At 67.6% G+C, this 54,796-nt stretch carries 52 protein-coding genes and 1 tRNA gene (2 of these 53 cut by a window edge); 19 read left to right on the forward strand and 34 right to left on the reverse strand.

The annotated features are described in order from the left end of the window. Nucleotides 1-248 carry the 3' portion of a methionine synthase gene (gene metH / locus AC1RJ5_RS17080; RefSeq protein ID WP_493114542.1) on the forward strand. Its footprint begins 2,365 nt before the window's first position, so the window shows 248 of its 2,613 coding nt (coding positions 2,366-2,613); the start codon falls outside the window, past its left edge; it ends in the stop codon at nt 246-248. A 22-nt stretch (nt 249-270) separates the two neighbouring features. On the opposite strand, the gene AC1RJ5_RS17085 is transcribed toward metH, so the two are convergent. Continuing rightward, on the reverse strand, nt 271-570 hold the full coding sequence (locus AC1RJ5_RS17085) for a fucose-binding lectin (RefSeq protein WP_269572915.1): 300 nt from the start codon (nt 568-570) through the stop codon (nt 271-273). Nucleotides 571-748: 178 nt separating this feature from the next. Between AC1RJ5_RS17085 and AC1RJ5_RS17090 the strand changes: the two genes are divergently transcribed. The 3 genes from AC1RJ5_RS17090 (at nt 749) to AC1RJ5_RS17100 (ending at nt 4,735) form a co-directional block, all read left to right on the forward strand. After that, nucleotides 749-2,011 carry an NRAMP family divalent metal transporter gene (locus tag AC1RJ5_RS17090; protein WP_493114544.1) on the forward strand — a complete coding sequence of 421 codons (1,263 nt, stop codon included), beginning with the start codon at nt 749-751 and terminating at the stop codon, nt 2,009-2,011. A gap of 44 nt (nt 2,012-2,055) precedes the next feature. Further along, nucleotides 2,056-3,654: an MFS transporter gene (locus tag AC1RJ5_RS17095; RefSeq protein WP_493114546.1), complete on the forward strand. Its 1,599-nt coding sequence runs from the start codon at nt 2,056-2,058 to the stop codon at nt 3,652-3,654. A 64-nt stretch (nt 3,655-3,718) separates the two neighbouring features. Beyond that, on the forward strand, nt 3,719-4,735 hold the full coding sequence (locus tag AC1RJ5_RS17100; protein WP_493114548.1) for an alanine racemase: 1,017 nt from the start codon (nt 3,719-3,721) through the stop codon (nt 4,733-4,735). A gap of 51 nt (nt 4,736-4,786) precedes the next feature. Here the strand turns inward: AC1RJ5_RS17100 and AC1RJ5_RS17105 are convergent, their stop codons facing one another. From AC1RJ5_RS17105 to AC1RJ5_RS17115, 3 genes are all read right to left on the reverse strand, one after another. Beyond that, complete coding sequence (locus AC1RJ5_RS17105; protein WP_269572911.1) at nt 4,787-8,020, reverse strand: TonB-dependent receptor domain-containing protein; 3,234 nt, start codon at nt 8,018-8,020, stop codon at nt 4,787-4,789. A 263-nt stretch (nt 8,021-8,283) separates the two neighbouring features. After that, nucleotides 8,284-9,465: an acetyl-CoA C-acetyltransferase gene (locus AC1RJ5_RS17110; RefSeq protein ID WP_269572910.1), complete on the reverse strand. Its 1,182-nt coding sequence runs from the start codon at nt 9,463-9,465 to the stop codon at nt 8,284-8,286. 36 nt (nt 9,466-9,501) lie between these two features. Next, nucleotides 9,502-10,572 (reverse strand): alpha/beta fold hydrolase, encoded by a 1,071-nt coding sequence (locus tag AC1RJ5_RS17115; protein WP_493114551.1) that lies wholly within the window; start codon nt 10,570-10,572, stop codon nt 9,502-9,504. 13 nt (nt 10,573-10,585) lie between these two features. Here AC1RJ5_RS17115 and phaR point away from each other — a divergent pair, with 13 nt between their 5' ends. Then, a complete protein-coding gene (gene phaR, locus AC1RJ5_RS17120) occupies nt 10,586-11,167 on the forward strand; it encodes a polyhydroxyalkanoate synthesis repressor PhaR (protein ID WP_269572908.1) in 582 nt (193 codons plus the stop codon). A 40-nt stretch (nt 11,168-11,207) separates the two neighbouring features. Here phaR and AC1RJ5_RS17125 read toward each other — a convergent pair whose 3' ends face one another. After that, nucleotides 11,208-12,263, reverse strand: a complete 1,056-nt coding sequence (locus AC1RJ5_RS17125; protein WP_269572907.1) for a methyl-accepting chemotaxis protein — start codon at nt 12,261-12,263, stop codon at nt 11,208-11,210. Nucleotides 12,264-12,312: 49 nt separating this feature from the next. After that, complete coding sequence (locus tag AC1RJ5_RS17130) at nt 12,313-13,134, reverse strand: class I SAM-dependent methyltransferase (RefSeq protein WP_269572906.1); 822 nt, start codon at nt 13,132-13,134, stop codon at nt 12,313-12,315. Between the two features lie 45 nt (nt 13,135-13,179). Between AC1RJ5_RS17130 and AC1RJ5_RS17135 the strand changes: the two genes are divergently transcribed. Further along, nucleotides 13,180-13,374, forward strand: coding sequence for a hypothetical protein (locus AC1RJ5_RS17135; RefSeq protein ID WP_446746006.1), 195 nt, complete (start codon nt 13,180-13,182; stop codon nt 13,372-13,374). A gap of 7 nt (nt 13,375-13,381) precedes the next feature. Here AC1RJ5_RS17135 and AC1RJ5_RS17140 read toward each other — a convergent pair whose 3' ends face one another. The 4 genes from AC1RJ5_RS17140 to AC1RJ5_RS17155 form a co-directional block, all read right to left on the reverse strand. Next, on the reverse strand, nt 13,382-14,182 hold the full coding sequence (locus AC1RJ5_RS17140; RefSeq protein WP_493114554.1) for a retropepsin-like aspartic protease: 801 nt from the start codon (nt 14,180-14,182) through the stop codon (nt 13,382-13,384). A gap of 175 nt (nt 14,183-14,357) precedes the next feature. Next, on the reverse strand, nt 14,358-15,509 hold the full coding sequence (locus AC1RJ5_RS17145) for an aspartyl protease family protein (RefSeq protein WP_342251009.1): 1,152 nt from the start codon (nt 15,507-15,509) through the stop codon (nt 14,358-14,360). A 25-nt stretch (nt 15,510-15,534) separates the two neighbouring features. Beyond that, nucleotides 15,535-17,097: a TadA family conjugal transfer-associated ATPase gene (locus tag AC1RJ5_RS17150; RefSeq protein WP_269572903.1), complete on the reverse strand. Its 1,563-nt coding sequence runs from the start codon at nt 17,095-17,097 to the stop codon at nt 15,535-15,537. A 112-nt stretch (nt 17,098-17,209) separates the two neighbouring features. After that, nucleotides 17,210-17,917, reverse strand: coding sequence for an AraC family transcriptional regulator (locus AC1RJ5_RS17155; RefSeq protein ID WP_342251008.1), 708 nt, complete (start codon nt 17,915-17,917; stop codon nt 17,210-17,212). 82 nt (nt 17,918-17,999) lie between these two features. On the opposite strand from AC1RJ5_RS17155, the gene AC1RJ5_RS17160 reads away from it, so the two are divergent. Further along, nucleotides 18,000-18,434: a DUF6265 family protein gene (locus tag AC1RJ5_RS17160; protein WP_342251007.1), complete on the forward strand. Its 435-nt coding sequence runs from the start codon at nt 18,000-18,002 to the stop codon at nt 18,432-18,434. 3 nt (nt 18,435-18,437) lie between these two features. On the opposite strand, the gene AC1RJ5_RS17165 is transcribed toward AC1RJ5_RS17160, so the two are convergent. The 8 genes from AC1RJ5_RS17165 to AC1RJ5_RS17200 all read right to left on the reverse strand — a co-directional run bounded on the left by AC1RJ5_RS17165 (nt 18,438) and on the right by AC1RJ5_RS17200 (nt 26,347). Further along, on the reverse strand, nt 18,438-19,973 hold the full coding sequence (locus tag AC1RJ5_RS17165; protein WP_493114557.1) for a hypothetical protein: 1,536 nt from the start codon (nt 19,971-19,973) through the stop codon (nt 18,438-18,440). A 215-nt stretch (nt 19,974-20,188) separates the two neighbouring features. Further along, entirely contained in the window at nt 20,189-20,443 is a 255-nt protein-coding gene (locus AC1RJ5_RS17170; protein WP_116840035.1) for an ATP synthase F1 subunit epsilon, read from the reverse strand. Between the two features lie 129 nt (nt 20,444-20,572). Next, on the reverse strand, nt 20,573-22,099 hold the full coding sequence (gene atpD, locus AC1RJ5_RS17175; RefSeq protein WP_269572899.1) for a F0F1 ATP synthase subunit beta: 1,527 nt from the start codon (nt 22,097-22,099) through the stop codon (nt 20,573-20,575). A 1-nt stretch (nt 22,100) separates the two neighbouring features. Further along, entirely contained in the window at nt 22,101-22,739 is a 639-nt protein-coding gene (locus tag AC1RJ5_RS17180) for a hypothetical protein (protein WP_342251005.1), read from the reverse strand. After that, nucleotides 22,739-23,620, reverse strand: coding sequence for a F0F1 ATP synthase subunit gamma (locus AC1RJ5_RS17185; protein WP_342251004.1), 882 nt, complete (start codon nt 23,618-23,620; stop codon nt 22,739-22,741). Before AC1RJ5_RS17185 ends, AC1RJ5_RS17180 begins: the two co-directional genes overlap by 1 nt. Beyond that, nucleotides 23,621-24,241: a LysE family translocator gene (locus AC1RJ5_RS17190; RefSeq protein ID WP_342251003.1), complete on the reverse strand. Its 621-nt coding sequence runs from the start codon at nt 24,239-24,241 to the stop codon at nt 23,621-23,623. A gap of 10 nt (nt 24,242-24,251) precedes the next feature. Next, nucleotides 24,252-25,781 carry a F0F1 ATP synthase subunit alpha gene (gene atpA / locus AC1RJ5_RS17195; RefSeq protein WP_342251002.1) on the reverse strand — a complete coding sequence of 510 codons (1,530 nt, stop codon included), beginning with the start codon at nt 25,779-25,781 and terminating at the stop codon, nt 24,252-24,254. Nucleotides 25,782-25,792: 11 nt separating this feature from the next. Beyond that, a complete protein-coding gene (locus tag AC1RJ5_RS17200; protein WP_269572896.1) occupies nt 25,793-26,347 on the reverse strand; it encodes a F0F1 ATP synthase subunit delta in 555 nt (184 codons plus the stop codon). 268 nt (nt 26,348-26,615) lie between these two features. Between AC1RJ5_RS17200 and AC1RJ5_RS17205 the strand changes: the two genes are divergently transcribed. Continuing rightward, on the forward strand, nt 26,616-27,530 hold the full coding sequence (locus tag AC1RJ5_RS17205; protein WP_342251001.1) for a hypothetical protein: 915 nt from the start codon (nt 26,616-26,618) through the stop codon (nt 27,528-27,530). 104 nt (nt 27,531-27,634) lie between these two features. Here AC1RJ5_RS17205 and AC1RJ5_RS17210 read toward each other — a convergent pair whose 3' ends face one another. Beyond that, nucleotides 27,635-29,161 carry a DEAD/DEAH box helicase gene (locus AC1RJ5_RS17210; protein WP_493114562.1) on the reverse strand — a complete coding sequence of 509 codons (1,527 nt, stop codon included), beginning with the start codon at nt 29,159-29,161 and terminating at the stop codon, nt 27,635-27,637. Between the two features lie 259 nt (nt 29,162-29,420). Beyond that, the gene (locus AC1RJ5_RS17215; protein ID WP_493114564.1) at nt 29,421-30,917 is read right to left on the reverse strand and encodes a hypothetical protein; all 1,497 of its coding nucleotides are present in this window, start codon (nt 30,915-30,917) and stop codon (nt 29,421-29,423) included. 174 nt (nt 30,918-31,091) lie between these two features. Here AC1RJ5_RS17215 and AC1RJ5_RS17220 point away from each other — a divergent pair, with 174 nt between their 5' ends. Continuing rightward, nucleotides 31,092-31,526 (forward strand): PilZ domain-containing protein, encoded by a 435-nt coding sequence (locus tag AC1RJ5_RS17220; protein ID WP_269572892.1) that lies wholly within the window; start codon nt 31,092-31,094, stop codon nt 31,524-31,526. On the opposite strand, the gene AC1RJ5_RS17225 is transcribed toward AC1RJ5_RS17220, so the two are convergent. Then, nucleotides 31,498-33,120 carry a glycoside hydrolase family 43 protein gene (locus AC1RJ5_RS17225; RefSeq protein ID WP_493114566.1) on the reverse strand — a complete coding sequence of 541 codons (1,623 nt, stop codon included), beginning with the start codon at nt 33,118-33,120 and terminating at the stop codon, nt 31,498-31,500. The two genes, AC1RJ5_RS17220 and AC1RJ5_RS17225, sit on opposite strands and share 29 nt — an antisense overlap. Further along, nucleotides 33,117-34,367 carry an MFS transporter gene (locus AC1RJ5_RS17230; RefSeq protein ID WP_269572890.1) on the reverse strand — a complete coding sequence of 417 codons (1,251 nt, stop codon included), beginning with the start codon at nt 34,365-34,367 and terminating at the stop codon, nt 33,117-33,119. The genes AC1RJ5_RS17225 and AC1RJ5_RS17230 overlap by 4 nt, the downstream gene beginning before the upstream one ends. 288 nt (nt 34,368-34,655) lie before the next feature. Here AC1RJ5_RS17230 and ada point away from each other — a divergent pair, with 288 nt between their 5' ends. After that, complete coding sequence (gene ada, locus AC1RJ5_RS17235; RefSeq protein ID WP_269572889.1) at nt 34,656-35,693, forward strand: bifunctional DNA-binding transcriptional regulator/O6-methylguanine-DNA methyltransferase Ada; 1,038 nt, start codon at nt 34,656-34,658, stop codon at nt 35,691-35,693. Continuing rightward, complete coding sequence (locus tag AC1RJ5_RS17240; RefSeq protein ID WP_493114569.1) at nt 35,690-36,157, forward strand: DUF1203 domain-containing protein; 468 nt, start codon at nt 35,690-35,692, stop codon at nt 36,155-36,157. The genes ada and AC1RJ5_RS17240 overlap by 4 nt, the downstream gene beginning before the upstream one ends. 107 nt (nt 36,158-36,264) lie before the next feature. Here the strand turns inward: AC1RJ5_RS17240 and AC1RJ5_RS17245 are convergent, their stop codons facing one another. From AC1RJ5_RS17245 to AC1RJ5_RS17260, 4 genes are all read right to left on the reverse strand, one after another. Continuing rightward, a complete protein-coding gene (locus AC1RJ5_RS17245) occupies nt 36,265-37,812 on the reverse strand; it encodes a S1C family serine protease (RefSeq protein WP_269572887.1) in 1,548 nt (515 codons plus the stop codon). Between the two features lie 109 nt (nt 37,813-37,921). Then, nucleotides 37,922-39,466 (reverse strand): hypothetical protein, encoded by a 1,545-nt coding sequence (locus AC1RJ5_RS17250; protein ID WP_269572886.1) that lies wholly within the window; start codon nt 39,464-39,466, stop codon nt 37,922-37,924. A gap of 115 nt (nt 39,467-39,581) precedes the next feature. After that, nucleotides 39,582-41,102 (reverse strand): hypothetical protein, encoded by a 1,521-nt coding sequence (locus AC1RJ5_RS17255; protein ID WP_493114572.1) that lies wholly within the window; start codon nt 41,100-41,102, stop codon nt 39,582-39,584. Between the two features lie 73 nt (nt 41,103-41,175). Beyond that, nucleotides 41,176-43,344 (reverse strand): primosomal protein N', encoded by a 2,169-nt coding sequence (locus AC1RJ5_RS17260; protein WP_269572884.1) that lies wholly within the window; start codon nt 43,342-43,344, stop codon nt 41,176-41,178. Nucleotides 43,345-43,522: 178 nt separating this feature from the next. Here AC1RJ5_RS17260 and AC1RJ5_RS17265 point away from each other — a divergent pair, with 178 nt between their 5' ends. Beyond that, on the forward strand, nt 43,523-43,987 hold the full coding sequence (locus AC1RJ5_RS17265; RefSeq protein WP_493114574.1) for a hypothetical protein: 465 nt from the start codon (nt 43,523-43,525) through the stop codon (nt 43,985-43,987). 70 nt (nt 43,988-44,057) lie between these two features. On the opposite strand, the gene AC1RJ5_RS17270 is transcribed toward AC1RJ5_RS17265, so the two are convergent. Further along, a complete protein-coding gene (locus AC1RJ5_RS17270; protein ID WP_269572882.1) occupies nt 44,058-44,705 on the reverse strand; it encodes a DUF2490 domain-containing protein in 648 nt (215 codons plus the stop codon). 102 nt (nt 44,706-44,807) lie between these two features. Here AC1RJ5_RS17270 and AC1RJ5_RS17275 point away from each other — a divergent pair, with 102 nt between their 5' ends. From AC1RJ5_RS17275 to AC1RJ5_RS17290, 4 genes are all read left to right on the forward strand, one after another. Then, complete coding sequence (locus AC1RJ5_RS17275) at nt 44,808-45,203, forward strand: hypothetical protein (protein WP_493114576.1); 396 nt, start codon at nt 44,808-44,810, stop codon at nt 45,201-45,203. Between the two features lie 12 nt (nt 45,204-45,215). Next, nucleotides 45,216-45,872 carry a fructose-6-phosphate aldolase gene (gene fsa / locus AC1RJ5_RS17280; protein ID WP_116840059.1) on the forward strand — a complete coding sequence of 219 codons (657 nt, stop codon included), beginning with the start codon at nt 45,216-45,218 and terminating at the stop codon, nt 45,870-45,872. A 146-nt stretch (nt 45,873-46,018) separates the two neighbouring features. Then, nucleotides 46,019-46,927, forward strand: a complete 909-nt coding sequence (locus tag AC1RJ5_RS17285; protein ID WP_493114579.1) for a tyrosine recombinase XerC — start codon at nt 46,019-46,021, stop codon at nt 46,925-46,927. A 44-nt stretch (nt 46,928-46,971) separates the two neighbouring features. Beyond that, on the forward strand, nt 46,972-47,451 hold the full coding sequence (locus tag AC1RJ5_RS17290) for a GAF domain-containing protein (protein WP_269572879.1): 480 nt from the start codon (nt 46,972-46,974) through the stop codon (nt 47,449-47,451). On the opposite strand, the gene AC1RJ5_RS17295 is transcribed toward AC1RJ5_RS17290, so the two are convergent. From AC1RJ5_RS17295 to AC1RJ5_RS17305, 3 genes are read right to left on the reverse strand one after another with little or no spacing between them, the layout of a single operon-like run. Further along, nucleotides 47,429-48,013: a DedA family protein gene (locus AC1RJ5_RS17295; protein ID WP_269572878.1), complete on the reverse strand. Its 585-nt coding sequence runs from the start codon at nt 48,011-48,013 to the stop codon at nt 47,429-47,431. The two genes, AC1RJ5_RS17290 and AC1RJ5_RS17295, sit on opposite strands and share 23 nt — an antisense overlap. 4 nt (nt 48,014-48,017) lie before the next feature. After that, nucleotides 48,018-48,974 carry a glutathione synthase gene (gene gshB, locus AC1RJ5_RS17300; RefSeq protein WP_269572877.1) on the reverse strand — a complete coding sequence of 319 codons (957 nt, stop codon included), beginning with the start codon at nt 48,972-48,974 and terminating at the stop codon, nt 48,018-48,020. Between the two features lie 45 nt (nt 48,975-49,019). Next, nucleotides 49,020-49,388 carry a YraN family protein gene (locus AC1RJ5_RS17305; protein WP_342251448.1) on the reverse strand — a complete coding sequence of 123 codons (369 nt, stop codon included), beginning with the start codon at nt 49,386-49,388 and terminating at the stop codon, nt 49,020-49,022. Nucleotides 49,389-49,477: 89 nt separating this feature from the next. Here AC1RJ5_RS17305 and AC1RJ5_RS17310 point away from each other — a divergent pair, with 89 nt between their 5' ends. After that, nucleotides 49,478-49,657 carry a hypothetical protein gene (locus AC1RJ5_RS17310; protein ID WP_184164748.1) on the forward strand — a complete coding sequence of 60 codons (180 nt, stop codon included), beginning with the start codon at nt 49,478-49,480 and terminating at the stop codon, nt 49,655-49,657. Nucleotides 49,658-49,715: 58 nt separating this feature from the next. Here AC1RJ5_RS17310 and rsmI read toward each other — a convergent pair whose 3' ends face one another. After that, nucleotides 49,716-50,549 carry a 16S rRNA (cytidine(1402)-2'-O)-methyltransferase gene (rsmI, locus tag AC1RJ5_RS17315; RefSeq protein WP_269572875.1) on the reverse strand — a complete coding sequence of 278 codons (834 nt, stop codon included), beginning with the start codon at nt 50,547-50,549 and terminating at the stop codon, nt 49,716-49,718. Nucleotides 50,550-50,561: 12 nt separating this feature from the next. Here rsmI and AC1RJ5_RS17320 point away from each other — a divergent pair, with 12 nt between their 5' ends. Continuing rightward, on the forward strand, nt 50,562-51,758 hold the full coding sequence (locus AC1RJ5_RS17320; RefSeq protein ID WP_269572874.1) for a penicillin-binding protein activator: 1,197 nt from the start codon (nt 50,562-50,564) through the stop codon (nt 51,756-51,758). A gap of 166 nt (nt 51,759-51,924) precedes the next feature. Here AC1RJ5_RS17320 and hemW read toward each other — a convergent pair whose 3' ends face one another. The 3 genes from hemW to AC1RJ5_RS17335 all read right to left on the reverse strand — a co-directional run bounded on the left by hemW (nt 51,925) and on the right by AC1RJ5_RS17335 (nt 53,789). Beyond that, nucleotides 51,925-53,058: a radical SAM family heme chaperone HemW gene (gene hemW / locus AC1RJ5_RS17325; RefSeq protein WP_342251447.1), complete on the reverse strand. Its 1,134-nt coding sequence runs from the start codon at nt 53,056-53,058 to the stop codon at nt 51,925-51,927. Nucleotides 53,059-53,072: 14 nt separating this feature from the next. Then, nucleotides 53,073-53,146, reverse strand: a tRNA-Gly gene (locus AC1RJ5_RS17330). Between the two features lie 175 nt (nt 53,147-53,321). After that, the gene (locus AC1RJ5_RS17335) at nt 53,322-53,789 is read right to left on the reverse strand and encodes an Lrp/AsnC family transcriptional regulator (protein ID WP_342251460.1); all 468 of its coding nucleotides are present in this window, start codon (nt 53,787-53,789) and stop codon (nt 53,322-53,324) included. Between the two features lie 124 nt (nt 53,790-53,913). Here AC1RJ5_RS17335 and AC1RJ5_RS17340 point away from each other — a divergent pair, with 124 nt between their 5' ends. Further along, on the forward strand, nt 53,914-54,796 hold the 5' portion of the coding sequence (locus AC1RJ5_RS17340; protein ID WP_493114584.1) for a Glu/Leu/Phe/Val family dehydrogenase. The gene runs 185 nt beyond the window's last position; the window shows 883 of its 1,068 coding nt (coding positions 1-883); it begins with the start codon at nt 53,914-53,916; the stop codon falls past the right edge of the window.

Below are 54,796 nucleotides of genomic sequence, written 5' to 3' on the forward strand. Positions count from 1 at the left end.
GCCCCGAGCACAGCCTCAAGCCGATCCTGTTCAAGATGCTCGATGCGCATCACCGCACCGGCATCTCGCTGACCGAGAGCTTCGCGATGCTGCCGACCGCGGCGGTTTCCGGCTTCTATTTCGGGCATCCCCAGGCCGAATATTTCGGCGTGGCGCGGATCGGCCAGGACCAGGTGCAGGACTATGCTGTGCGGCGCGGCATCGATCTCGACCTGGCGACGCGCTACCTGCGGCCGAACCTCGATTGAGGCCCGGCCGCGGGCACGCGGATCAGGGCTGGGTATAGCTGCCCTTGGTCCAGCCCGAGGTGCCGGGGTCGGCGCAATATTCGGTCGTGGTGTCGTTGCCCGTCACATAGAGGCGGATGTGCTGCCCGGCCGAGTCCGCCCAGGTGATGGCCGATGCCTGCTGGCCCGGGAAGCTGGCGCCGGTGACCCAGCCATTGCCGTCGTTGCAGCGCTCGGTGATCGTATAGTTGTCGCTCGAATAGACGCGGATGTGCAGCGCGTGGTTGCCGTCGAACCAGCTGATCGCGCAGGTGCTGACCGGAAAGCTTGGATTATCGGCCATCGGAGTTCCCCCTCTTTGCAACGCGTCCCGATGACGCGCGGCGGGAAGCTTCCTTCTCGCCTGGGCCGGCGCAACCGGCATTGGGTCCGGATCGGTGCGGTGGCGGATCGATCTGGATAAGTTCGGGATCGTCAGGCATCTGCTAGCGTTGAGCGTCCAATCCCGTGCCGGAGCCTGCATGACCGACAGCCGACAAGCGAAAACCTCGGTCGCAAAACAGCTTGGGCCCGGCCTGATCACCGGCGCGGCGGACGACGATCCCAGCGGCATCGCCACCTATTCCCAGGCCGGCGCGCAGTTCGGCTATGGGCTGATGTGGACGATGGTGCTCACCTATCCGCTGATGTCGGCGGTGCAGCTGGTGAGCGCGCATATCGGGCGGGTGACGGGGCAGGGGCTGGCCGCGAACATGCGCGGATTCCTGCCGAACTGGCTGCTGAGCCTGCTCGTCACCATCCTGTTCATCGCCAACACGATCAACATCGGCGCCGATATCGCCGCGATGGGCGATGCCGCGCAGATGGTGGCCGGCTGGGGCGACCATTGGTTCACGGTCTTCTTTGCGCTGGCCAGCCTGCTCCTGCAGGCGTTCGTGCCCTATCACCGCTATGCGCGGGTGCTGAAATGGCTGACCCTGTCGCTGTTCGCCTATGTCGCGGTGGTGCTCGCGGTGCAGGTCGACTGGGCCGCGGCGGCACGCGGCCTGGTGGTGCCGCGCATCGACGGACCCGATGCCATCGCGACGATCGTTGCGCTCTTCGGCACGACGATCAGCCCCTATCTCTTCTTCTGGCAGGCTGCGCAGGAAGTGGAGGAAGTCGAGGACCATGACGGCGCCCGCCCACTGGTCGATGCGCCGGAGCAGGCGCCGGACGAGATCAGGCGGATGCGGGTCGATACATTCGTCGGCATGGCCTTTTCCAACCTGATCGCGCTGGCGATCATCACCGCGACCGCCGCGACGCTGCATGTGCAGGGAATCTCCCAGATCAACACGGCGACCGACGCCGCCCAGGCATTGAAGCCGGTCGCCGGCAATTTCGCCTTCGCGTTGTTCGCGGTGGGAATCATCGGCACCGGGCTGCTCGCGGTGCCGGTGCTCGCCGGATCGGCCGGCTTCGCGGTGAGCAATGCCCGCGGCTGGCGCTGCGGGCTGGAGCACAAGGTCAAGGACGCGCCCGGCTTCTACGGCGTGATCGCGCTGTCGATCCTGCTCGGCGTGTTCCTCGACTGGTCCGGCATCCCACCAATGCAGGCGCTGTTCTGGAGCGCGGTGGTCAACGGCTTCGCGGCCGTTCCGATCATGGCGGTGATGATGGTGATCGCCACCCGGCGCAGCGTTATGGGCGAGTTCCGCATCCATGGCCCGCTGCTCGTCTTCGGCTGGGCGGCGACTATCGTGATGGGTGCGGCGGCGGTGGCGATGCTGGTCTGGCAATAAGTCCCCGAGCCGCTAAGCTTCGCCGAAAGGCAGGTGAGGGGCATATGGCAGAGGGCGCAGCGGAGCCGAGCGGCAAGGACATACGGCTGGTGATCGGCGCATCGTCGCTGGGCACCATCTTCGAATGGTATGACTTCTTCATCTGGGGCACGCTGACCGCCACCGGCATCCTGCAGCATACCTTCTTTCCCGCGGGCAACGACGTGCTGGCGAGCCTGCTCGCCTGGGCGGCATTCGCTGTCGGCTTCGGTTTCCGGCCGCTGGGCGCGGTGCTGTTCGGCTATCTCGGCGACAGGATGGGGCGGAAATACACCTTCCTCGTCACCATCACCGTGATGGGCCTGGCGACCGCCGGCATCGGGCTGGTGCCGGGCTATGCCGAGATCGGCGTGGCGGCGCCGGTGCTGATCCTGATCATGCGGGTGGCGCAGGGGCTGGCGCTGGGCGGTGAATATGGCGGCGCGGCGATCTATGTCGCCGAGCATTCGCCGGGCGGGCGGGCCGGCTTCCATACCAGCTTCATCCAGGCAAGCGTGGTCGGCGGCTTCATCCTGAGCCTGGCGGTGGTGCTCGCGTTCAAGACGCCGATGCCCGCCGCGACCTGGGAGGCCTGGGGCTGGCGACTGCCCTTCCTCTTCTCGATCCTGCTGCTCGCGGTGTCGCTCTACATGCGCCTCAAGCTCTCCGAGAGCCCGGTGTTCAAGGCGATGAAGGAGGCCGGCGAGACGGCGAGCAACCCGTTCCTCGAGAGCTTCACCTATCCGGGAAACCTGCCGCGCCTGTTCGTCGCGCTGTTCGGCATCGCGGCCGGGCTGACGGTGATCTGGTACACTTCGATGTTCTCGGTGCTGTCGTTCCTCACCGGGCCGATGCGGATGGACCCGACCACGGCGCAGCTGATCTGCGGCGGATCGGCGTTGGTCGGCTGCGGGTTCTTCATCCTGTTCGGGCATCTCTCCGACCGGATCGGGCGCAAGAAGCCTATCGTGATCGGCTATGCGCTGACTTTGGTGCTGCTCTTCCCGCTGTTCTGGGTGATCGGCAATGCGGCCAATCCGGGATTGGCGGAATCGGCCCGGCACGCGCCGGTGATCGTGCGCGGGCCCAATTGCAAATATGATCCCTTCGCCGCGAAGCAGATCGATCCGTGCGCGCAGGTGCTCGATCATCTTTCGAAGAAGGGGGTGCCCTACAAGACCCAGCGCGCCGATGCGGTGGTGGTGACGGTGGACAGCGTGCCGGTGGCGGATGCCAGCCCGGCGGGGCTCGACGCGGCGCTGGCCGAGGCGGGCTACCGGCTCGAGCGGGTCAGGCCTTCGATCGGCAACATCGCGGTGATCGTGCTGGCGATGCTGGGGCTGATGGCGCTGGCCGGCGCGACCTATGGCCCGGTGGCGGCGCTGCTCAGCGAAATGTTCCCGAGCCGCATCCGCTATTCGTCGATGTCGATCCCCTATCATCTCGGCACCGGCTATTTCGGTGGCTTCCTGCCTTTCATCAGCCAGTATATCGTTGCACGCACCGGCGATCCCTATGCCGGGCTCTGGTACACGATGGCGGTGGTGGCGATGGCGCTGCTGGTCACCGCCCTGGGGCTGACCGAGACGGTGCAGCCGCGGAAGCACGGGCACGCAAGGCACTGAGGGCATAGCCTCCCTCCGCAACGGCCATTGCGGGGGTGGGGCGCAGGGCCTAACCGCTGGAAACATGACTGCACCCCTGCGCCTGCGGCTGGACAGCGCCGCGCTCGTTTCCAACTGGCGGCACATGGCGAAGCTGAGCGGCAGCGCCGCTTGCGGCGCCGCGATCAAGGCCAATGGCTATGGGCTGGGATCGCGCGCGGTGGCCGAGCGGCTGGCGGCGGCGGGATGCCGCGACTTCTTCGTCGCCACCTGGGCCGAGGCGGAGGCGCTCGCCGATCTGGGGCTGAGCGTGTCGGTGCTGCATGGGCTGCGCGCCGAGGATCCGCTCGATGCGACCTATGCCCGGCCGGTGCTGGCCACACCCGAGCAGGTCCGGCGCTGGAAGCCGACCGGGCGGCCGTGCGACGTGATGGTCGATACCGGCATGAACCGGCTCGGTGTCTCGCCAGAAGAGGTTCGTGCCGGGCTGCTCGACGGGCTGGTGATCGAGACTCTGCTCAGCCATCTGGTTTCGGCCGACGAGGATGTACCGCTCAACGCAAAGCAGCTCGCGGCGTTCGGTGCGCTCCGGGGGCGGACTCCGGCAAAGCGGATGAGCCTGGCCAATTCGGCGGGTATCGCGCTGGGCAGCGACTATGCCTTCGACCTGACCCGGCCGGGCATCGCGCTGTATGGCGGCCGGCAGCGCAGCGGGCATGACGCGATCCGCCAGGTCGCGACGCCCGAGGCGCAGATCCTCCAGCGGCGGCTGGTGCGGGCGGGCGAGAGCGTGGGCTACAACGCCACCTGGATCGCCGAGCGCGACACCGAGGTGGCGACGCTCAACCTGGGCTATGCCGATGGCTATCTGCGCTGCTTCTCGAGCAAGGGCCTGGCATCAGCGGGCGGAGTGACGCTGCCGCTGATCGGGCGCGTCTCGATGGACCTGACGGCGCTGGACGTGAGCGCGCTGCCTTCGCTCAGGGAAGGCGACTGGGTGACGATGTCCTATGCGCTGCCCGAGACGGCGGCGCTGAGCGGGCTCTCGCAATATGAGCTGCTGACCGGGCTCGGCCCGCGCTACGACCGGATCTGGGCATAAGAAAAGGGCCGCTCTTTCGAGCGGCCCTTTCCGTTTGTCAGGTGCTTCGGATCAGAAGCGAACCTGGGCGCCCGCGTAGAAGAAGCGGCCCATGTTCGGGTAGATCGCGTCGTTGCCGGTGCCGGTCGCGTCATACGGCGGCAGCTCGTTGGTGACGTTGTCCACGCCGAAGTACAGGCGGTAGTCCTTCGACACGTTCACGCCCAGACGGATGTTCTGGTAGACGATCGGATCGTAGAACACGAACGGACGCGCATCGGGATTGAGCGCCGCACGGCCCTGCGACGGGAAGAAGGTCTCGTAGGTGAGGCTCGAGACGATCTGCTTGCCGACGTAGCGCGCGTTGTAGTTCACGTCGAACTGGCCAAGCTTGATGTTCGCGGTGAACTGGCCCTGCCACTTCGGATCGCCCAGCGTGCTGTCGATACGATCGTAGCGGTTCGGCTCCGTGATGTAGCTGTAGGACAGACGATCCATCACATAGCTGACCACCGTGCGCAGGCTGATCGCGAAGTCGTCGTTGAACTTCTTCTCGTAGCCGACGTCGATGTCGATGCCGCGGGTCGCCAGCTTGGCGAAGTTGTACGGCTGGTTGATGAAGCTGTTGCCGTTGCCGGCCAGCGCCAGGTTGAAGGTCGACTGATCGATCTGACGGGTCGACTGGCCGTTGAACGTGAGGTTCTCAACCGCATTCGTGCTGCTGCGGCGGAAGACCGCGGCGCAGAAGATGTTGTTGATGCCCGAGGGATCGTCATAGCAGCGATTGATGATCGCCTGGCCGGTCAGGCCCGAGATGACGTTCTTCACGCGCACATTGTAGTAGTCGACCGAGATCGTCAGGCCGGGCACGAAGCTGGGCGTGAACACCGAGCCGACCGTGAAGCTGTAGCCGGTTTCCGGCAGCAGGTTCGGGTTGCCCGAGTTGATGCCCGCCAGGCCGGCCGTGGTCTGGTTGGTCCAGGCACGGGTCAGCACGGCGCCCGAAGTCGGATCGGTATAGGTGATCGTCGTCGGAACACCGGCCGCGGCGCAGTTCTTCGCGCGGTTCGGGTTGGCATTGATGTTGTTCGCCGAGTTGGTGCCACCGGGCTGGTCGCACGGATCGGTGAAGCCGTTCTGGAAGGTGGTCGCCGCCGTCGCATAGAGGTTGCTCAGGTTCGGCGCGCGGACCGACTTCGAGAAGGTGCCGCGGAAGCGCAGGTCGCGGATCGGCGCCCAGATCGCGCCCGCATTCCACGCCCAGACCGAACCCGTCGTGCCGCCGTAATCGGAGACGCGCGCGGCGCCTTCGAAGGTCAGCTCGCGGATGAGCGGCAGCTTGGCAAGCAGCGGGATGCGCAGTTCGCCATAGGCTTCCTTCACCTTCACCGCCGGCGGATCGAAGGTCGCTGCCGGGTTGAGGAAGGTCTGGCCCGACGCAGTGATCGCGTCCTGGCTCGAGCGCGCGTCTTCACGGCGATATTCGCCGCCGACCGCGAAGCCGACCGGACCGCCCGGCAGGCTGAAGAAGCCGCTGGTGTCGCCCGACAGGAACGCAGTGAAGTCCAGCTGCTCGGCCCACTGGTTGCGGGTCGAGGTGTGCAGGATGTAGTTCAGCGCGTTCTGATCGTAGCGGTTCTCGCCGAACAGGTTGATCGGGTAGCAGGCCGCGTCGTCATTGGTCGTGCTGGCATCGGCGTTGACGCCGCATACGACCTTCTGGCCGGCGCTGTTGAGCACGAAGTTCGAGCCCGCATAGCCGGTCGGTGCGAGCACCGCATTGGCTGCGCGGTTGAACTGGGTGACCAGCACGTTGCCGCCGGTGCGGTAGAAGTTCTCGGTGCGGCCATAGTTGGCTGCGACTTCGTAGCGCAGGTTGCCCGAGCTGCTCAGGTCGCCGGCGACGCCGATCACGCCGCGATAGGTCTTGCGGTTGTGGAACTCGGCGCGGGTGCCGAGATCGTTGTTGAAGCGGTTGAGCGAGAAGCTCGTCGCGCCCGGAGCCAGGATGGTCGTCAGCGTGTTGCGGGCGGCCGTGGTCAGGAACGGGTTGTTGACGCTGAAGGTCGAGGTCAGCGTGCCGCCGGTGAAGCTCGGCTGCACCGACTGCTGGTGGACCTTCACCTGCGCATAGGTGAGCTCGGCGAACGGCTTGAACGCGCTCGAGAAGTCACCGTTGATGAGCAGGTTCGCGACATAGCGGTCCTGGCTCGGCATGAGCATGGCGCCTTCGACGCCCGAAGCCGACTTGCCGAACAGGATGCCGCCGCCGATCGCGCGGTTGTCGGTCATGCCGGTGGTGGCCGGCGAGTCCTTCACCAGCGAGCCGTCCGGCTCGAACATGTAGAAATAGGCGAGCGGGCTGCCGGTCGGCGAGTTCTGGCCGGTGCAGATCGCTGCGCGCTGGGCCGCATTGGCCGCGGTCGCGGTCGCCGGGCAGGTGGTCACGACGGTGCCGCCGATCGAGCGGTTGCCGAACACGACGCCGCGCGGAACGAAGCCGGTGTTCGGAATGCCGTCGAAGTTGCGGTTCGGCGCGGTGGTGATCTGCGTGGTGATGAAGCCCGGCGTGCCGCCATAGGCACCCAGATAGTCGCGATCGGCGTAGTAGAGCTCGTTCGCATGGGTGTATTCGGCCGACGCGGTGATGTTCAGACGGCCGTCCATCAGGTTCTTGCCGGCGAGCGCGCTGACCAGATAGGTGCCGCGATCGCCATAGGTGCTGACGCCGCCCTGTGCGCGGACGCGCAGGCCCTCATAGTCGCGACGCAGGACGAAGTTGGCGACGCCCGCGATGGCGTCCGAACCATAGATGGCCGACTGGCCGCCGGTCACGGTCTCGACGCGGTCGATCAGGTCGTACGGAATGGTGCTGACGTCGGGCGTGTAGCTGCCCGGCACTGCCGAGACGACGCGACGGCCGTTGATCAGGGTCAGCGTGCGCGCAGTGCCGAGGCCGCGGAGATCGAGCAGGCTGAGGCCGGCGGTGCCGATCGAGCCGGTCGAGTTGGCCTGGCTGAAGGTCGAGCGGAACTGCGGAAGCTGGTTGAGCGCGTCGCCGACCGAAACGTCGCCGCGGGTGCCCAGCAGCTGGGTCGCGGAGATCGTCTGGACGGGAACAGCAGCGTCGATCGTGTTCCGGATGCGAATGCGCGAACCGGTTACAACGATTTCCTCATCCGGCGCCTTCTCGGCATCGCTGGTGGCGGGCGCGGTCGGCGCCTGCGTATCCTGAGCATATGCTGCTGAGGACCACAGGAGCGACCCGGCGAGCGCCGTCGCGCTCAGCAAGTGAGAGATTTTCATTGGTTCTTTTGCCCCTTCGGACTGGATGTCCGAGGGTGCAAAGAAGCCGGACATGTTTCCGCATCGCAAGATATGGAAATAAGGGGCCGCGCAATTAGGCGGGCACTGTTGCAGAAATGCGACTGTTACACGCGATAAATTTCAATAGCAACGACATTAATGCAACATTCAGAATGTGCCTTAGCGCTTCAATACGCTAAGGCCCATTCATCGGAAATATTTCGTCACACGATGAAAACAGTCGAGCAAGCGATAAAGCCCGCTCAGCGCTCGACGCACATGGCGATTCCCATGCCGCCGCCGATGCACAGAGTCGCCAGGCCCTTCCTGGCGTCGCGCTTGCCCATTTCGTAGATCAGCGTGGTCAGCACGCGGGCGCCAGACGCGCCGATCGGGTGGCCGATGGCGATCGCGCCGCCATTGACGTTGACCTTCGAAGCGTCCCAGCCCAGCTCCTTGCCGACCGACAGCGCCTGGGCGGCGAAGGCTTCATTGGCTTCGATCAGGTCGAGCTCGGCGATCGTCCAGCCGGCCTTTTCCAGCGCCTTCTTCGACGCCGGAACCGGGCCGATGCCCATGATCGACGGATCGACGCCGGCGCTGGCCCAGCTCTTCACCGTGGCGAGGATCGGGGCGCCGCGCTTCTCGGCTTCGGCGCGGCTCATCAGGACGAGCGCGGCGGCGCCGTCGTTGAGGCCCGATGCGTTGGCGGCGGTGACGGTGCCGTCCTTCTTGAAGGCCGGGCGCAGGCCCGAGACGCTGTCGAGCGTCGCGCCGGCGCGGATATATTCGTCATCGGCGACGACGGTATCGCCCTTGCGGCCCTTGATCGTGACCGGCGCGATCTCGTCCTTGAAGCGGCCCTCGGCGCGCGCCTTCTCGGCCTTGTTCTGGCTGGCGACGGCGAACTCGTCCTGCTCGAGGCGGGTGACCTGGAACTGCTCGGCCAGGTTCTCGGCGGTGATGCCCATGTGATAGCCGTTGAACACGTCGGTCAGGCCATCCTTGATCATCGTGTCGACCAGGGTGACATCGCCCATCTTCGCACCCGCACGCAGCGCCTGGGCGTGGTTGGCGAGCGACATGCTCTCCTGGCCGCCGGCGACGACGATGGTCGAATCGCCGGTCTGGATCGCCTGGGCGGCGAGCGCGACGGCGCGCAGGCCCGAGCCGCAGACCTGCTGCACGCTCCAGGCCGGCACTTCCCTGGGCACGCCGGCAGCCATCGAGGCCTGGCGGGCCGGGTTCTGGCCCTGGGCGGCGGTGAGCACCTGGCCGAGAATGACTTCGCTGACTTCCTCGCCCTTCACGCCGGCCTGCTCGAGCGCGGCCTCGATCGCGACGCGGCCCAGCTCATGCGCGGGAGTGCTGCCGAATGCGCCGAGAAAGGCGCCGACAGGGGTGCGCTTGGCGGCGATGATGACGACGTCGGTCGGGCTGGTCATGAAAGGACTCCTGCGGTGGTCTTTGTCGTTTGGCGGCTATTTAGTGTGCGCTGCGGCAAGAAGCCAGTCGCGCAACGGCTCCCAAACCATTTCGGGCGCCCGGCCGCCGACGATCATGCCGACATGGCCGAGCGCGAGGCTTTGCCGCTCGGCCAGACCCGCGGCGGTGGCGGCGGGAACGATCCGGTCGGTGGTCGAGAGCAGCTCCAGCGCCGGGCAGGCGAGGCGGGAGGGCAGGATGCGGGTGCCGTGCACCCACCAGCGTCCGCTGCCGGGGCGATCGGCGCGGAAGAAGCGCTCGAACATCTCGGCGCCGGCGGCATAGGTGAGCGGCGCGCCGGCATTGGCCCAGTCCTCGAGCGCGAGGAAGGCGGCGGCCTGGTCGCTGCCGGGCTCGAGCCGGGCGAAGCGCTCGAACTTGGCGATCGTGCGGGCGGGATCGAGCTGCCAGAAGCCGGACTGGAGCACTTCCATCGGCACAAGGCCCAACCGGGCGCAGGCGGGCCGGGCGGCTTCCCATTGCGCCGCAATGGCTGCGCGCGCGAAATCGCCATAGCGGCGGAAGCGCCAGGGCGCCGCGATCGTCACCAGCCCGCGTACCGGGCGGAGCATCGCCGCGGCCATCGCCAGCGTGCCGCCAAGGCAATAGCCGGCGAGGATCGGCGGTTCCTCCAGCGCATCGAGCAGCGGAAGCAGGAGTTCGGCGATGTGGTGGTCGATGCCCTGGTCGCGATCCGCGGGCCCGGGGGTACCCCAGTCTACAAGAAGCGGTCGAACCCCTTGAGTCGCCAGCCATTCGAGCAGTGAATTGCCGGGCGCCAGATCGAGGATGAAGGGCGGATTGATCAGCGAGGGCACGAACACCACCGGCACGCCGCTGCCGCCATAATCGCGCAGGGATGCCCGTCCCGCGGCGGCGATGGCGGGCTTGGGCGCGCGTTCGGCGGGCCGTTCCGCCTCCTGATAGGCCTTCAATCCGGCAAGCGCGGCGGCTCTTCTTTCAGGCGATGTTGCAGTTTCGCTGCGCAACAGCGAAAGGAATAGCGGAAGCGGTCGCGGCCCGTGTTGCGCCGCAGAATGAAACGATGATAGATATGTTTCACTCACGCGGGGATCCTAGATGAAGAAAAGCGCTGCGGGCACTGGGCCGGTCATCATCAAGAAGTACGCGAACCGGCGCCTCTACAACACCGAAACCTCGTCCTACATCACGCTCGACCATCTGGCGGCGATGACGCGCGAGGGGCGCGACTTCAAGGTCGTCGATGCCAAGACCGAGGAGGACATCACCCATAATGTCCTCACCCAGATCATCATGGAAGAGGAGCAGCGCGGCCAGACGATGCTGCCGGTCAACTTCCTGCGCCAGCTGATCGCGCTGTACGGCGATTCGATGCAGGCGATGGTGCCGGGCTATCTCGAAGCCTCGATGGAAAGCTTCCGCCGCAACCAGCAGCAGTTCAAGTCGGCGGTCGAGGGCGCGTTCGCCAACTCGCCCTTCGCCGAGATGGCCAAGCGCAACATGGAAATCTTCGAGGCGGCGACCCAGGCGTTCAAGCCGGGCGCGACCCCGGGTGCGCCCGGCGCCGCCGCGGGTGCCACGCCGGCAGCGGCTCCGGCCACCTCGGGTGAGGACGACGTTTCCGCGCTCAAGGCCGAGCTGGCCCGGTTGCAGGACAAGATCGAGAAGCTGGCGAAGTAATCCGAGCTCCCCTCCCTTCCAGGGAGGGGCTCGAGACGACTTAGCCCCGCGCGTTCAAGCCACCCAGCGCCGCGCGGATTTCCTCCAGCGTCGGCATCTTCTGCTCGATCACGCAGCGCAGGCCGAGGCCGCCAAAGCCGTGATAATCCGTGGCGCTGGCGAAGGCGATCGTGTTGTCCCCGCGCACTTCGGCGCCGCGCACCGCATTGGCGGGAAGCGCGACATGCTCGCCATAGCGCTTGCCCGAGGAACTGGCGACGATGCGATCCTGCTCGTCGACGATCGAGATGCTGGTGCGGCTCCAGTCGCGCTCGCCGAACAGCGACCTGTCCGAGATGATCGTCGGGATATGGCCTTCCCAGTCGAACTCGACATAGAGCGCGCCGAGCGGGCGGCCGTCATGGCCGCGCGGGCGCACGCCGGTGACGAAGACGAGCACCGCGCGATGGTCGGAATAGGGGTTCAGCCAGACTTCGTCGGTGAACCATTCGTCTCGCCGGTGGCTGCGCATCGCGTTGAGATATTGCGGCGCGCTCGACAGATCGACGCCGCGCACGCGCGCATGCGGATCGGAAGCGGCGATCACCTGCCCCGCATCGTTGGCGAGGAAGGTATTGAGATAATAGGGCGAAATCGAAGTGAGCATCGCCAGACGCGCATCGGCCGCGGCGATCGTCCCGGGCGAGGGATCGGTGAGCGCGGCGATCACCTCGGCGTCCGAGGCCATCACGCGCAGATCGACGCTGCGGCCATAGAGATGGCGCGTGACGTTCTGGATCAGCGCCTGGGCAAGCTCGACCAGGCGGGTGCCCTCGATCTCGCTGACCATCTCATCGGCAATGCCGGCGCCCATCGCCAGGCGCTCGCGCACTTCGGAGCGGAATTCGATCGAGGCGCCGCGCGCCTGCTGCGCCAGCGCCTTCACTTCCTGCGCCACCACCGAGAAGCCGCGACCGGCCTCGCCCGAGCGGGCGGCCTCGATCGCCGCGTTCAGGGCGAGCAGATTGGTACGCGCGGCGATCTCCTCGCTCGTCGCGGCGTAGCTGTCTACTTCCTCGCGGAGGACCGACAGAAGGGTTCGAATTCTGCGTGGCACATGACCGTCATAAGACAGGACGGTTAATGCCTAGTTTAGCACGATAAAATCAGGGCTTGCGGAATTTGAGCGTCATCCGGTCGCTTTCGCCGATCGCCGCGTATTTGGCGCGGTCGACATCCTTCAACCGGTAGCTGGGCGGCAGCGTCCACACGCCATCGGGCCAATCCGCCGTATCGCGCGGATTTGCGTTCACTTCCGATGCGCCGGCGAACACGAAGCCGGCCTGTTCGGCGAGGCGGCGCACGGTCGAGACCTTGATATAGCCGCTCGACTTCTCGCGCTCGGCGCTGGCGCTTTCGGGCAGGCGATGGTCCTCGATGCCGAGCGTGCCGCCCTTCTTGAGCATCGCGAACATCTGCTTGAAGGCTTCGGGCGAATAGTCCTGGTCGTTCCGCTTGTAGCCCATCCGCCAGTTATGAACGTTGCGGAAGGTCAGCACGACGTCGGCGGTGCCGTCCGGCACCCTGGGCTGGCCCGCCTCCGCCGGGAAGGCGACGAGCTTGGCGTGGCCGTACAGCGCCGGATCCTTGGCCTTGAAGGTCTCGACCGCCTTGCCGCCATTCGGGAAATCGGGGCCGACCGCGGCATAGTAATTGCCCTTCGCCCGGGTGAGCGGGGCGAGGATCTCGGTGTACCAGCCGCCGCCGGGCCAGATCTCGACCACGGTGTTGCCGGGCTTCACGCCGAAGAAGCTGAGCGTATCGACCGGATGACGATACGGGTCGCGCGCCACATTCGCCGGGGTGCGGCTGGGCGACGAGACGGCTTCGGCGATCGCGGAACGCTGCGTGCGCGGCGCGCCGGTGGCGACGCTGGCCACGGCGACGGCAGTGGTGAGCACGGCGAGCACGGACAGGGTCTGGCGCATGCGAAATTGCTCCCTAGATGTCGCGCTCGCCTTTGGGGGGTTTTTGTGACGATGCAACTACAATTATGGCTCGGCGCGGCGGGCGCGGCAGTGATCGCGGTGGTCAGCGGCCTGGGCGAGCATCGCCGGCGCAAGCGCAAGCGGATCGACGATGTCGGCTTCGTACCCTGGCAGTTCATCCAGGTGATGGCGATGCTGGGCGCGGTGATCCTGGCGAGTGTGGCGCTGAATTTGCGCTAGAGGGCGCCTATTTCGCCCCGGGCGGGCACAGGGCGACGCCTGCGGATCGCTGATCGATCAGCAGCGCGAAATGCTGCAGCGTATGCGCGCCGACCAGAAGCTCGGGATATTTCTCCGACACCCGCACCCTAATGTCGGCGAGCGTCGCCGCGCCGATGCGGAAGGGGCCATGCAGCGTCGCGCTGCCCGTCTTCACGATCGTGTTGGTCAGCTTGCCTTCGCCGGCCGCCTCGATCGCACCGCCGCCAACCCGATCGAACAACGCCTGCGGCAGCACGAACGCGACATTGGCGCCGGTATCCAGATTGCCTTCGGTGGCGACGCCACCGATCGTCACCGGCACGCGGAAGGCGCGCGTATAGCCCAGCACGCCCGGTTCACCTGGCCTGAGCGCGAGGCTGCGCGTGAAGGTGAGCCTTTGCCGCGGATAGTCGATCACCAGCAGGCCATTGGCGAAGAACTCGCGGCCGAGGATTCCGGCGAATGCCGCTTCGGGCGCCATCCTGCCGCTATAGTCGCGGGTCATGACCCTGACGTCGCGACGGACCAGGCCGCCAAGCTCGACGGAGGCCAGCGTCACTGTCTCCACGCGCGCGGTGGCTACGGCGTCCGAAGTCTCGGCGCTTCCCGTGACGGGCAGGTTCAGCTTCGAGACGAGGCTGGCATCGGCACGGCCCATGCCGCTGGCGCCGGTATCCACGGCGAAGGCGAACGGTCCTTCGCCATCGACGCGCACGTCGACATAGATGCGGCCATCGATGACGCGGAAAGGTACGCTCAGCACCGCGTCGGTTTCGGCTGACCGCACCAGCGAGCATGGGGACGAGGGGGCTGCGGCCATCAAGGGCTGTGCCGGCACCATTCCCGCAATCAGGCCGGCAATTGCAGCACTTCCGGCTTTCCAACGCATGCCTGCCTCCCCATCGGCGTGTATTAATTACATAATACACGCGCCTGGATTGGCGTCAACGATCGCCGGGCGGCTAGTAGAATTTCCGCAGGGTCAGCCGGCGCGCGGTGCCATCGCACAGTTCCAGCGCCACGACCCGTCCCGGCACTCCGGCGCTCCATTCGATTGGCCTGCCGGCGACCGGCGCACCATCGGCGGCACAGATCTTGTCGCCTTCTTGCCAGCCGGTCTCGGCGGCCGGCGAGCCGCGCATGACGTGGAGCACACGCAGATGCGTGCCCTCGGCGCCGAGCAGCAGCCCGCTGGTCGAGCGGAGCACCGGTGGCGGCGCCAGGCCGGGCTGGAGCACCATGCGGCCGGCGCGCGGATCGAGCAGCACGCGGTAGCGCAGCAACAGGCCGGTGCCGATTCGCCCGGCCGCGCCGGCACTGGCGGAATAGCCGCCTTCGCCTTCGATGCGGACTTCGGTCTCGGACAGGATATTGCCACCGAGGATGAAGCCGGGGATGACCGCGGCCTCGCTGACCAAGGCGCCGCCGATGCCCCAGCCCAGCGTGGTGGTGAGCGTGGCGCCGCGATAATTGGCCGAGGCCCAGGCCGGGCGGCTGAGCGTGATCGCAGCGCCGTCGCCGGTATCGACGATCATCGGGCGCAGCCGCGCGCCGCCCAGCCTTATCTCCGTGACCGGCACCTCCGATCCGCGCTGGAGCGCGAGCGACGCGGTCTGGCCGGTGAAGGGCATGCGGCCCGTGGGCAGGATGCGGAAGCGCCTCGCCGCATAGTCGATGTCGAGCGCGCAGCAGCTCAATATGTCGCTGCCGATCAGCAGGTCGGCGCCGAACCGGTCCTGGCCCGGCGCATCGGGCACGGCGATGCGGCCGCCGCGCCGGGTGAGCCCGCCCATGACCAGCGTGCCGCCGGGCGCCCAGGCGACCTCGACCCCGCCACCGATCGCCAGCGCGCGCTGGCTGCGGCCCAGGGCGAGCCGGGCACGCGTGGCGAAATCGCGGGTGGCGAGCGTGTTGGTGAGGCCGGTATCGAGGATCGCGCGGACCGGGCGGCCGTTCAGCACCGCCTCGAAGCGGATCTGGTTGGAGGGCGTCAGGTCGAAGGCGATCCAGCGCGCCTCGCTGTCGGGCGCGAGCGTGATGCCGTCCCTCGGCTCCTCGCCGGGCGCGGAAACGGGAGAAGCGGCAAGCGCCAGGGGCAGGAGAAAAGACAGCACCGACACAGATTAGCCGGTCAGGCGATCAGAGGCACGCCTCGAGCAGCGCCTGGTCGAAGCCGTACTGCTTGGCCTTGTCGAGCGTATAGGGACGCAGGCCCATCGAGCGATATTCGCCGATGATCTTGCCGTCGGCGCTCTCGTCCAGATACTCGAACTTGAACAGTTCCTGGGTGACGATCACCGGGCCTTCCATGCCGATCACTTCGGTGACGTTGGTCACGCGGCGTGAACCGTCGCGCAGGCGCTTCACCTGGATGATGAGATCGACAGAATCGGCGATCTGGCGGCTGATGGCTTCCTTCGGCACCTTGATGTCCGACATCATCACCATGTTCTCCATACGGGCGAGCGCTTCGCGCGGAGAGTTGGAGTGGAGCGTACACATCGAGCCGTCGTGACCCGTGTTCATGGCGGCGAGCATGTCGAAGCACTCGCTGCCGCGGATTTCGCCCAGGATGATGCGATCCGGGCGCATACGCAGCGCGTTCTTCACCAGATCACGGATGGTGATCTCGCCCTGGCCTTCGAGGTTGGGCGGACGGGTTTCGAGCGGCAGCCAGTGCGGCTGCTGCAGCCGGAGTTCGGCCGCGTCCTCGATCGTCAGCACGCGCTCGCCCGGGTCGATCATCTTCGACAGGGCGTTGAGCATCGTCGTCTTGCCCGAGCCGGTACCGCCCGAGATGACGATGTTGAAGCGGCTGGCGCCGGCGATCTTGAGCGCGGTCGCCATCTTCTGCGACATCGACCCGCCCTGAGCCATCATGTCGAGCGTGATCGGCTTGGCCGAGAACTTACGAATCGAGATAGCGGTGCCGCGCAGCGACAGCGGCGGCACGATCACGTTGACGCGGCTGCCGTCCTTGAGGCGGGCGTCGGCGAGCGGCGTGGTCTGGTCGACGCGGCGGCCCACGGAATTACAGATGCGCTGCGCGATCTGGAACAGATGCTCCTCGTCGCGGAACTGGATGTTGGCGAGCTCGAGCTTGCCCTTGCGCTCGACAAAGGTCTGCTCGGGGCCGTTGACCATGATGTCCGAGATGGCCGGATCGGCCAGCAGCTCCTCGAGCGGCCCGAGGCCGAGCAGCTCGTCGACCAGCACCTTCTCGAGCGCGAACTGCTCGCGGCGATTGAGGGTGAGCTTCAGCTCGGCGAGGACTTCGCCGATGATCGGGCGGAACTCCTCGGCCAGCTCGTCCTTGCTGAGCGTGGCGGCGGCTTCGGGATCGACGCGCTCCAGCAGGCGCGGAAGCACCTGTTCCTTGATGCGGTGGATCGACGCCTCGAATCCCTCGACGCGCGAATTGCCGGCATCGCCCGAGGCGGCCTGGCGATCGGCAAGGCGTTGCAGCGCCTCGGCGCTGGCTACGCTCGGGCCGTTGGGGTCACGCTGCTCGAAGGAGTCGGGTGCGGCGCCCTGGCCGGGCAGCGGCACCGAATTGATCGGCGGGAACTGTTCCCCGCCCAGCGGGGCGGGATCGACCGGGCGGGGCAGCGGTCCGCCACCCTGCATCGGGCGCGCAACGCCGAACGCCGGCCGGCCTGCCGGTCCACCACCCAATCCGCTGCGTCGTCCGAAAGCGCTCATCAGAACCCAATGTCCCCTCGACGGCAGAGTGTTACCGGCCAAGGCTTGATATTTACCTAACCCGATCACCGCCGCGCAGTTACGGATTGTTCCTGCGGGTAAACGTGCGGGGTTAAAGGAATGGTCCCCGGGCGCGGGTGCGGGCCCCGCTGGGCGGCACGCCGGCGAGTTCGCGGAAGTCGCGGGCCATGTGCGCCTGATCCGCATAGCCGCGCGCGGCAGCGGTATCGGCGAGATTGTCCCCGGCCTGCTGGACGTCCCGCAAGGCCGCACGGAAGCGGAGCAGGCGCAGATAGGTGCGCGGGGCCATACCCAGCTCGCGCGCGAAGATGCGCTGGAGCTGGCGCGGGGGCAGGCCGGTACGGGCGGTAATCTCGCCGACGCCGCGCGATGCAAGGATCGCCCGGGCGAGCGGCGGCGGCGTTGTGCCGGCCAGCGCCCGGGCAAGATTGGCGACCGGGTCGCCTTCCAGCAAGGCGGCGAGCGTCGAACCCGGCGCGAGCGCGATCCAGTCATCGGCGAAGCCGGGGCAGGGTGCGCCGCCCAGCGTGTGCCAGGCCCAGGGCCAGAGCTTGATCGCGGTGAAACGGGCATCGCCGCTGAAACCGAAGCGGATCGGATGCGGTGAAAGGCCGGTGGCGAAATATCCGGGCTGGTCGCGCCGCCAGGTCGAGCGGCCGGCATAGCGGTGGATCAGCTCGATGCAGCCGTCGGGCGTTGCCTCATGCTCGACCCAGCCGGGCTGGCTGGCGGCCAGCGTCCAGACCGAGGCGACCAGCCCGTCCAGCGCGGGCGGCAGGGGCAGCTCGGCATAGTCCATTGCGCCAGCCTCGCATGTCGTGTCGGTTCAAGCCAGTGTCGGCGCGCGGGGCTATCGGCTGGTGCAAACGGGAGGATCGACGATGATTGCCAACCTCATGCTGCTTGCGGGCATCGGCCTGTCTCCGGAGTCGTTCGACTGGCTGATCGGAAAGTGGTGCACCGAGCCGCGGAACGGCCGGATGACGTGCGAGACCTGGCAGCCGGGCGGCGCCGACGGCGTGCTGCGCGGCGAGACGGTAATCACCTCGCCCAAGGGCGAGCAGCGCGAGACGATGCGGATCGAGGGGGCCGGCGACGCGCTGGTATTCCATGCCGAGCCTGCGGGCCAGGCGCCGGCCGATTTCAAGGTGAAGCCCGGCGGGATCGGGGCGCAGAGCGTGGAGTTCCTCGATACCGCGCATGATTACCCCCAGCGCATCCGCTACTGGCGCGAAGGCGAGATGCTGATGGCGGAGATCTCGCTGGCCGATGGCAGCAAGCCGATGCGCTGGGCGTATCGCCGGGTCACCAGATAGCGATCAGTGCCGCTCGGGTGCGATAAACAGCTGGGGCCCGGGCCAGGGGCCGTCCCAGCAGGGCTGGCGGTCATCCGGGCGGAACCTTGCCGGATCGCGCGGGGCGATCAGCGAAGGTGCGCGGGAGAGCGGCGCGACATAGGTCATGTAGCCGCCGGGCACGACGCCGAAATAACTGCAACGGATATGCGGCGCGCGCGGCAGGGTGACGGCGCGCCAGATCTCGAAGGCGGGGGTGATCGCCCCGATCGCGAGCGATGCGACCAGCAGGTTCCACCACAGCCGCTTGCCGGGGGGCGGCGCCTTGACCAGCTGGTCGGCTACCGCGAACGCGAGCACCACCAGAGCGGGGATCGACGCGCGCATGGTGAAGTCGTTCGACTGGCCGACCTGGCCATAGGGAACCACCAGCAGCACCAGCGTGACGATCGCCAGCGTTGCCCCACCGAAACGCGCATTGCGGCCGATGAACCAGAGCGGCAGCAGATAGAGGCCGACCTCGCAGATCTCGAACACGATATATTGGTGGAGCGGCAGCGCCGCCGCACTGCCGCCGACCGCGTCGCTGCCCGTGGCCAGATAGAGCAGGGCGGGGATCGCCATCAGGGTCGCCGCGGCGGGGGCGATCACTGCAGCAGGGTTCAGGCTCCCCTTGCGAAGCGCCTCGATGCCGGCATGGGCGGCGAACGGCATCAGGCCGATCAGCGACAGCGGCGACCAGAGGGCGAGCAAGGGCAGCGGGGTAAGGAAGCCGGCGAGCGTGAGCCGGTTGTCGCGCCAGAGCAGATAGAGCAGCGCGCCGATCCAGCCGGCCAGGCAGTGCGGCGGCGTCCAGAACAGCTGGCTGATATGCGAGGAATAGACCGCGACGCTCCAGCGCTCGGCATTCCAGCTGATCGGCTGGCCCGCCAGGACCTGGCCCATCGCGTCGAGTCCGCTGAAGCCGATCAGGATCGTCAGCGCGATCACGCGGGCGCGGGTGGTGGAGAAGAGCGTGGCGCCGAGCGCGAGGATCGCGGCGAGGATCAGGCTGTTCTGGACGAGCAGCGCCAGCTCCGCGGCATATTGGCCTCCGACCCGGCCGACCGCGGCGGGCGCCAGATACATGCCGAGCGGCGCGCGCAGCATCTGCGGCGAGGGGGCGACATCATAGACGAAGGGCCAGGGATTGAGCGCCATGTCGCGCAGCACCGCGCCGCGCACCTGCCAGTCGGTGGTGGCGTAGAAGAAGCGCCCCTCGCCGCCGAGGAGGAAGACGACCAGCGCGATGCCGGCGCAGAAGGCGAGCAGGCGCAGGGTAGGACCGTTGCCGCGATCGGGCACCCGCCTTGCGATCCAGATGACCAGACCGGCGACGAGCAGGGCCAGCAACGCGGTGACCCCGGTCGAGATCAGGCCGAGGAAGCGCCAGAGCAGGATATTGTCGAGGGCGAGCCACCCGCCGAGCAGCGCGACCAATATGCCGGGAGCAACGGTGCGGTCGCCGAGGCGGGTCGATCCGGTGGGCAAAGCTGCCTGCGGCGCTGCGGATGTTGCCATCGTTCCTCCCCCCGGATGCCGGGCTAGCGGTCATGCGAGAAGAAATGGTTACCGGAGGGGAAGGGCGATGGACAGGGGGCGCCGGGGCACATCGGGCGGCGAAGGCAGCATCCGGGATTCTGATTCACGGCGGATACCGAAAACAGAAAAGGCCGGGCATTGCGCCCGGCCTCGTCCAGCCCTGCCCATTCGGGCGGGCGAGTTTCGGGGCGGCCTTAGCCGGCCTTTTCGGCGAGGACCGTCAGGCCCTTCTCGTTCACTTCGGCGAACCCGCCTTCGATGCGGATCGTCTCCGGCGTGGTCGCGCCGGCCTTGTAGATCTCGAGATTGCCGTCGCGGATGGTCGACATCAGCGGGGCATGGCCTTCGAGCACGCCGAAATCGCCCTCGGTGCCGGGGACGACGACCATGTGCACTTCCTCCGAGCGGAGGAGCTTTTCGGGGGTCACGAGTTCGAAGTGCAGGGACATTGCTTTTCTCTCAAAGCCCCTCCCCTTCAGGGGAGAGGTCGGGGGTGGGGCAGGAGTCTCACCGAGACCGGAGCCCGCGGACAGGCCCCACCCCAACCCCTCCCCCGAGGGGGAGGGGCTAGATTTGGCTTACGCCTCTTCGGCCAGCTTCTTGCCCTTGGCGATGGCGTCGTCGATGCCACCGACCATGTAGAAGGCTGCTTCCGGCAGGTGGTCATACTCGCCGTTCACCACCGCCTTGAACGAGCGGATCGTGTCCTCGATCTGCACGAAGGCGCCGGGGATGCCGGTGAACACTTCGGCGACGTGGAAGGGCTGCGAGAGGAAGCGCTGGATCTTGCGGGCGCGCGAGACGGTCAGCTTATCTTCTTCGCTCAGCTCGTCCATGCCGAGGATGGCGATGATGTCCTGCAGCGACTTGTACTTCTGCAGGATCGACTGGACCGCACGGGCGGTCTCGTAATGCTCCTGGCCGACGACGCGCGGCTCGAGAACGCGGCTGGTCGAGTCCAGCGGATCCACCGCCGGATAGATGCCGAGCTCCGAGATCGCGCGGTTGAGCACGGTCGTCGCGTCGAGGTGGGCGAACGAGGTTGCCGGGGCCGGATCGGTAAGATCGTCCGCGGGAACGTACACTGCCTGCACCGAAGTGATCGAGCCCTTGTTGGTCGAGGTGATGCGCTCCTGCAGCGCGCCCATGTCGGTCGACAGGGTCGGCTGGTAGCCCACGGCCGAAGGAATACGGCCGAGCAGTGCCGACACTTCGGCGCCCGCCTGGGTGAAGCGGAAGATGTTATCGACGAAGAACAGCACGTCCTGGCCTTCGACGTCGCGGAAATATTCGGCGATCGTCAGGCCCGAGAGCGCGACGCGGGCGCGGGCGCCCGGCGGCTCGTTCATCTGGCCATAAACCAGGGCGACCTTCGAACCTTCGCTGATGGCGTTGCCGTCGGCATCCTTGGCGATCACGTTCGCGTCGAGGAACTCGTGATAGAGATCGTTGCCCTCACGGGTACGCTCGCCCACGCCGGCGAACACCGAGGTGCCGCCATGGCCCTTGGCGATGTTGTTGATCAGCTCCTGGATGAGCACGGTCTTGCCCACGCCGGCGCCGCCGAACAGGCCGATCTTGCCGCCCTTCGCGTACGGCGCGAGCAGGTCGATGACCTTGATGCCGGTGACGAGGATCGCGCTCTCGGTCGACTGGTCGACGAACAGCGGGGCCTCGGCGTGGATCGGCGCACGCAGGTCGGTGGCGACCGGGCCGCGCTCGTCGATCGGCTCGCCGACGACGTTGAGGATGCGGCCGAGCGTCGCCGGGCCGACGGGCACGGAGATCTGCGCGCCGGTGTCGGTCACGGTCTGGCCGCGGGTCAGGCCCTCGGTCGCGTCCATGGCGATCGTGCGGACGGTGTTCTCGCCGAGGTGCTGCGCAACCTCGAGGACGAGCTTGTTGCCGTTGTTGTCGGTCTCGAGCGCCGAGAGGATCGCCGGCAGCTCGCCTTCGAAGGCGACGTCGACGACGGCGCCGATCACCTGGCTGATGCGGCCAACATTGTTGGTCGTCGTCGGCGCAGTGGCCGGAGCGTCGGCCTTGGGCTTCGCGGCGCGCGGCTTGCGCGCGGGCTTCTCTGCGGTCGGGGCTGCGGTGGCCATCTTACTTTCCTTGGGTCTGATTGGCGGGGGCACTAGCCCCGACGCGGGTGAAAGTCACGGTGATGTGGCGATCCTTGGCGTTGCCGCCGCTGATCGGGTTGGCATCGACGACGATCGAGACGCCGTGCTGGACGTCCTTCGCCGATTCGCGGCGCTGGAGCGCGCCGTTGATCGTGTCGCCCGGGCCGACTTCGAAGCGCGACAGGAAGCCGAGGACGATGCGGCGGACATAGCCATAGGAATCGCGGGCGCGCTCCCCGGGCTTCGCGTCATGCTTCACGTCGAAGGTGAAGCGGACGGTCTCGATCCTGTCGGCCGCGGGGCCGGTCGCCTCGAAGACACTCTCGACGGCGATGCCGTTGGGCTTTTCGGGCCAGGTGACCTTGCCGGTGGCGGCATAGCCCTTGCCCGATGCCCTATAGCCTTCGGCCTTGAAGCCGAAATCGTTGGCGGCGGCGACCACGGCGGCCGGATTGGTGAAGATGCCGCTCCAGCGATCGGCCATCACCTTGTCACGGTCGGGCGCGCGGTTCTGCGCGGCAGCCGCCTGCTGCTCGTTGAGCGCCGGATCATGCGCAGCCCCGCAGCCCGCGAGCGGGGCCGCAGCCACGATCAGCAGGAAGGGAGCCGCGAAGCGCATCAGAGGGCTTCGGCGCCCGAGATGATCTCGACCAGCTCGGTGGTGATCGCAGCCTGGCGCTGGCGGTTATACTGGGTGTTCAGGCGCTTGATCAGGTCGCCGGCGTTGCGCGTGGCGTTGTCCATCGCGGTCATCTTCGAACCCTGCTCCGACGCGGCGTTCTCGCGGATCGCGCGGTAAAGCTGGATCGCGACGTTGCGCGGCAGCAGGTCGGCGAGGATCGATTCCTCATCCGGCTCATAGGTGACGGCGGCGCCGCTCGACACGGCCTGGGCCTCGCCCTGCGGGATCGCGACCGGCACGATCTGCTGCGCGGTCGGCTCCTGGGTAAGCACCGACTTGAAGTTCGAATAGAAGAGCGTCGCCACGTCGAACTCACCGGCCTCGTAGCGGGCGATGATGTCGTTGGCGAAGGCGCGCGCATCGGCGAAGGTCAGCTTGCCGAGATCGCCCGGCTCGACCGAATGCACGATGTGCTTCGGGAACAGGCGGTTGAGCGGCGCGCGGCCCTTGCGGCCGATCGTGTAGATCTTCACCGTCTTGCCCTGCGCCATCAGGCTTTCGGCATGACGGCGGGCGAGGCGGGCGATGTTGGTGTTGAACGCGCCGGCCAGGCCCTTGTCGCTGGTGGCGACGACGAGCAGGTGAACGTCATCCTTGCCGGTGCCGGCGAGCAGCTTGGGCGAGCTCTCGCTCAGCGTCACCTTCGAGGCGAGGCTGGCGACGACGCCTTCGAGACGCTGGGCATAGGGGCGCCCGGCCTCGGCCGCTTCCTGCGCGCGGCGCAGCTTGGCGGCGGCGACCATCTTCATCGCCTTGGTGATCTTCTGGGTCGACTTGACCGAGTTGATCCGGATCTTGAGTGCCTTGAGGCTTGCCATTTAGGTATTCCGAGCAAGGGCCAGACGGCCCGCGAGACCAACAAATGCGACGCCGAGAACGCCTTCGATCCAGCGCATCGCGCTGCTCTGCTTGGCGGCACGGCCCGCGCGGGCAGCGACGAATGCTACACCGGCGAGCCAGAAGGCGCCGAGCACATAGGGCACCGCGATCAGCAGCGCGCCCTTGAGCGGCGCCTCCGGACCGGTGCCGACGAACTGCGGCAGGATCGCGAGGAAGAACAAGGCGACCTTGGGGTTGAGCGCGGTGGTGAGCAGGCCCTGCCAGAAGGGCTTGCCAAGCGCCGGCGCCGCAGTGGTGGCGGCCGGTGCCGAGCGCACCGCGCCGCGGATCAGCTTGTAGCCGAGCCAGGCGAGGTAGATCGCACCGGCGGTCTTCACCACCGTGAACAGCGCCGGGAAGACCGTGAGCACGGCGAGGAAGCCGAAGCCGCACAGCGCCATGTACCACAGCCCGCCCAGGGCAACCCCGGACACTGCTGCCAGACCCGCCCGCACGCCTCCGCGCGCCGCGTGACCCGCGACGAGCATCGTGTCCGGGCCGGGCGTCAGCACAAGGCCGACGCTCAGCAGCGTCCACGCGAGGAGGGAGTGGTCGGCCATCGACTGCGGATCAGGCGAAGGTCTTGGCGAACGCTTCGAGCGCGGCCTTCAGCTTCGCCTTCACTTCGTCGCCCAGATCCTTGGTGTCGCGGATCGTGGTAAGGACATCGGCATGGTTCGCGCGAAGGTCGGCGAGCATCGCCGCTTCGTAGCGCACCACGTCCTGCACCGCGACGGCATCCAGGAAGCCCTGGGTGCCGGCGTAGATCGACGCGGTCTGCTCCTCGAACGGCAGCGGCGAGAACTGCGGCTGCTTGAGCAGCTCGGTCAGGCGCGCGCCGCGGTTGAGCAGCTTCTGGGTCGAGGCGTCGAGGTCCGAGCCGAACTGCGCGAACGCAGCCATTTCGCGATACTGGGCGAGCTCGAGCTTGATCGAGCCGGCGACCTTCTTCATCGCCTTGGTCTGCGCCGACGAACCGACGCGCGACACCGACAGACCCACGTTGATCGCCGGGCGGATGCCCGCGAAGAACAGGTCGGTCTCGAGGAAGATCTGGCCGTCGGTGATCGAGATCACGTTGGTCGGAATATAGGCCGACACGTCGCCCGCCTGGGTCTCGATGATCGGCAGCGCGGTGAGCGAGCCGTTGCCATTGGCGTCATTGAGCTTGGCAGCGCGCTCGAGCAGGCGGCTGTGAAGATAGAACACGTCGCCCGGATAAGCTTCGCGGCCCGGCGGACGGCGGAGCAGCAGCGACATCTGGCGATAGGCGACGGCCTGCTTCGACAGATCGTCGAACACGATCAGCGCGTGCATGCCGTTGTCACGGAAATACTCGCCCATCGCGGTGCCGGTGTACGGCGCGAGGAACTGCAGCGGCGCGGGGTCCGAAGCGGTCGCGGCGACGACGATGGAATATTCCATCGCGCCATTCTCTTCGAGCGTGCGCACCAGCTGCGCGACGGTCGAGCGCTTCTGGCCGACGGCGACGTACACGCAGTAGAGCTTCTTGCTCTCGTCGGTGCCGGCGTTGACGGTCTTCTGGTTGATGAAGGTGTCGATCGCGACGGCCGACTTGCCGGTCTGACGGTCGCCGATGATCAGCTCGCGCTGGCCACGGCCGACGGGCACGAGCGCGTCGATCGCCTTGAGGCCGGTCTGCACCGGCTCGTGCACCGACTTGCGCGGGATGATGCCCGGCGCCTTCACTTCGACGCGGCTGCGCTTCTCGGCGACGATCGGGCCCTTGCCGTCGATCGGGTTGCCGAGGCCATCGACGACGCGGCCGAGCAGGCCCTTGCCGACGGGAACGTCCACGATGGTGCCGGTGCGCTTGACGGTGTCGCCCTCGCGGATTTCGGCGTCCGAGCCGAAGATCACGACGCCGACATTGTCGGCTTCGAGGTTGAGCGCCATGCCCTGCACGCCATTGGCGAACTCGACCATCTCGCCGGCCTGGACATTGTCCAGACCGTGGATGCGCGCGATGCCGTCACCGACGCTGAGCACCTGGCCGGTTTCCGAAACCTGGGCCTCGGTGCCGAAATTGGCGATCTGGTCCTTGATGACCTTCGAGATTTCTGCGGCGCGGATATCCATTGTCTTAGCCTTCAGCCTTTCATCGCGTGCGCGAGGGAGTTCAGTCGGGTCTTGATCGAGCTATCGATCATCTGGCTGCCGATCTTCACGACCAGCCCGCCAAGGAGCGAGGGATCGACCGAAAGGTCGACGGCCACTTCCCGGCCGATGCGGGTGCGCAGCTGCTGCTTGAGCGCGTCGACCTGATCGGCGGAAAGCGGATGGGCGGAGGTGACCAGCGCGGTCGTCTCGCCGCGATGCGCGGCTGCGAGCTGACGGAACGCGCGGATGATCGCCGGGAGCTGGCCCAGGCGACGATTCTCGGCGAGCACGCCCAGGAAGTTCGCGGTGGTGCCGTCGAGCTTCAGGCTCTTGGCGACGGCGGCAACCGCCCTGGCGGCATCGCCGCGCGAGATCAGCGGGCTGGCGGTCAGCGCCTTGAAGTCGGCCGATTCGGCAAGTGCCTTGGCGACGGTGGCGAGGCTGTCCTCGACCTTGGCCAGGGCCTTCGAATCACGCGCGAGCTCGAACAGGGCGGTAGCGTAGCGTCCGCTTAGGCTTGCCTGGATACCGGCGGAATTCTCCACGCGTTTCGGTTCCTCTCGGAGGTTCGGGTTACTGCCCATATGAATTGGGGGCCGATTTCCGGCTCCACCAAAGTATTACTCCGGTGGCAACCCCATACGGCCCCCTATGGGTCGCGGCGCGGTTAGCATCGGTGTCACGGGGATGCAACCCGAGTCCGATTCGCTCTCGTGGAAGACTCTCCCACCGGCGGCAAAAGCGCGCGTGGACCGAATCGTTTCATATGGTAAACGATGACCCCATCATCCTTTTGGGGGAAGGGTTGGGGAAATGAACAAGCGGATTCTTGGCGGCGTCGTGCTCGCCGCTCTCGTCGCGGGCATCGCGCATGCCGAAGTGCTGAAGATCACCGGCGAGTTCGCCGCGCCTAGCCGCGAGGCCAGCCTGCTGCGCTCGCTTTCGATCGACCGGATCGGCGGCCAGGACGGTTCGGCGCTGGCGCGCGCGATCGAGCAGGGCCTGTCGGGCACGCATTTCGACCTGATGGGCGGCTATACCGGCCAGGGCAATGCCGAGGGCTCGCTGACCGGCGGCATCACCACCGGTGTGGACGAGCAGCCCTTCAAGCGGCGCGAGAAGCGCTGCGTCGAGAAGGACAGCGCCGACCAGAAGAAGTGCATCCGCGAGGAAGAGGTCGAGCTGCGCTGCCGCCGCCGGATCGTCAGCCTGAAGGCCGACCTGCGCATCGTGCGCAACCGCGACGGCCGGATCGTCTATTCGGCTACCAAGCCGTTCAGCCAGGAAAGCAGCTGGTGCGAGGGCAAGAACGACCGCCCGGCGCCGGTGGAGGACGTGATCGCCGACGGCGTGCGCAACCTGGGCTATGCGGTGCGCGAGGATATCGCGCCGACCATTTCGACCTATGACATCCGGGTGCGCGAGAGCGACAAGGGGATGAGCAAGGATCAGGCGAAGCGGTTCAAGGACCTGGTGAAGCTCACCAAGCGCGACGTGCGCGGGGCGTGCGACGGCTGGGAGGCGATGGCCGGCGAGCTGCCGGGCAATCCCTCGCTCACCTTCAATCGCGGGCTGTGCGCCGAGCAGGCGGGCGACTATCCGCGCGCGCTGCAGCTCTACCATGCGGCCCAGCGGGCTGGTGCGGCCGAAGGCGGCGTCGGTGCCGACCGGGCGATGCGGCTGATCGCGGGCAAGGAAGACGCGGCGATCCGGGCGCGGCGGCGCTAGGACGTATCGATGCTAGTCATTCGCCGGCGAAAGCCGGAGCCAAAAGAAAAGGCCAGGCGTTGCGGCCCGGCCTTTCCTGTGTGTTTTGTGGCAGGCTGACGGGATCAGCGCCCGCGATTGCTACCCTGGCCGCCCTGACGGCCACCGCCGCCCTGGCTACCCTGGCGCTGGCCGCCGCCGCTACCGGTCGGGCGGGGCTGCCACTTGCGCTTGGGACGGGCATAGTTGCGGGGCTGCTCGCCCTGCGGCTGCGCGTCGAAGCGGCGCGGACGAGGCTCGCCTGCGGCGGCGCCGGCGGCTTCCGGACGCGGGGCATGGCCGTCGCGGCGCGGCTGGTCGCTACGTGCGCGATCGTCACGCTGGCCACCGGGGCGACCGCGCTGCGGCGGGCCACCCGGACGGCGACCGTCGCGCTGCATCGCGCGACCGTTGCGGCCATTCTGCTCGTCGCGGCTGGGCGCGACATTGACGCGGCTGGTCTTGATCTTCTCGGCGGCGGCGACGAAGCCCTCGGGCAGCGGCACGACGCTGAGCTTCTGGCGGATCAGCCGCTCGATGTCGCGCAGATAGGGGCGCTCGTCATCGGCGCAGAAGCTGATCGCCTCGCCGTCATTGCCGGCGCGCGCGGTGCGGCCGATGCGGTGGACATACTGGTCCGCCACGTTCGGCAGCTCGAAGTTGAAGACGTGGCTGACGCCCGACACGTCGATGCCGCGCGCGGCGATGTCGGTGGCGACCAGGATCTTCACCTTGCCGGCGCGGAACTCGCCGAGCGCGCGTTCGCGCTGCGGCTGGCTCTTGTTGCCATGGATCGCGTTGGCGGCGATGCCGTTGCCCGCGAGCAGACGGACGACGCGGTCGGCGCCGTGCTTGGTGCGGGTGAACACCAGCGCGCGATCGATCTCGGTATCGCGCAGCATCATGGTGAGCAGCGCCTGCTTCTCTGCCTGCTGGACAAAGGTCACGCTCTGGTCGACGCGCTCGGCGGTGGTCGCCTCGGGGGTGACCTTCACTTCGACCGGTTCCTTGATGAACTGGCCGGCGAGCTCGCGGATCGTCTTCGGCATGGTCGCCGAGAAGAACAGCGACTGGCGCTTGGCGGGCAGCTCGCGGACGATGCGCTTGAGCGCGTGGATGAAGCCGAGGTCCATCATCTGGTCGGCTTCGTCGAGCACGAAGATCTCGAGGCCCATCAGGATCGCGTAGCACTGGTCCATCAGGTCGACGAGGCGGCCCGGGGTGGCGACAAGGATGTCGACGCCCTTGGCGAGGTCGGTCTTGTTCTTGTGGATCGAAGTGCCGCCGAAGATGGTGGCGACGCTCAGTCGCGTGCCCTTCGAATAATGGCGGGCCTGGTCGGCGATCTGGCTGGCGAGCTCGCGGGTGGGGGCGAGCACGAGCATGCGGCAGCCGCGCGGCTGGGCGCGCTTGCCGCTGGCGACCAGACGGTCGATCGAGGGAAGCATGAAAGCGGCGGTCTTGCCGGTGCCGGTCTGGGCGATGCCGAGCAGGTCGCGCCCTTCGAGCAGCGACGGGATCGACTTGGCCTGGATCGGCGTCGCCTCGCTATAGCCCTTGGCGGCAAGCGCGGCGAGAACGGTCTCCGAGAGACCGAGTTCATTGAACTGCATTGAATATCCTGTGCATACGGCCGGCGCACGCCGGACGGACTCCAGGTGCGAAGGCGGGGTCAAAAATGACGACCCGCGTGACTAGGGAAGCCGTGGAAACAATCGAGACGGAGCCTGGGCCCTTGGGGTTTCCCCGCATGCCCGATCACGCTGCCATAACGCCTCGTTGGCGGCGCATATGGCGATGAAATCGGTTTCCGTCAAGGAAGTGGCACGGACGGCGTCGGGGCACGCCGCCCGTGCCGGGTGATCGGAAGGGTCAGTTCCCGATCACCGGTCCCGGATATTCGCGGGGGCGATAGCCGAGGCGGACCGCCTCGAGCTGGCCGTGGAGCGCGGGATCCTGATAGGCGCAGCGACCGTTCATCTGGGTCGGGCAGCTCGTCGGGGTCACCTTGTCGAAGATGTCGGCGATCAGCGCATCGTCGAAGCTTCGGGTGGGGAAAGTGCCGAAGCGGATGTTGATCAGCCGGGCGAGCAGCAACGGGGTGACCCAGGAGGTGGTGGGCGTGGTGATCGGCTCCAGCGCCAGGCCGAAGCCGTCCAGCTGGAGCAGCGGGGTGGTATTCCACTGGAAGGGGCGCTGGGGCTCGACGCCGGTGTTGAGGAACACGTCCGCATCGGCCCGCGCCGGCCAGATCGGGAAGCCGCCGATACCGCCGCGCCCGACCTCGTCGAGGTTGGAATCGAGCACGGCGAAATAGCCCGCGCGCAGGCGGTTGTAATATTGCGCGATCTTCTGGTCATAGGGCGCGTTGACGAGCCCGTCATTCTCCACCGCCGCATGGGCGGTCATCACGCCGGGCGTGCTGAACAGCGCGGCGTAGATGGGGGCATAGGCGGCCAGCTTGTCGCGCAGCACCGCTTCACCAGGCGCGGCGGTGCCGCAATCGGTGGTCCAGCTGTCGCGGATCACCTCGTAGCTGTGGCCCGCGCTGTAATTGACGTAGCGGACATTGTTGGCGCGCATCATCGCAACGAGATTGTCCGCGGTGGTCTGCGCGGCGGCGGTGAGGCGCGTCTGCACCGCGGCACTGCCCGAGATGTCGCAATAATCGGCTCGGGCGACATCGACCAGGTCGATCTTGTCGAGCAGCACCAGCGGCTGGGCCGGATTGGTGTCGGCGATCAGGCGGAAGACGGTGGCGCCATGCCCGGTATTGTCGAGGTTGAGTCCCGGATACATGCGATAGGCCATCTCGGCGACGGCGCGCAGTTGCTCGGTGGGGTCATATTCCGGATAGGCGAAGCGATCGAGTGCCTTCCACAGCGAAGTCGGCACGCGCCAGGTCGAGGTGGCGTTGGCCAGCGCGCCGGCAGTGCCGAACCGGTAATAGTTCTTGATCCGCTTGCGGAAGCGGATCGCCGCGCCGGGCAGGCGCGGGAAGTCGTCGACGACCAGCACGGCCTCGTTGCTATTCGGGTCCATGGCGAAGTCTCCCGGGCGATAGGGCTGGTCGGTGAAGCTGCACCCGGTGGTGACGCCGCCCTGGAAGCAGGTGTCCGCCTGCATCTCGGCGCGCGCGGCGGTGATGCGCTCGGCGAGCGGCCCCCGGGGCGGCTGCGGGATCGGGGTGGAGGTTGGCGTAGGGCTGGGTGTTGGCGTGGGCGCCGGGCTGGGGGTCGCGGTTGGCGTGGGTGCGGGCCCGGGTGCGCCGGCGCTGCCGCCACAGGCGGCCAGGGCAAGAGGGAAGAGGAAAGGCGCGCTGCGCGAAGCCGGGCGCCGGAGGCGGAGCAGGGGGAGGGATGCGGACATGGCCCGCGCCCAATAGGTGTCTTGCGTCATTAACTCACCGTTTCAGTTGTAACGATCGTGTTTCGACGCAGAAACATCCCTGTGGCGGTGGAATTAGCCCGGATCGCCGGATCCGCAAAGCTCTCGTTAACGCCTCTCCGGCTAGGCTCGGGGCGCCAACCATGGAGCCCCAAATTGCTCGTCGCCAAGCTTGAGATCCTCGGAGATATCGACCGCCGCGGCGCGATCCGTTTCGATGCGGATTCGCCCTCGACCCTGCGCACCCCCGATGGCGCGCCGATCGACGTGCAGGTCGAGGATTTCTCGCGCACGGGCTTCCGCTTCGGCTCCGAGCTTGACCTGCCGGTGGGTACGCTCGTCTCGCTCGGCCTGTCGGGTGCCGGATCCCGCGCCGCCAAGATCGTGCGCCGCTCGGGCAACACCTATGGCTGCGCGTTCATGAAGGCGCTGACCGAGGAAGAGATTGCGCATGCGTTCCGCGGGCAGGAGCATATCCTGGCCGATCTATCGGCTGCGCTCGCCGCGCGCTTCGGCACCGGCAAGCCGGGCACGAAGCCGACGATCCCGCCGCTGCGCCGGCTTATGCGCCGTCCGGTCCGCGAGGACTGAACTCCCGCTCCCGATAGCTGAACCAGTCGAAGTCCGCGTGGAGCCCCGCGCCGGACAGGTCCTGGCATGCCATGCCGACAAAGGCCCCGGTGAAATTGGGCTGACCCGGCGCGCTCGCTTCGTCCGAGAGGATCGAGGCGTCGAACTGTTCCGGGAGCCAGTTCCACGCGTCGCCGTGCACGCGCCAGGCGAAGCGCAGCCGTTCGCAATCGACTTCGACGCGCAGCTCGATCGGGCCCTCCGGGATCGCGATGGGTGCGGTGAACGCGTCGGCCTGGGGTGAATCGGGCAGCGCCGACATCACCCGGATATGGCGGCCGACTTCCTCGTCCCGGCTGACATGGAGGTAGTGGAATTTGGACGCATTGTACCAGGCGACCAGCCCGGCGGCCTGCTGGAAATGGCGCGGGGCATAATCGAGCGTGCAGCTTGCCGAATAGCAAAAGGCCTGTTGCCGCCGCGCGACCAGCGCCTGGGTGAACAGGCTGCCGATCGTCTCGCGGCCATATAGCCGAAGATGGCCGGGCCGGGCGGCGAGGCTGAAGATCGTCCCGGGCTCGGGCGTGCGCAGCCACTGGAAGTCGATCGGCAGAGCCGTGCTGTCGAAATCGTCGCGGAAATCGACTGGTGCTCTGCCTTCGGGGCCGGGCACTTCGAGCATCGGCATGCCGGGATCGCCGGTGGTGTAGAGCCAGCCATCCTCGGCCCAGCGCATCGGCTGGATCGCGGTCTCGCGGCCCAGCACGCAGCGCCCGCGATTGGGGAGCGGCCGGCCGCAGAGATAGACCAGCCAGGGTTCGCCCTCGGGCGTCTCGACCAGATCGGCATGGCCGGCGCGCTGGAGCGGTGCATCGGGGCGGGTGCGGCTGCTCAGGATGTAAGTGTCGGGGTGCAGCTCGTACGGGCCGGTGAGGCTGCGCGAGCGCGCCATGGTCACGGCATGGTTCCAGCCGGTGCCGCCCTCCGCGGTCAGCAGATAATACCAGCCGTCGCGCTGGTAGAGATGCGGTGCCTCGGTGAGGCCGAGCTGCGTGCCGGGGAAGATGTTGACCCGCTCGCCGATCAGGCGCTGCTTGGCCGGCGAATATTCCTGCGCGACGATCCCGGCGAAGCGGTTGCGGCCCGGGCGGTGGTCCCACAGCATGTTGAGCAGCCACTTCCGCCCATTCTCATCATGGAAGAGCGAGGGGTCGAAGCCGCTGCTGTTCAGATGGATCGGATCGGACCAGTCGCCGTCGATGGTCTCGCAGGTGACGAGGTAATTGTGAAAGTCGCGCAGGGACGCGCCCGATGCGCCGCCGACCGTGGTGCGGCCATAGCGTTTCACATCGGTGTAGATCAGGTGAAAGCGCGCGCCATCGTGGGAGAGGCAGGGCGCCCACACGCCGCAGCTGTCCGGATCGCCGCGCATGTCGAGCTGGCTCGCGCGGTTGAGCGGCCGGGCGACCAAAGTCCAGTTGGCGAGGTCGCGGCTGTGGTGGATCTGCACGCCGGGGAACCACTCGAAGGTGGACGTGGCGATGTAGTAATCCTCGCCGACGCGGACGATCGAGGGATCGGGATTGAAGCCGGGCAGGATGGGATTGCGGGTCATGCGGGCTTTCGTACGAGCGTCCAGAGCACGGCGGCGGCGATCAGGTCGAGCAGGCCGAGCGCGATGAAGAAGGGGTTATAGCCGATCGAGGCGACGAGGCTGCCCATCAGCAGCGAGAAGATCAGGATCGAGGCATTGGCGCAGGTGCCCGCCATGCCCGCCACGGTGCCGAGCTCGTCGCGACGGAACAGGTCGCTGGCCATGGTGATGACGGTGACCGATAGGGTCTGGTGCGCGAAGCCGCCGAGGCAGAGCAGCGCGACCGCCGCCCAGGCATTCTCGACAAAGCCGACGAACATCATGCCGGTCATCAGCACCGCGCCCAGCGTGAAGGTCCAGCGGCGTGCGTCGATCAGGTTGATCCCTCGGCGCTGAAGCCACAGCACCAAAGTGGGGCCGAACAGGCAGCCGAGATCGGCGGCGACAAAGGGCAGGAAGGCGCTGAGCGCGATCTCGGCCAGGTCGAAATGGCGGATCTTCACCAGATAGAGCGGCAGCCAGAAGGTGAGCGTGCCCCAGGTCGGATCCGCCAGGAAACGCGGGATGGCGATGCCCCAGAAGTTGCGCTGGCGCAGGATCGATCCGATCGAGGGGCGTGCGCCGGCAGCCTGGATATGGGCTTCCTGGCCGGCGAGGATATGGGCGCGCTCCTCTTCGCTGATGTCGGGATGCTCGGCGGGACTGCGGTAGAAGCGCAGCCACAACAGCACCCAGAGCAGCGCCATCGCGCCGGCGACGACAAAGGCCGCGCGCCAGTTCCACATCCAGATCGACCAGGCGACCAGGGGTGCGGCGAGCGCGGATCCGGCCGAGGCGCCGAGATTGTAGACGCCGCCGGCAAGGCCACGCTCCTTCGCCGGAAACCATTCCGAGACGACCTTGAGCCCGCCGGTGTGCGAAGTGCCCTCGGCAAAGCCCAGCGCGCCGCGCAGCCCGAACAGCATCTGCCAGTTGAAGGCGAGGCCGTGCGCCATGGTGAGCAGCCCCCAGCAGCTCGCGAAGATGGCGAGGCCGGTGCGCAGCCCGATGGTGTCGAGGATATAGCCGACCACCGGCTGGAGCATGACGCCAGCCTGAAAGGCGGCGGTGATCCAGCTGTACTGATGCTCGTCGATGCCGAGATCGGGCATGAACACGGGCGCCGCGACCGCGAGGGTCGACCGGGTGAGATAGTTCACGATCGTGCCCAGCATCACGATCGCGATGATCCACCAGCGCAGGGCGCGCGTGCGTCGCCAGAAGGACATGGCCTCTCCCATGCGGGCGTTGGGGTTGCGCCCGTTAGCGCTAACGGTGGCGGGTTTGGCCGGGCAGGGCAAGAGGCTTATTGTATGAGTTATTCTTGCTCTCTTTCCTGGAAGGGAGGGGCTGGGGGGGTGGAGGCATGGCGATACTGTGGCCGACCGCCTGACCGCACCGTATCGCACGCAAATACCCACCCCCGACCCCTCCCTTCAAGGGAGGGGAGCTTGCGGTTTAGCTTTGACCGCAAACGCCGGGATGTGGGGCAGGGGATAGAAGCCTATATCACTCCCATGCCCCACTCTCTCTCCCTTCCCGAAGACGCGGCCTGGGCCGCCTTCGAAGCGCGCGACCGCGCATTCGAGGGGCGGCTGATCGTCGCGGTCACCACCACCCGCATCTATTGCAAGCCGACCTGCCCGGCGCGGCGGCCCAAGCGCGAGCATGTCGAGTTCTTCGACGATGCCGAGGCAGCGCGGGCGGCCGGCTATCGCGCTTGCCTGCGCTGCAAGCCCGATGAGGTGGGGCGCGACCGGGTGGCGGTGGCGCGTGCCGTCGCGCTGATCGAAGCGGCCGAGGAGAATGTCTCGCTCGACGCGATCGCGACGGCGGTCGGCTATGCGCCGCATCATTTCCACCGGCTGTTCAAGCGCGCCACCGGCGTGACCCCGGCTGCCTATGCCCGCGGCCTCAAGGCGAAGCGGGCGGCGGCGGCACTGGACGAAGGCAGCGTCACCGAGGCGATCTACGAGGCCGGCTATTCGGCGCCGAGCCGCTTCTACGAGACCGCCAATGCCCGGCTGGGCATGAGCCCCAGCGTGTGGAAGCGCGGTGGTGCCGGCGTGACGATCCGCTGGGCGCTCGCCGAGACCAGCCTGGGGCCGCTGCTGATCGCGGCGACCGACAAGGGGCTGTGCCGGGTCGCGTTCGAGGAGAATGCGCTCGATCTCGCGACGCGCTTCCCGGCGGCGGAGATCGTCCAGGGCGGCGCCGCGCTCTCCGCATTAGCCGCGCGGGTGGTTGCCGAGGTCGAGAGCCCCGGGCGCGATACCGACCTGCCGCTCGACGTGCAGGGCACCGCTTTCCAGGAAGCGGTGTGGCAGGCGCTGCGGGCGATCCCGCCGGGCGAGACGCGCAGCTATGCCCAGCTCGCGGCGGCGGCCGGCAGCCCGGGCGCGGTGCGCGCGGCGGGCACCGCCTGCGGCGCCAATCACGTGCCGGTGATCATCCCCTGCCACCGCGCGCTGCGCTCGGACGGCAGCATGGGCGGCTATGCGTACGGCGTCGATCGCAAGCGCGCGCTGCTCCGGCGCGAGGGAGGCGACGAATGAACTACGTGATCCAGGGGATCGACCCTGCGCCCTTCCGCCGGCTGTACAGCATGACGGACGAGGCGCTTGCCGCCGAGCAGGTGGTACGCTTCACGGTCGAGATGAAGCCCGATGCGCCGTGCCGGGTCGAGCTGGTCGATGTCGATCCGGGCGAGACCGTGCTGCTGGTCAACCACGCGCATCTGCCCGTCGCCTCACCCTATCGCAGCGCGCATGCGATCTTCGTGCGCGAAGGCGCCGAGGTGCCGACCCGGTTCGAGAACCGGATACCCGAGCCGTTGGCGATCCGCCTGCTCTCGGTCCGCGCGTTCGACGGCGCGGGGATGATGACCGATGCCGATGTGGTCGAGGGCAATGCGCTCGAGCCGCTGATCGCGCGGATGTTCGCCGATCCGGCGGTCGATTATCTGCATGTCCACAATGCAAAGCGCGGCTGCTTCGCCGCGCGGGTGGATCGGGCCTGATCCAGTAGGCCCATTCCCTCGGCACCCCGGCCTTGCGCAGGGGTCCCGCTGCATTTGTCTCGTGGAGGAAGAAGCGGGATCCCGGCGCAAGGCCGGGGTGCCGGAAGTTACTTCGCCGCCGGCGTCGCCGCTGCGGCCGGGGCCCCGCCCGAAGCCGCGCACTTGTATACCAGCTTCTCGTTGTAGACCGCCGGCAGCGCGGTGCGGATGTTCTGCTGCTGCGTCGCCAGCTCGGCGCGCTTGGCCTGGTCGGACGAGCATTCCTTCAGCGGCACGCCCTTACGCAGCGCCCGCGCCTGCTTCATCTGCTCGGAGGAGAGCAGGTAGCGGGTATTGGTATAGGTGCCCGTGGCGGGATCGAAGTCGAGCACCGAGACATTGGCTTCCTGGTCCGGTACCAGGATGCGCTGCCAGTGCGTGCCGGCCTCGGCATATTGGGTGCGGCTGTTGATGCAGCCGTCCTTGCCGACATCGAGATCGACATTGTCGGTGGCAGAGACGATCACCCGGCTGCGTTCGGGCACCAGGGTGCAGACCAGCTTGCCTTGCGCCGCCGCGGTCGCCGCGCCCGCCGCTGCCGCCGCCTTGGGCACCGGCACTACCGACGCTTCGTCGAAGCCCGGCCGGCTGAGGAACAGCGCCACCGCGCCCAGCATCAGCACGCCGCCGCCCGCCGCGACCCAGATCGCCTCGCGCTTGCGCTCGCGCGAGAGCAGCAATCCGGCGCCGCCCACGGCAAGCGCGCCGAGGACGAGCAGCACCGCGGCGCCGGCCATGTAGTTCTCGCGCGTGGTCTCGGCGCGGTTGCGTGCCCGCGCGATCGCATCGTCCCGTTCCGCCTCGGCCCGGGCGGCATCGGCGCGCGAGGTCTCGTCGGCTGCCAGCCGCGCCTTGTCGTCGGCGCTGCGCTCCTGCGCCATCTGCTCCTCGACCGAGGTGCAGGGCATTTCGATGGTCGCTACCGGCTGCTTCGCCTCCGCCAGGAACGCGGCAAGCTCGCTGTCCGCGATGGCGAAGGCAAAGGTCGAATCGCCTTCGTCATTATGCGTGATCGCCGAATTGACGCCGAGCACGCGGCCGCAGCGGTCGAGCAGCGGACCGCCCGAATTGCCGCGCGCGATGCTGGCGGTGTGGAGCAGCACGCTCACGCCGCTCAACTGGCGCAGTCCCGCGAATCCGCCCTGCGAGCGCACCGGCGATTGCGGCTTGATGAAGTCGGCGGCCGAACGCGCGGTGGCGACATCGACATTGCCCGGATAGCCGAGCGCAACCAGCGCGTCGCCATCGGCGATCTTGCCGGTGAACAGGGTGAGCGGCGGCAGGCGCACGCCGGTGAACTCGATCAGCGCCAGGTCGCGCGCCTGGTCGATCTTGATCACCTTGCCCTGGTAGGACTTGTCGCCCTCGGACGGGACGACGCCGATCACGACATTGTCGGGATAGCGCGAGGCAAGCTCGACGACATGTGCGTTGGTGACCACCCTGTTAGGCGCCACCGCGAAGCCGCTGCCATGGCCGAAGCCGACCACCTCGTCATCGACCACCGCGATGGTGACGATGCGCACCACGCCGCGCGCCGAGGCGGAGATGTCGTCGGCATGCGCGGGCCCCGCCCATGCGAAGAGCAGCGCCACGACCAGAAGCAACCGACGCATCATCGAACCCGAACCCTTTGTTTCTGGCCGGCAGCTTTCGGGCAAAAGCGGCGCGGGTTCAAGCGGGAGGCGGCGCGGTCCGTACCCCCGGACCGCGCCACCGCGGGCATCATCCCGCCTTCTTCTTGTTCTTGGCGTCTTCCTCGGCCTTCTTGGCCTTGGCCTCGGCATCCGCGATCACCTTGAGCGCGGCCTCCTTGCCGTCCTTGTCGAGCGCTTCCAGCACCTTCAGGGAGACATTCTCGCCGCTCTGGTGCGGGCCATAGGCGATCTTCTCGAACGCGATCTTGGCGCCGGGGATGTTGCCCTGCTCGAGCAGCACCTTGCCCACCTCGAAGCGCAGCCCGTCGTCGAACGGTGCATAGGTATAGGCGCCGACCAGCCCGTCCTGCGCCATCTTGGGCACCGGCTGCCCTGCCGCCTCGTAGCTCTGGTAGAAGAGCACCAGCGGCTGCGGATAGGTGGGGTCGAGCTTGTTGGCCTTGATGAACCAGCCGCGGATCGCCTTCCAGCGCGCCGCATCGGTCACCTTGGCGTCCTTGGCGATCGCCTGCTGGGCCATGCCCTTGTAGAGCAGCGCATGGATCGAGTTCGGATCGGCCGCGAGCGCGCGATCCGCTGCTGCTTCCGCCGCGACATAATTCTTCGCGTCGAACTCGGCTTCGGCCAGTTCGTTCTGCGCGCCCGGGTCGTTGGCATAGGGGGCCGCCGCCTGGCGTGCCCATTCGACCACCATCTTGGCGCGCTCCTCGTTGACGCCGCGGGTGGAATAGATCCGCGCCTTCATCGTCGCGGCCTCGCCCGCGCTCAGCCTGCGCATCGTGACTTCGCCCACCTGGACCTTGCCGGCCGGCACCGCGATGGTCGGCAGCGCGCCGCGTGCGCCATAGGCGTTGAGCTTGGCGTCGAGCTGGCCCAGGCTGCCGAACGCCTTGTTCGCCTCCTCCACCGACTTGCCCTCGTTGAGCGCCTGGATATAGGCGCCCAGTTCCTTGGCATGGCCGCCGAGGACGGAATAATGGGTGAGCAGCCAGCCGCGCCCATAGAGCGTCTGGGTGTCCATCTCCTTGTCCTTGGGATCGAGCTTGAGCAGCCGCTCGGCCGGCATCTGCGCAGTGCGGCTGATGCCATAGGCGCGATATTCGGGCGCCTTGCCGATCACCAGCGTATCGTCACCCCCGCGGTAGAAGGCGGTGCCGACGAACTCGGCGAAGCCCTCGACGAACCATTTCGGGAAGACCACGCTCGGCCAGCTCGAGAACATGAAGCTGTGGCCATATTCGTGCTGCAGGATCGTCTGCGCGTTCAGCGAATTGCCGCCATCGTCCCTCGGCACGAATGCCACCGGCCCGGTGGCACGCGCATCGAAGAAGCCGGCCGGACCGCTGCCGCCGTACAGGCGCTGGATCTCGCCGACATTGGCGACGACGAACACGTGCACCCGCATCATCGGGCTCAGCGGCTTGTCCGGCGTGCCGGTCAGAAAGCGAAGCGTCTGGTCGAACCGCTCCAGCTTCTCGGTATAGGCTTTGAGCTTCTCCGGGTTTTCTTCCGAATAGACGACGAAATGCTTCGAGCTCGCCTCATACCAATCGGCATGCGCGAGCGATGGTGCCAGCAGAAGCGTGGCAGTGATGAACAGGCGTTTGAACATGATCTTGTCCCCCAACAACTCGGAAGCTTAGGAATGACTTGGCGGCTCGGCAAGGCGGCACGATCCGTCGTTCGTGCCGGTCTTCCTCAGGGGGCATTCGCCCAATTGTCGGCCGTCATTTCCCGCTCTTTTCGTCCGCCGGTTTCTCCAGCATCTCGATTGCACCCTCGATGTCGCCCGCATCGATCTTCGCGATCAGGGCAGTGGCGATCTTCGCCGTAGCGCGGCCATGCGGGTCATAGGCGAGGGGGGCGAGCAAGGTCCGCGCCGCTTTGCCATTGCGCTCCTGAAGGTACATCGCAGCGGTGTCGAAGCGCAGGCCCTTGTCATAGGGTGCGAGCTGGAAGGCCGTCGCGAGTCCGTCCTTCGCGATCTCCGGCGGCGCGGCGCCCTGTTCGGCGAAGCTGCGGTAATAGAGCCAGAGCGGGAGCGGATCGCGCGGATCGAGGCGATTGGCGGAGGACAGAAGGCTGCGCACGCCGTTCCAGGTTTCCGGGCGGGTATCGCCGGCCTTGCGGGCAGCGACCATTCGCGCGGTCGCCTTGAAAGTCAGCGCGCGCAGCAGCTTCGGGTCGGCCGCCAGCGCCCTGTCCGCCGCGGCCACGGCGCCGGCATAGTCGCTTGCGTCGAGCGCGGCGCCGGCCAGCACCAGCTGCGCATCGGCATCGTTGGGCCAGGGCGCGGCGGCGCGCCGGGCATCGGCATAGATGTCGGCAGCGTTCGCGGCAGTCACGGCCACCCGGGAACGGATCCGCACGTCCATGATCGCGGAGGCGCCGGCGGGAAGCTTGCGCACCGCCACCGGACCGATCGCCAGCCGATCACCCGGGATGGTCGAGATCGGCAGGTGCCGTTTCTTGTAGACGTCCAGCTCACCATCGAGCCGCTTCAGGTCGCCGAACGCAGCCCTGGCCGCCTCGAGCGACGGCTTGCCGCTCTTGAGTGCGGCGATATAGGCGCCGAGCTGGGTGCTGCGCTGCTGCGCGCCGATCCGCAGATAATGGGTGAGCAGCCAGGCGCGCCCGTAGAAAGCGCTCATCTCCTCCTCGCTCAGCGACCTGGCGTCGGCGGTGAGCAGCTTCTCGATCGGCATGGTCTCGCCCAGGATCGCGATGCCGCGATAGAGCGGTGGCTCGCCGAGCGTCACCGATCCGTCCTTGCCGAAACGGGCAGTGGCGTTGAACTCGGCAAAGCCCTCGATCAGCCACCCTGGATAGGCCGTGTCCGGATCGAGGCTCCACATCAGATGATGCCCATATTCATGGAGCAGCACCTGCATCGGCTTGAGCGCCAGGTCGCCGCTTCCGGCGCGTTCCTGGGTGACGACCGCGAAGGATCCGCTGGCCCGGGCGCTGAAGAAGCCGGCAAGCCCGGACCGGGAGAGTTTCTCCACCGTCGCCACGTCATCGACCATGAACACGGTGACGCGGCTGGCCCGGGCGATCTCCGTATCCTTCTGGCCCACCATCAGCCGGATCGCGCGATCCAGCCGTTCCAGTCGCGTGGCGAAGGCCTCCAGCCTGTCGGGATTGCCCTCGGCATAAACGACGAAATGCGGTGTGCTCGCCTCATACCAGTCGGCTCGCGCGACCGCGGGCATGGCAAGCAGCACTAGCGCGAGAAGCACACGCAACATGATGGAAATCCCCCCGATTCCATCGCGATGCTAACCGGCGGGGCAGGCGCCCGATAGCGGAAAACCGACCGATTCAGACGAAACTATAGGGATCCACATCCACCGCCACGCGCACCTTCTGGCTCCAGCTCAGGCTGCCCAGCCAGTCGCGCAGCACCTGCTGCACGTCGAAGCTGCGCCGGGCATGGACGAGCAGCCGGTAGCGGTGGCGCCCGCGCAGCATCGCCAGCGGGGCGGGAGCGGGGCCATAGACGTGCATGTCCTCGCCGATCTCGGGCGCCGTACGGCCGATCATCCGGGCGGTCTCCTCGGCGGCCGCGCGATCCTCCGAGCTGACGATGATCGCGGCGTAGCGGCCGAAGGGCGGGGCATCGGCGTCTCGCCGCGCTTCGGTCTCCGCCGCATAGAAGCTCTCGGCATCCCCCGATACCAAAGCCTGCATTACCGGCGCGTCGGGTGCGTGGGTCTGGATATAGACGGTGCCCGGCTTCTCGCCGCGCCCGGCGCGGCCGGCCACCTGCATGATCTGCTGGAAGGTGCGTTCGGAGGCGCGCAGGTCACCGCCGTCGAGGCCCAGATCGGCGTCGATCACGCCGACCAGGGTGAGGTTGGGGAAGTGATAGCCCTTGGTGACCAGCTGGGTGCCGACGACGATGTCGATCGCGCCATGCTCCATACGGGCAACGAACTCGGCGGCCTTGGCCGGCGACCACAGCGTGTCCGAGGTGACGATCGCGGTGCGCGCCTCCGGCCACAGCGCCGCCACTTCGTCGGCGATCCGCTCGACGCCCGGGCCGCAGGCGACGAGCGTGTCCTCGCTCTTGCACTCCGGGCAGATCTCGGGTGCGGGGATGGTGTGGCCGCAGTGATGGCAGGACAGGCGCCGCAGCAGCCGGTGCTCGACCATCCACGCCGTGCAGTTCGGGCATTGGAAGCGGTGGCCGCAATGCCGGCACAAGGTCAGCGGCGCATAGCCGCGCCGGTTGAGGAACAGCAGCGACTGCTCGCCTTTGGCCAGCGTCTCGTCGATCGCCTTGACCAGCGGCGGTGCGATCCAGCGGCCGCGCTCGGGCGGTTCCTGGATCAGGTCGATGGGGACGATCTCGGGCATCTCCGCCAGCCCGTAGCGGCCGGGCAGCTTCAATTCCTCATAGCGGCCGAGCTCGACCTGGTGCCGCGTCTCGATCGCCGGGGTGGCGGAGGCGAGGATCACCGGGCATTCCTCGAACCGGCCGCGCATCACCGCCACGTCGCGCGCGTGGTAATGGACCCCGTCCTCCTGCTTGAAGCTGGTCTCGTGCGCTTCGTCGACCACGATCAGGCCCAGGTTCGGATAGGGCAGGAACAGCGCCGAGCGCGCGCCCACCGTCACCATCGCCTCGCCGCTCGCGATCGCCCGCCAGGCGCGGCGGCGCTGCGAGGTGCGCAGGCCCGAATGCCAGGCGACCGGATCGCAGCCGAAGCGCTTCTCGAAGCGGGTGAGGAACGGCTCGGTCAGTGCGATCTCGGGCAGCAGCACCAGCGTCTGCTTGCCGGCGGCGATCGCGGCGGCGACCGCTTCGAAATAGACTTCGGTCTTGCCCGATCCGGTCACCCCGTCGAGCAGGAACGGCTGGAAGCTCTCCGCGCCCACCGCCTGGCGCAGGATCGATGCGGCATCGGCCTGGAGCGGATTGAGCTCGGGCGGCGCGAAGCTCGGGTCCGGCATCGGATAGGGCGTGTCGGTGTCCACGACGACTGACTCGATCGCTCCGACCTTCACAAGGCCCCGGATCACCGCGTCGGACACATCGGCGACCAGCGCCAATTCCTTGACCAGCCCCTGGCGCTCGCCGATCCGCTCCAGCGCCTGCGCGCGCTGCGGGGTCAGCCGGTCCGGAATCTCGCCCGTCGCGCGATATTCGGTGATCGTCGGCGCGCTTTCGAAGGCTGCGGAGGTGCGCAGCGCCATCGCCAGCACGGCCGAGGGCGGGCTCAGATAATAGTCCGCGGTCCACTCGACGAGCCGGCGCACCGGCGCGGGGATCGGCGGCGCGTCGGCCACGGCCATGATGTTGCGCAGCCGGTTGTCGCCGATCTCCTCGGTCGGCAGCCGCTCGGCTTCCCAGACCACGCCGGCATATTGGCGGGGTCCGATCGGCACGACGACGATCGACCCCGGCGCGACCTGCATGCCGGCAGGCACGCGATAGTCGAGGGGGCCAAGCGCGGGATGGAGGACGAGAACGCGGGCGCGCGACATGCGGCCCCTCATATGGGGTTTTGCGCGCGAAACGGAATCCCCGTATCGCGTTCTTGCTCGTTCCTCTTTTCGTCATCCCCGCGCAGGCGGGGATCCAGAGCCAGGGGCGACAGGGTTCGTGATCCTGGATTCCCGCCTTCGCGGGAATGACGGACAAATTTGGTTGGAAGGATTTCCGATGTTGCTCGCCGCTGTCCTGCTGCTGCTCCAGACCGCGCCCGCGCCTGCCGCCCAGACCACGGCGTGCAAGGCGACCGATGCCAGCCTGCCCACCGCGCTGCTCGGCTGGGTGAAACCGGGCGACGAATTCGCCCCCGGCAAGGCCGTCGAGCTCGACACGATCGACGCGGCGGCGCTCAAGGGGCTGCCGGCCGGCACCAAGCCGGGCAAGGCGGCGATGATCGGGTTCAAGGTCGAGACCGCCGGCGTCTATGGCGTCGCGCTCGACCAGGGCGGCTGGATCGACGTGCTGCCGGGCACCGAGGGCGGCGCGGCGCTCACTTCGGTGAAGCATGGCCATGGCCCCGAATGCTCGACGATCCGCAAGATCGTCCGATTCGATCTCAAGCCGGGCCTCTACCGGCTCTACGTCTCCGGCCTGTCGGGCGCCAAGGTGAAGGCGATGCTGGTCGCGGGCGAGTAGAAGTCTTGCCGTCCCGCCCTGTTACCCTGGGTTCCGGCTTTCGCCGGGGAACAATTTGGGGGCAGGGCGACTAGGGCCGCAGCGTCATCCCGAAGGTGATGGCGTGGTCCATCTGGTCGCGCGCGCCGTTGCGGCCGAAGCGATACTGGTTGAGATAGCCCGTCTCCAGCCGCAGCTGGCGACCGATCGGCACGCCGATGCCGATGGTGTGGCGCACGCGCTCGATCCCGCGGCGCTGGCCCCAGCGCGTGTCGTTGAAGTTGAGATAGGTCTCCTGCGTCGCGAACAGGCCCAGCCCGCCGCGGGTCAGCGGCGTGTTGAAGCGCAATTGCCCGCGCACGCGGTGGCCGATGCCGGGTCCGGAACTGTTGAAACGCTGTTCCACGCGGATGCGGGTGGCGAAGCCGGCGCCGAGCGGGATGATGATGTGCTGGCGGGTGCGTTCCTCGTTCGGCAGCACCCGGCCGTCGTTGAAATCCTCGACATGGCGATAGCCGATTCCGAGCTCGACCTTGCCGATCTTCCAGGCGAACAGGCCGCCGATCTCGGTGTGTGCCAGCCCTTTGGCGCGATCGCCGAAGCGGACGATGCTCTCGACCGTCGCTTCCTCATGCTCGCCCACCCGCACGATCCCGCTTGCCTGCAGCCACAGCTGGTCGTCGGTCCGCTGCGCGAGCACGGGCGTGGCGGCGAACAACGGGAGTAAGGCAAGAAGCAAGCGCATCGCGCCTAAACGCATCGTCTTCATTTCGGTGCAAGCTTTTGTTGCTGGCGGTGGAACATTCATGGAACATTCCGCCGATCAGCAAGGGGGATGACAATGATTCTCACGGCACTCGCCCTGGCCGCGGCGATCCAGGGCCGCTGTACTGCGCTCGATACCCGGCTTCCGCGTCCGCTCGCAGGCTGGACCCGCGACGGCAAGGGGCTCGACACGCGGCATGCGGTGACGCTTCCCGTGCGGAACGGCAGGCTGGAGACGCGCATCACCATCCGCAAGGCGGGGCTGGTCGGTATCGCGATCGATCGCGAAGGCTGGATCGATGCCTTCCCGGCGACTGGCAGGCGGCCGTTGCGCATGACGTCGGAGCGCCGGGGCCCGCTCTGCTCGACGATCCACAAGATCCTCACCTACCGGATGCGTCCGGGCACCTATCGCGTCACGGTGAATCGGCTTAAGGGCGGTCGCGCAAAGCTCATGCTCACGCACGACTGACAAGGATTGCTCATGAAGTTCTTCGCCGACACTGCCGATACCGCAGACATCCGCGACCTGGCCGATACGGGCCTGCTCGACGGCGTCACCACCAATCCCTCGCTGATCCACAAGGCCGGCCGCGACTTCCTCGAAGTCGTCAAGGAGATCTGCGAGATCGTGCCGGGCATGCCGGTCTCGGCGGAAGTCGTCGCGCTGGATTTCGAGGGCATGATGCGCGAGGCGGAGATCGTCCGTAAGGTCGCCGACAATGTCGCGGTCAAGGTGCCGCTGACCATCGACGGCCTCAAGGCGTGCAAGGCGCTCACCAGCGACGGCACGATGGTCAACGTCACGCTCTGCTTCTCGGCCAACCAGGCGCTGCTCGCGGCCAAGGCCGGCGCAACCTTCATCTCGCCCTTCGTCGGCCGGCATGACGATATCGGCTATCCGGGCATGGACCTGATCGCCGACATCCGCACCATTTACGACAATTACGCCTTCGACACCGAGATCCTGGTCGCGTCGGTACGCAACCCGATCCATGTGCTCGAGGCCGCCAAGATCGGCGCCGACGTGATGACCGCACCGCCGGCGGTGATCCGCCAGCTGGTCAAGCACCCGCTGACCGACGCCGGCATCGCGTCGTTCATGGCCGACTGGGCCAAGACCGGCCAGAAGATCGGCTGACCTTCTAACTCCTTCTCCCCTTGTGGGAGAAGGAAGGGGCCCGCTCGCGCAGCGAGTGGGAAGGATGAGGGGGCTTGAGTCTCACTCCCCCTCACCCTTCCGCCGACTGCGTCGGCTCCCTCCCTCTCCCACAAGGGGAGAGGGAGATGTATGCTCCCCCCGTGACCGAACCCGCCCTCCCGCTCCTCTACGCGCAGCATCTCGCCCGCGACCGGCGGCGCTCGGCGCATACGGTGCGGGCTTACGGCGCCACGGCCGAGCGGCTGGTCGCCTTTCTCCAGAAGCATTGGGGTGGCCCGGTCACCCGCGAAGCGCTCGGCAAGGCGAGCGCCGCCGATCTGCGCGCCTATCTCGCGCATCGCCGCGAGGACGGGCTCACCAATGCGTCCGCCGCGCGCGAGCTTTCCGCCGTGCGTGGCTTCCTCAAATTCGCTGTCGGAGAGGATGCCGAGCTGCCGCGCCTCAAGGGGCCGCGCGTCAAGAAGGGCGTTCCTCGCCCGATCGCCCCGCACGAAGCGGTCGCACTGGCCGAAACCGTATCCGAGGAAGCGCGCGAACCCTGGCTTGCCGCGCGCGACTGGGCGGTGCTGCTGCTCCTCTACGGCGCCGGCCTGCGCATCGGTGAGGCCGTGGGCCTCACCGGCGCGGTCCTCCCGCTCGGCGCGACGATGGCGGTCACTGGCAAGCGCGACAAGACGCGGATCGTGCCGCTGCTCCCCCAGGTCCGCGACGCGATCGAGGTGTATGCGAGGCAATGCCCCTATGGCGTATCGCGCGACGCGCCGCTGTTCCGCGGGGCCAAGGGCGGGCCGATGCCGCCGGGGGTGATCCGCAAGTCGGTCCGGGCGGCCCGCACCGCGCTCGGCCTGTCGGACCGCACCACGCCGCATGCGCTGCGCCACAGCTTCGCGACGCACCTGCTCGGCCGCGGCGCCGATCTGCGCGCGCTGCAGGAGCTGCTCGGCCATGCCAGCCTGAGCTCGACGCAGATCTACACCGCGGTCGATGCCGCGCACCTGCTGGATGTGTACCGAAACGCGCACCCCCGCGCCTGATCTCCATCAGGTACAGCCGCGCCGTAACCTGCTACGATGGCGTAATGACCGATCCCTATCTCGCCGATATCGCCGATATCCAGCGCATCCCCGAAGTCGAGGCGATCCTCGCCGAGCTGTGCGAGTGCACGGGCATGGGCTTCGCAGCGGTGGCGCGGGTGACGTCGGACCGCTGGATTGCCTGCCAGGTGCTCGACAAGATCGAATTCGGCCTCAATCCCGGCGACGAGCTGGTGGTCAAGACGACGATCTGCGATGAGATCCGCGACAGCGGCCAGGGTGTCTTCATCAACGATGTCGATGCCGACCCCGCCTGGCGCACGCATCACACGCCGGCGCTCTATGGCCTGAAAAGCTATATCTCCTGGCCGATCGTGCGCGCCGACGGCAGTTTCTTCGGTACGCTCTGCGCCATCGATCCGGCCTCGCGCAGCGGCCTCGCCGCGCTGGTCCCGCAGATGGAAATCTATGCCGCGCTGATCGCCGCGGAGCTCGATCGGCTCAGCCTCGCGGCTTCCAGGTGAACACCCGCCACAGATAGAGCACCGCCACCGCCGCGATCGCCGCGATCGAGACCGGGGCGATCCAATGGTCGACCGTCTCGAAATTGGTGCCCAGCCAATAGCCCACGCCGACCAGGATCGTGTTCCAGATCGCGCTGCCGATCGTCGTGTAGACCAGGAAGCGGCCGAGCGGCATGTGCATCAGCCCGGCCGGGATGGAGATCACCGTGCGCCCGATCGGCATGAAGCGGAACACCAGCACGGTGATCCCGCCCCAGCGATCGAAGAAGTGGCGCAGCTTCTCGATGTCTTCCCATTCCAGCGTCAGCCAGCGGCCCCAGCGGCGCACCAGCGGCTCGAGCCGCTTGTAGCCGAAGCGCCGCCCGATCTCCCACCAGAACAGGTTGCCGATGGCGCAGCCCGCCGTGCCGGTGAGCACCAGCAGCGCGAAGTCCATCTTGCCCTGGCCGGCGGCGATGCCGGCAACGCTCATGATCAGTTCGGAAGGGACGGGGGGAATGACGTTTTCCAGCACCATCAGCAGGAAAACGCCCAGATACCCCCAATCGAGCCAGTCGATCATCGCGTCAGCGGCGCTCCGCCACGCGGCGTTCGATCGCCTGCCAGATCACCGCGCCGGTATCGCTGCCGTTGAACTTGTCGATCGCGACGATGCCGGTGGGGGAGGTGACGTTGATCTCGGTCAGCCACTCGCCGCCGATCACGTCGATGCCCACGAACAACAGGCCGCGCTTCTTCAGCTCCGGCCCTAGCACCGCGCAGATCTCTTCCTCGCGCGCCGTCAGTTCGGTCTTCGCGGCACTTCCGCCCACCGCCAGGTTCGAGCGGATCTCGCCCTCGCCGGGGATGCGGTTGATCGCGCCGGCCACGTCGCCGTCGACCAGCACGATGCGCTTGTCGCCCGCCGCCACCGAGGGAAGGAACGCCTGCACCATGTGCGGCTCGCGATAGGCGGTGTTGAACACTTCGATCAGCGAGGAGAGGTTGGCGCCGTCGCTGCCCACCTTGAAGATCGCCTTGCCGCCATTGCCGTGCAGCGGCTTGATGACGATCTCGCCATGCACCGCGAGAAAGGCGCGCGCTTCCTCCAGGCTGCGCGTCACCAGCGTCGGCGGCATGAACTGCGGATAGTCGAGGACGAAGATCTTCTCCGGCGCGTTGCGCACACTGGCCGGGTCATTGACCACCAGCGTCTTGTCCGAGATCCGCTCGAGCAGATGCGTCGCGGTGATATAGCCCAGGTCGAAGGGCGGATCCTGGCGCATCAGCACCACATCGGCTTCCTCGCCCAGGTCGAGCTGCACCGGCTCGCCGAACTCGAAATGATTGCCCGCCACCCGCTGCACCGTCACCGGATGCGCCTTCGCCCAGACGCGCCCGGCCGAATAGTTCAGGTCCTCGGCGGCATAGTGGAACAGCTTGTGCCCGCGCGCCTGCGCCGAGAGCATCAGCGCGAACGTCGAATCTCCGGCGATGTTGATCGCGTCGAGCGGGTCCATCTGCACGGCGACGTTGAGCGACATTGGGCCTCCTTGGTGAAAACGCTTTAGGTGACTTATCTGGATAAGTCACCCCATCCAGGCGTTTTCGATATGGCGAGGCAGGGTGCGCGGAGCAATGAGGATTACGTCGACCCGGATGTCGTCCCCCGGACCGGCATAGCGGGGCATCAGATACTCGGCCGCGGCCGCGACCCTGGCGAGCCGGCGCTCGTCGATCGCGAAATCCAGGTCGGCGGCGGTGGCGCGGGTCTTGACCTCGACAAAGGCGACAAGGTTGCCGCGCCGCACAATCAGGTCGACTTCGCCGGCCGGGGTGCGGACCCGCGAATCGAGGATTTTCCAGCCCTTGAGCCATAGCCACCAGGCCGCCCGGCGCTCGCCTTCGCGGCCACGCGTTTCCGCAGCGCGGCGATCCGTTGTCCTGCGGCCCCTCACGACTCGCAGCTGTGGATAACTTTGGTTACCATAGCCAGACCGAGTCGCACCGAACCGGGTTTATCGGTGCTTCCGGGGGGTCGCATCTGATGGAATCGAACGAACGCTATTATCGGCGTCGCGCCGCTCAGGAACTCGCCGCCGCCAAGCGGGCGATGACCGAGGCCGCGGCCCTTCGCCGTCGCCAGCTTGCCGAGACCTATCTCAGGCGCCTTGCCGAGCTTACCGGCGCGGACGAACTGCGCATGCTCGAGCAGGAATTCGCCTGAGGGCTTCGCGCTCGCGCGCCCTGACCGCTTCCCCGGCCAGTGCCGGGGAGTCGATTCGCTATCCCTTCATCTCCATCGCCCGCGCGTAGAGCGCCTTGCGATCGAGCCCCAGCTTCTTCGCGACTTCGCCCGCCGCCTTGCTCGCCGGCAGCCGGGTCAGCGCCTCGGCCAGCGCGGCGTCAGCGTCATCGGCCGTAGCCGGGGCAGGGGCGCCCGGCGGGGCGACCACCACCACGATCTCGCCCTTGGGCGGTGCCTCGGCATAGCGCTCGGCCAGCTGGGTGAGCGAGCCGGTCACGCATTCCTCGAACTTCTTGGTGATCTCGCGCGCCACCGCCGCTTCGCGGTCGCCCAGGCCCTCGGCCAGCGCGGCCAGGCAGGCGGAGAGCCGCGGCCCCGATTCGTAGAGCACCAGGGTGGCACGCACCCCCGCGATCTCGGCGATCGATTCGGCGCGCGCCTGCTGCTTCGAGGGCAGGAACCCCAGGAACAGGAAGCGATCGGTCGGCAGCCCCGCCAGGGTCAGCGCCGCGATCGCCGCGCAGGGCCCGGGAATCGTCGTTACCGTGTGGCCCGCCTCGCGCGCGTCGCGCACCAGCTTGAAGCCGGGATCGGAGATCAGCGGCGTGCCCGCGTCGGAGACCAAGGCGATCGCCTCGGTCGCCATCCGCGCCACCAGCCCGGGGCGCACCGCATCGGCATTATGGTCATGATAGGGGAGCATTTTCCCCTTCTGGCCAAGGTGCCGAAACAGTCCCGCTGTCACACGGCTGTCCTCAACGGCAACCAGATCGGCGTTCAGGAGTATTTCCGAAGCGCGCGGGGAGAGGTCGCCGAGATTGCCGATCGGCGTGGCGACGATATAGAGGCCGGGCGTAAGAAGAGCGTTCATCGGGGAGAGTAAATGGCAGACGCGACCCTAACACCGCAACGGGGCATCCTCCGCTGGGCCGCTTTGGGGCTCGCTGCGCTCCTCGCGGCCTGCGCCAGCGGACCTCGTGTAATCCCCGAAACCCGCCCCGCGCCCACGACCGAGGCGCCGCGCGAGCGTCCCTCGACTCGGCCGATCTCGCCGGGCCTGCCCCAGGACGTCGAGCGCCACCGCGTCGCGCTGCTGGTGCCGATGACCGGCCCCAACGCCGGCGTCGGCAAGTCGCTGGCCAATGCGACGCAGCTCGCCATCCTCGACACCAGGTCGGACGTGCTGCGCATCACCACCTACGACACCGCCGGCGGTGCCGCCAATGCCGCGCGCCAGGCGATCGCCGATGGCAACAAGCTGATCCTCGGTCCGCTGCTCGCCGAGGAAGCGCGTGAAGTCGCTCCGATTGCCCGCGCCGCGCGCGTGCCGGTGCTCAGCTTCTCGAACGATACGTCGGTCGCCGGCGGCGGCACCTATCTGCTCGGCTATTCGCCGGCGCAGTCGATCGAGCGCGTGGTCGATTACGCCAAGGGGCAGGGGATCACCAATTTCGTCGGCCTGATGACTTCGGGCGTCTATGGCGAGCGCGCCGCGACCAACTTCCTGCGCGCCGTGGAGGACCAGGGCGGCAAGGTGCTGGCGATGGAGACCTATGACGGTCGCCCCGGCTCGATGACGACCGCGATCACCAAGCTGTCGCGCTCGCCCTATCAGGCGATCCTGATCGCCGGCTCGGGCGCGAGCGGGGTGACGGCGGCGCCGCTGATCCGCAAGTCGGCGGGCGGCAAGACCGCGCGCATCCTCGGCACCGAGCTGTGGAACACCGATTCGGCGATCGGCACGAATGCGGTGCTCAACGGCGCCTGGTTCGCCAGCGTGCCCGACAATTACTACCGCACCTATGCCACCAAATACCGCACCCGCTTCGGCGCAGCGCCGTACCGGCTCTCGACGCTCGGCTATGACGCGGTGCTGCTCACCGTGCGCATCGCCCGCGAATGGCGCCCGGGAGACATCTTCCCCGAACGCCGCCTGGTCGCACCCGACGGCTTTGGCGGCCTCGACGGTGCCTTCCGCTTCGGCCGCGACGGCATCGCCGAGCGCGCGCTCGAGGTCCAGGAAGTGAAGGCGGGGACGACGGTGACGATCTCGCCGGCACCGACGGGATTCGGGAACTAGACGTCCCAATCCCCTCCCTTGCGGGATAGGAATATCCTTGGGTTCCCCGGCGCAGGCCGGGGCCCAGTTGCAATGTCGTTCGAGGGGTTCGACCGCCTGACCAACCGTGCCGATGCTGGACCCCGGCCTTCGCCGGGGAACAGCTTGGGTGCAGGGTCAGGCGTTCCTACGTAACCACCAGCTCGCGAAGAATCGCCTCGAGCACCGGCATCCCGGCATCGGTCACTACCAGCCGCGTGCCTTCCCGCCGGACCAGCCCCTGCGCTTCCATCCCCGCCAGCGCCTTCGCATCCAGCGGCGCGTCCGGGATGCGCGACAGGTCCACGCCTTCGGCCAGCCGCAGCCCCATCAGCAGCGCCTCCACCCCGCGATCCTGCGGATCAAGCGGGTCCTCGCGCTCGATGCCATGCCCGTTGCGCTCGATGGCCGCGAGCCAGTTCTCGGGCTTCTTGCGCCGCAGCGTCGCGACACCGTTCCGCCGGCCATGCGCGCCGGGGCCGACGCCGGCATAGTCGCCATAGCGCCAATAGGTCAGGTTGTGCCGGCTCTCCGCACCCGGCCGGGCATGGTTGGATATCTCATAGGCCGGCAGCCCGGCGGCGGCGGTGATCGCGCGCGTCGCGTCGAACAGGTCGGCGGCCTCGTCCGGATCATAGGCGGCAAGCTCGCCTTTCTCGAACAGCGTGGCGAAGCGCGTGCCCGGCTCGATGGTCAGCTGGTAGAGCGAGAGATGCTCGGTGCCATATGCCAGCGCCCGGCGCAGCTCGGCTTCCCAGCCGGCGAGCGTCTGGCCGGGCCGGGCATAGATCAGGTCGAAGCTCACGCGCGCGAACGCCTGCTGCGCGGTCTCCAGCGCCGCCAGCCCCTCGTCCACGCCATGCGCCCGCCCGAGGAAGCGCAGGTCCGCATCGTCGAGCGCCTGCAGCCCCAGCGACACCCGGTTAACCCCGGCCGAGGCGATGTCGGCGAAGCGCGCGGCTTCCACCGAAGACGGATTGGCTTCCAGCGTGATCTCGATGCCCGGCTCGAAGCCCCAATGCCGTTCCGCCGCCTCGATCACCGCGGCGACCGTCTCGGGCGGCATCAGCGACGGGGTGCCGCCGCCGAAGAAGATCGAGCCCAGCCGCCGTCCCGGCAGCGCCTCGGCCTCATGCGCCAGGTCGGCAAGCATCGCGCTGCGCCACAGCGTCTGGTCGACGCTCTCGCGGACATGGCTGTTGAAGTCGCAATAGGGGCATTTCGACACGCAGAACGGCCAGTGCACGTACAGTGCGAGCGGGGGAGCGGTGTCGGTGGTCATGCGCTTGAGAGGCTTGGAGCGGGTAACGGGAATCGAACCCGTGTATTCAGCTTGGAAGGCTGCTGCACTACCATTGTGCTATACCCGCGAGCCATGCGCCGCCTGCCACAAGCTTAGGGGCGCGGTCAACAGGGCTGGGTCGGATCCAAACCTTCTTCGCTTCCCCGGCGAAAGCCGGGGCCCAGGGTTTCTCTGCCGAATCGCTCGTGACCCTGGGCCCCGGCTTTCGCCGGGGAGCAGATAAGCGGGGAGGGCATCTCGAATCACGGAATCGGCAGCGCCGTCGTCGCCTTCACCTGGGACAGCGCCACCGTGGAATTGATTTCCTGCACCCCCGGAAGCTTGGAAAGCTTGGTGAAGAAGAAGCGCTCATAGGCCTCGATGTCGGCGGCGACGATGCGCAGCATGAAGTCGAACACGCCCATCAGCACATAGGCTTCGAGCACTTCGGGGAAGGAGCGGATCGCCGCGGCGAACTCGTCAAGATTGGCTCGGCCATGCGCGTTGAGCTTGATCTGCGCGAAGATGTGGGCGTTGAGCCCAACCTTCTGCCGGTCGACCAGCGCCACGCGCCTGGTGATGATCCCTTCCTTCTCCATCCGGTCCACCCGGCGCCAGCAGGGCGAGCTCGACAGCCCGACCATTTCGCCCAGCTTGGCGGTCGGCATCGAGGCGTCTTCCTGGAGCACCTGCAGGATCTTGCGTTCGAACGGGTCGAGGTTGGCGGGCAAATCTGTTCTCCATTCAACCGATATGGGGTGAGATATTGCCCATATGGCCTTGGACTATGCGAAGAAGGCCACATTCTCCCGCAAATCCATGGAAGAGTCATCTCAGGATTTCAGGAGCCCTTTCATGGTCGACGCGCCGCAAGTAACCGCCACCCCGCCCGAGAGCGTGCATGTGCTGCGCGACGAGGAGAGCGGGCTGGACGGGGTCATCGTCCTCCATTCGAGCCGGCGCGGCCCGGCGGCGGGCGGGTGCCGCCTGTGGCGTTATGGCGATCATGCCGCCTTGGTCGGCGATGCGATGCGGCTGGCCGAGGGGATGACCTACAAGAATGCCATGGCTGATCTGCCGCTCGGCGGCGGCAAGGCGGTGCTCAACCTGCCCCAGGGCGACTTCGACCGGCGCAGGCTGTTCGCGGCCTTCGGTCGGGCAGTCGCGCGGCTCGACGGCAATTACGTCACGGCCGAGGATGTCGGCACCAGCGTCGCGGACATGGAAGCGGTGCGCGGCGAGACGCGCCATGTCGCCGGCCTGCCGCCGCGCGATGGCCGCCCGGGCGGCGATCCCTCGCCATGGACCGCGCGCGGGGTGTTCCTGGCGATGGAGGAAGCCGCGCGCCGCCAGCTCGGCAACGAGCTCAAGGGGCTGCGCGTCGCGGTGCAGGGGCTCGGCCATGTCGGCTCGGCGCTGTGCGGCATGCTCCATGAAGCGGGCGCCCGGCTGGTCGTCGCGGAGCCGCGCCCTGGCGTCGCCGCCGAGATCGCCTGTCGCTACGACGCGGAGATCATGGGCCGTGACAGCATCCTCGATGCCCGCTGCCAGATCTTCGCCCCCTGCGCGCTGGGCGGGGTGATCGACGGGGATGCCGTTGCCCGGCTGCGTGCCCGGATCGTCTGCGGCGCCGCGAACAATGTGCTGGCCACGCCCGAGGATGGCGACCGGCTCGCCGATCGCGGCATCCTCTATGCGCCCGATTATGTGGTGAATGCCGGCGGGATCATCAGCGTCG

This window comes from Sphingomonas sp. GW822-FHT03G08 (assembly GCF_058801135.1).

Excerpts from the sequence above, each read along its gene's own strand:
- AC1RJ5_RS17085 (WP_269572915.1), bottom strand. The coding sequence starts at position 570 with ATGGCCGATAATCCAAGCTTTCCGGTCAGCACCTGCGCGATCAGCTGG.
- AC1RJ5_RS17090 (WP_493114544.1), top strand. The coding sequence starts at position 749 with ATGACCGACAGCCGACAAGCGAAAACCTCGGTCGCAAAACAGCTTGGG.
- AC1RJ5_RS17095 (WP_493114546.1), top strand. The coding sequence starts at position 2,056 with ATGGCAGAGGGCGCAGCGGAGCCGAGCGGCAAGGACATACGGCTGGTG.
- AC1RJ5_RS17100 (WP_493114548.1), top strand. The coding sequence starts at position 3,719 with ATGACTGCACCCCTGCGCCTGCGGCTGGACAGCGCCGCGCTCGTTTCC.
- AC1RJ5_RS17105 (WP_269572911.1), bottom strand. The coding sequence starts at position 8,020 with ATGAAAATCTCTCACTTGCTGAGCGCGACGGCGCTCGCCGGGTCGCTC.
- AC1RJ5_RS17110 (WP_269572910.1), bottom strand. The coding sequence starts at position 9,465 with ATGACCAGCCCGACCGACGTCGTCATCATCGCCGCCAAGCGCACCCCT.
- phaR (WP_269572908.1), top strand. The coding sequence starts at position 10,586 with ATGAAGAAAAGCGCTGCGGGCACTGGGCCGGTCATCATCAAGAAGTAC.
- AC1RJ5_RS17130 (WP_269572906.1), bottom strand. The coding sequence starts at position 13,134 with ATGCGCCAGACCCTGTCCGTGCTCGCCGTGCTCACCACTGCCGTCGCC.
- AC1RJ5_RS17150 (WP_269572903.1), bottom strand. The coding sequence starts at position 17,097 with ATGAGCGCTTTCGGACGACGCAGCGGATTGGGTGGTGGACCGGCAGGC.
- AC1RJ5_RS17155 (WP_342251008.1), bottom strand. The coding sequence starts at position 17,917 with ATGGACTATGCCGAGCTGCCCCTGCCGCCCGCGCTGGACGGGCTGGTC.
- AC1RJ5_RS17160 (WP_342251007.1), top strand. The coding sequence starts at position 18,000 with ATGATTGCCAACCTCATGCTGCTTGCGGGCATCGGCCTGTCTCCGGAG.
- AC1RJ5_RS17165 (WP_493114557.1), bottom strand. The coding sequence starts at position 19,973 with ATGGCAACATCCGCAGCGCCGCAGGCAGCTTTGCCCACCGGATCGACC.
- AC1RJ5_RS17170 (WP_116840035.1), bottom strand. The coding sequence starts at position 20,443 with ATGTCCCTGCACTTCGAACTCGTGACCCCCGAAAAGCTCCTCCGCTCG.
- atpD (WP_269572899.1), bottom strand. The coding sequence starts at position 22,099 with ATGGCCACCGCAGCCCCGACCGCAGAGAAGCCCGCGCGCAAGCCGCGC.
- AC1RJ5_RS17180 (WP_342251005.1), bottom strand. The coding sequence starts at position 22,739 with ATGCGCTTCGCGGCTCCCTTCCTGCTGATCGTGGCTGCGGCCCCGCTC.
- AC1RJ5_RS17185 (WP_342251004.1), bottom strand. The coding sequence starts at position 23,620 with ATGGCAAGCCTCAAGGCACTCAAGATCCGGATCAACTCGGTCAAGTCG.
- AC1RJ5_RS17190 (WP_342251003.1), bottom strand. The coding sequence starts at position 24,241 with ATGGCCGACCACTCCCTCCTCGCGTGGACGCTGCTGAGCGTCGGCCTT.
- atpA (WP_342251002.1), bottom strand. The coding sequence starts at position 25,781 with ATGGATATCCGCGCCGCAGAAATCTCGAAGGTCATCAAGGACCAGATC.
- AC1RJ5_RS17205 (WP_342251001.1), top strand. The coding sequence starts at position 26,616 with ATGAACAAGCGGATTCTTGGCGGCGTCGTGCTCGCCGCTCTCGTCGCG.
- AC1RJ5_RS17210 (WP_493114562.1), bottom strand. The coding sequence starts at position 29,161 with ATGCAGTTCAATGAACTCGGTCTCTCGGAGACCGTTCTCGCCGCGCTT.
- AC1RJ5_RS17215 (WP_493114564.1), bottom strand. The coding sequence starts at position 30,917 with ATGTCCGCATCCCTCCCCCTGCTCCGCCTCCGGCGCCCGGCTTCGCGC.
- AC1RJ5_RS17225 (WP_493114566.1), bottom strand. The coding sequence starts at position 33,120 with ATGACCCGCAATCCCATCCTGCCCGGCTTCAATCCCGATCCCTCGATC.
- AC1RJ5_RS17230 (WP_269572890.1), bottom strand. The coding sequence starts at position 34,367 with ATGTCCTTCTGGCGACGCACGCGCGCCCTGCGCTGGTGGATCATCGCG.
- ada (WP_269572889.1), top strand. The coding sequence starts at position 34,656 with ATGCCCCACTCTCTCTCCCTTCCCGAAGACGCGGCCTGGGCCGCCTTC.
- AC1RJ5_RS17240 (WP_493114569.1), top strand. The coding sequence starts at position 35,690 with ATGAACTACGTGATCCAGGGGATCGACCCTGCGCCCTTCCGCCGGCTG.
- AC1RJ5_RS17245 (WP_269572887.1), bottom strand. The coding sequence starts at position 37,812 with ATGCGTCGGTTGCTTCTGGTCGTGGCGCTGCTCTTCGCATGGGCGGGG.
- AC1RJ5_RS17250 (WP_269572886.1), bottom strand. The coding sequence starts at position 39,466 with ATGTTCAAACGCCTGTTCATCACTGCCACGCTTCTGCTGGCACCATCG.
- AC1RJ5_RS17255 (WP_493114572.1), bottom strand. The coding sequence starts at position 41,102 with ATGTTGCGTGTGCTTCTCGCGCTAGTGCTGCTTGCCATGCCCGCGGTC.
- AC1RJ5_RS17260 (WP_269572884.1), bottom strand. The coding sequence starts at position 43,344 with ATGTCGCGCGCCCGCGTTCTCGTCCTCCATCCCGCGCTTGGCCCCCTC.
- AC1RJ5_RS17265 (WP_493114574.1), top strand. The coding sequence starts at position 43,523 with ATGTTGCTCGCCGCTGTCCTGCTGCTGCTCCAGACCGCGCCCGCGCCT.
- AC1RJ5_RS17275 (WP_493114576.1), top strand. The coding sequence starts at position 44,808 with ATGATTCTCACGGCACTCGCCCTGGCCGCGGCGATCCAGGGCCGCTGT.
- fsa (WP_116840059.1), top strand. The coding sequence starts at position 45,216 with ATGAAGTTCTTCGCCGACACTGCCGATACCGCAGACATCCGCGACCTG.
- AC1RJ5_RS17285 (WP_493114579.1), top strand. The coding sequence starts at position 46,019 with ATGTATGCTCCCCCCGTGACCGAACCCGCCCTCCCGCTCCTCTACGCG.
- AC1RJ5_RS17290 (WP_269572879.1), top strand. The coding sequence starts at position 46,972 with ATGACCGATCCCTATCTCGCCGATATCGCCGATATCCAGCGCATCCCC.
- AC1RJ5_RS17295 (WP_269572878.1), bottom strand. The coding sequence starts at position 48,013 with ATGATCGACTGGCTCGATTGGGGGTATCTGGGCGTTTTCCTGCTGATG.
- gshB (WP_269572877.1), bottom strand. The coding sequence starts at position 48,974 with ATGTCGCTCAACGTCGCCGTGCAGATGGACCCGCTCGACGCGATCAAC.
- AC1RJ5_RS17310 (WP_184164748.1), top strand. The coding sequence starts at position 49,478 with ATGGAATCGAACGAACGCTATTATCGGCGTCGCGCCGCTCAGGAACTC.
- rsmI (WP_269572875.1), bottom strand. The coding sequence starts at position 50,549 with ATGAACGCTCTTCTTACGCCCGGCCTCTATATCGTCGCCACGCCGATC.
- AC1RJ5_RS17320 (WP_269572874.1), top strand. The coding sequence starts at position 50,562 with ATGGCAGACGCGACCCTAACACCGCAACGGGGCATCCTCCGCTGGGCC.
- hemW (WP_342251447.1), bottom strand. The coding sequence starts at position 53,058 with ATGACCACCGACACCGCTCCCCCGCTCGCACTGTACGTGCACTGGCCG.